This is a genomic window from Clostridioides sp. ZZV14-6154 (genome assembly GCF_020657785.1).
In the GTDB taxonomy this organism is placed as follows: Bacteria; Bacillota; Clostridia; order Peptostreptococcales; family Peptostreptococcaceae; genus Clostridioides.
Genome location: NZ_JAGWCY010000015.1, coordinates 1 through 57,671 on the forward strand (window position 1 = coordinate 1; position 57,671 = coordinate 57,671).

General features: G+C 29.0%; 60 protein-coding genes, 4 tRNA genes and 1 rRNA gene (1 of these 65 running past the window's edge). 49 read left to right on the forward strand and 16 right to left on the reverse strand.

Features of this window, described 5'->3' with window-relative positions:
- The 12 genes from KGF45_RS17970 to dnaA all read right to left on the reverse strand — a co-directional run.
- Positions 1 to 67, reverse strand: a 16S ribosomal RNA gene (locus KGF45_RS17970); the annotation flags it as partial.
- Between the two features lie 182 nt (positions 68 to 249).
- The gene (locus tag KGF45_RS17975) at positions 250 to 1,023 is read right to left on the reverse strand and encodes a SigB/SigF/SigG family RNA polymerase sigma factor (protein ID WP_227436593.1); all 774 of its coding nucleotides are present in this window, start codon (positions 1,021 to 1,023) and stop codon (positions 250 to 252) included.
- A complete protein-coding gene (locus KGF45_RS17980; RefSeq protein ID WP_227828557.1) occupies positions 1,023 to 1,430 on the reverse strand; it encodes an ATP-binding protein in 408 nt (135 codons plus the stop codon). The genes KGF45_RS17975 and KGF45_RS17980 overlap by 1 nt, the downstream gene beginning before the upstream one ends.
- A gap of 3 nt (positions 1,431 to 1,433) precedes the next feature.
- On the reverse strand, positions 1,434 to 1,751 hold the full coding sequence (locus KGF45_RS17985) for an STAS domain-containing protein (RefSeq protein ID WP_227436590.1): 318 nt from the start codon (positions 1,749 to 1,751) through the stop codon (positions 1,434 to 1,436).
- 11 nt (positions 1,752 to 1,762) lie between these two features.
- Positions 1,763 to 2,023: a hypothetical protein gene (locus KGF45_RS17990; RefSeq protein ID WP_054272124.1), complete on the reverse strand. Its 261-nt coding sequence runs from the start codon at positions 2,021 to 2,023 to the stop codon at positions 1,763 to 1,765.
- Positions 2,023 to 2,319 (reverse strand): YtxH domain-containing protein, encoded by a 297-nt coding sequence (locus KGF45_RS17995; protein ID WP_227436588.1) that lies wholly within the window; start codon positions 2,317 to 2,319, stop codon positions 2,023 to 2,025. The genes KGF45_RS17990 and KGF45_RS17995 overlap by 1 nt, the downstream gene beginning before the upstream one ends.
- Before the next feature lie 68 nt (positions 2,320 to 2,387).
- The gene (gene gyrA / locus KGF45_RS18000; RefSeq protein ID WP_227828560.1) at positions 2,388 to 4,814 is read right to left on the reverse strand and encodes a DNA gyrase subunit A; all 2,427 of its coding nucleotides are present in this window, start codon (positions 4,812 to 4,814) and stop codon (positions 2,388 to 2,390) included.
- A 19-nt stretch (positions 4,815 to 4,833) separates the two neighbouring features.
- Complete coding sequence (gyrB, locus tag KGF45_RS18005) at positions 4,834 to 6,735, reverse strand: DNA topoisomerase (ATP-hydrolyzing) subunit B (RefSeq protein WP_227828561.1); 1,902 nt, start codon at positions 6,733 to 6,735, stop codon at positions 4,834 to 4,836.
- Positions 6,736 to 7,851 carry a DNA replication/repair protein RecF gene (gene recF / locus KGF45_RS18010; RefSeq protein WP_227828562.1) on the reverse strand — a complete coding sequence of 372 codons (1,116 nt, stop codon included), beginning with the start codon at positions 7,849 to 7,851 and terminating at the stop codon, positions 6,736 to 6,738.
- A 16-nt stretch (positions 7,852 to 7,867) separates the two neighbouring features.
- Positions 7,868 to 8,074: a S4 domain-containing protein YaaA gene (gene yaaA / locus KGF45_RS18015; protein WP_227436580.1), complete on the reverse strand. Its 207-nt coding sequence runs from the start codon at positions 8,072 to 8,074 to the stop codon at positions 7,868 to 7,870.
- 137 nt (positions 8,075 to 8,211) lie between these two features.
- A complete protein-coding gene (dnaN, locus tag KGF45_RS18020) occupies positions 8,212 to 9,318 on the reverse strand; it encodes a DNA polymerase III subunit beta (RefSeq protein ID WP_227436578.1) in 1,107 nt (368 codons plus the stop codon).
- Positions 9,319 to 9,559: 241 nt separating this feature from the next.
- Positions 9,560 to 10,879 (reverse strand): chromosomal replication initiator protein DnaA, encoded by a 1,320-nt coding sequence (gene dnaA / locus KGF45_RS18025; protein ID WP_255287852.1) that lies wholly within the window; start codon positions 10,877 to 10,879, stop codon positions 9,560 to 9,562.
- A gap of 658 nt (positions 10,880 to 11,537) precedes the next feature.
- Between dnaA and rpmH the strand changes: the two genes are divergently transcribed.
- From rpmH to KGF45_RS18085, 12 genes are all read left to right on the forward strand, one after another.
- Positions 11,538 to 11,675 carry a 50S ribosomal protein L34 gene (rpmH, locus tag KGF45_RS18030; RefSeq protein ID WP_003420485.1) on the forward strand — a complete coding sequence of 46 codons (138 nt, stop codon included), beginning with the start codon at positions 11,538 to 11,540 and terminating at the stop codon, positions 11,673 to 11,675.
- 77 nt (positions 11,676 to 11,752) lie between these two features.
- The gene (rnpA, locus tag KGF45_RS18035) at positions 11,753 to 12,097 is read left to right on the forward strand and encodes a ribonuclease P protein component (RefSeq protein ID WP_227828563.1); all 345 of its coding nucleotides are present in this window, start codon (positions 11,753 to 11,755) and stop codon (positions 12,095 to 12,097) included.
- A gap of 32 nt (positions 12,098 to 12,129) precedes the next feature.
- Entirely contained in the window at positions 12,130 to 12,381 is a 252-nt protein-coding gene (gene yidD / locus KGF45_RS18040; RefSeq protein ID WP_227436574.1) for a membrane protein insertion efficiency factor YidD, read from the forward strand.
- A gap of 31 nt (positions 12,382 to 12,412) precedes the next feature.
- The gene (locus KGF45_RS18045; RefSeq protein ID WP_227828564.1) at positions 12,413 to 13,120 is read left to right on the forward strand and encodes a YidC/Oxa1 family membrane protein insertase; all 708 of its coding nucleotides are present in this window, start codon (positions 12,413 to 12,415) and stop codon (positions 13,118 to 13,120) included.
- Complete coding sequence (gene jag / locus KGF45_RS18050; RefSeq protein WP_227828565.1) at positions 13,089 to 13,718, forward strand: RNA-binding cell elongation regulator Jag/EloR; 630 nt, start codon at positions 13,089 to 13,091, stop codon at positions 13,716 to 13,718. Before KGF45_RS18045 ends, jag begins: the two co-directional genes overlap by 32 nt.
- Before the next feature lie 109 nt (positions 13,719 to 13,827).
- On the forward strand, positions 13,828 to 15,207 hold the full coding sequence (gene mnmE / locus KGF45_RS18055) for a tRNA uridine-5-carboxymethylaminomethyl(34) synthesis GTPase MnmE (RefSeq protein ID WP_227839153.1): 1,380 nt from the start codon (positions 13,828 to 13,830) through the stop codon (positions 15,205 to 15,207).
- Between the two features lie 122 nt (positions 15,208 to 15,329).
- A complete protein-coding gene (gene mnmG, locus KGF45_RS18060) occupies positions 15,330 to 17,225 on the forward strand; it encodes a tRNA uridine-5-carboxymethylaminomethyl(34) synthesis enzyme MnmG (protein ID WP_227839152.1) in 1,896 nt (631 codons plus the stop codon).
- Positions 17,218 to 17,937 (forward strand): 16S rRNA (guanine(527)-N(7))-methyltransferase RsmG, encoded by a 720-nt coding sequence (gene rsmG, locus KGF45_RS18065; protein ID WP_227842987.1) that lies wholly within the window; start codon positions 17,218 to 17,220, stop codon positions 17,935 to 17,937. Before mnmG ends, rsmG begins: the two co-directional genes overlap by 8 nt.
- 164 nt (positions 17,938 to 18,101) lie before the next feature.
- On the forward strand, positions 18,102 to 18,887 hold the full coding sequence (gene noc, locus KGF45_RS18070; protein WP_227839150.1) for a nucleoid occlusion protein: 786 nt from the start codon (positions 18,102 to 18,104) through the stop codon (positions 18,885 to 18,887).
- A gap of 134 nt (positions 18,888 to 19,021) precedes the next feature.
- On the forward strand, positions 19,022 to 19,795 hold the full coding sequence (locus KGF45_RS18075) for a ParA family protein (RefSeq protein WP_227828569.1): 774 nt from the start codon (positions 19,022 to 19,024) through the stop codon (positions 19,793 to 19,795).
- A gap of 1 nt (position 19,796) precedes the next feature.
- Complete coding sequence (locus KGF45_RS18080; RefSeq protein ID WP_227842988.1) at positions 19,797 to 20,663, forward strand: ParB/RepB/Spo0J family partition protein; 867 nt, start codon at positions 19,797 to 19,799, stop codon at positions 20,661 to 20,663.
- A gap of 32 nt (positions 20,664 to 20,695) precedes the next feature.
- Positions 20,696 to 21,838: an aminotransferase class V-fold PLP-dependent enzyme gene (locus KGF45_RS18085; RefSeq protein ID WP_227842989.1), complete on the forward strand. Its 1,143-nt coding sequence runs from the start codon at positions 20,696 to 20,698 to the stop codon at positions 21,836 to 21,838.
- Positions 21,839 to 21,918: 80 nt separating this feature from the next.
- On the opposite strand, the gene KGF45_RS18090 is transcribed toward KGF45_RS18085, so the two are convergent.
- On the reverse strand, positions 21,919 to 22,500 hold the full coding sequence (locus KGF45_RS18090) for a GerMN domain-containing protein (protein WP_227842990.1): 582 nt from the start codon (positions 22,498 to 22,500) through the stop codon (positions 21,919 to 21,921).
- 259 nt (positions 22,501 to 22,759) lie between these two features.
- On the opposite strand from KGF45_RS18090, the gene rstA reads away from it, so the two are divergent.
- The 19 genes from rstA (at position 22,760) to KGF45_RS18185 (ending at position 35,558) form a co-directional block, all read left to right on the forward strand.
- Positions 22,760 to 24,052, forward strand: a complete 1,293-nt coding sequence (rstA, locus tag KGF45_RS18095; protein ID WP_227842991.1) for a toxin production/motility transcriptional repressor RstA — start codon at positions 22,760 to 22,762, stop codon at positions 24,050 to 24,052.
- Between the two features lie 104 nt (positions 24,053 to 24,156).
- Positions 24,157 to 24,744 (forward strand): sulfurtransferase-like selenium metabolism protein YedF, encoded by a 588-nt coding sequence (gene yedF, locus KGF45_RS18100; RefSeq protein WP_227436550.1) that lies wholly within the window; start codon positions 24,157 to 24,159, stop codon positions 24,742 to 24,744.
- A gap of 78 nt (positions 24,745 to 24,822) precedes the next feature.
- Positions 24,823 to 25,086 (forward strand): DUF3343 domain-containing protein, encoded by a 264-nt coding sequence (locus KGF45_RS18105; protein ID WP_227828574.1) that lies wholly within the window; start codon positions 24,823 to 24,825, stop codon positions 25,084 to 25,086.
- A gap of 14 nt (positions 25,087 to 25,100) precedes the next feature.
- Positions 25,101 to 25,286 carry a DUF951 domain-containing protein gene (locus KGF45_RS18110; RefSeq protein WP_054275506.1) on the forward strand — a complete coding sequence of 62 codons (186 nt, stop codon included), beginning with the start codon at positions 25,101 to 25,103 and terminating at the stop codon, positions 25,284 to 25,286.
- 102 nt (positions 25,287 to 25,388) lie between these two features.
- On the forward strand, positions 25,389 to 26,585 hold the full coding sequence (locus KGF45_RS18115) for a PLP-dependent aminotransferase family protein (protein WP_227828575.1): 1,197 nt from the start codon (positions 25,389 to 25,391) through the stop codon (positions 26,583 to 26,585).
- Between the two features lie 220 nt (positions 26,586 to 26,805).
- On the forward strand, positions 26,806 to 27,084 hold the full coding sequence (gene rpsF / locus KGF45_RS18120) for a 30S ribosomal protein S6 (protein ID WP_227842992.1): 279 nt from the start codon (positions 26,806 to 26,808) through the stop codon (positions 27,082 to 27,084).
- 36 nt (positions 27,085 to 27,120) lie between these two features.
- Complete coding sequence (locus tag KGF45_RS18125; RefSeq protein ID WP_227436543.1) at positions 27,121 to 27,555, forward strand: single-stranded DNA-binding protein; 435 nt, start codon at positions 27,121 to 27,123, stop codon at positions 27,553 to 27,555.
- 18 nt (positions 27,556 to 27,573) lie between these two features.
- Entirely contained in the window at positions 27,574 to 27,801 is a 228-nt protein-coding gene (gene rpsR / locus KGF45_RS18130; RefSeq protein ID WP_021386573.1) for a 30S ribosomal protein S18, read from the forward strand.
- 141 nt (positions 27,802 to 27,942) lie between these two features.
- Positions 27,943 to 28,263 (forward strand): MazG-like family protein, encoded by a 321-nt coding sequence (locus tag KGF45_RS18135; protein WP_227436541.1) that lies wholly within the window; start codon positions 27,943 to 27,945, stop codon positions 28,261 to 28,263.
- Positions 28,264 to 28,270: 7 nt separating this feature from the next.
- The gene (locus tag KGF45_RS18140; protein ID WP_227828576.1) at positions 28,271 to 29,227 is read left to right on the forward strand and encodes a YybS family protein; all 957 of its coding nucleotides are present in this window, start codon (positions 28,271 to 28,273) and stop codon (positions 29,225 to 29,227) included.
- Positions 29,228 to 29,237: 10 nt separating this feature from the next.
- Positions 29,238 to 31,232, forward strand: a complete 1,995-nt coding sequence (locus KGF45_RS18145; RefSeq protein WP_227828577.1) for a DHH family phosphoesterase — start codon at positions 29,238 to 29,240, stop codon at positions 31,230 to 31,232.
- Positions 31,233 to 31,682, forward strand: a complete 450-nt coding sequence (gene rplI / locus KGF45_RS18150) for a 50S ribosomal protein L9 (protein ID WP_054275501.1) — start codon at positions 31,233 to 31,235, stop codon at positions 31,680 to 31,682.
- An 18-nt stretch (positions 31,683 to 31,700) separates the two neighbouring features.
- Positions 31,701 to 33,029, forward strand: coding sequence for a replicative DNA helicase (gene dnaB, locus KGF45_RS18155; protein WP_227483326.1), 1,329 nt, complete (start codon positions 31,701 to 31,703; stop codon positions 33,027 to 33,029).
- 204 nt (positions 33,030 to 33,233) lie between these two features.
- Entirely contained in the window at positions 33,234 to 33,542 is a 309-nt protein-coding gene (locus KGF45_RS18160; protein ID WP_227828579.1) for a hypothetical protein, read from the forward strand.
- Positions 33,543 to 33,623: 81 nt separating this feature from the next.
- A complete protein-coding gene (locus tag KGF45_RS18165) occupies positions 33,624 to 34,913 on the forward strand; it encodes an adenylosuccinate synthase (RefSeq protein ID WP_227828580.1) in 1,290 nt (429 codons plus the stop codon).
- Positions 34,914 to 35,220: 307 nt separating this feature from the next.
- Positions 35,221 to 35,296 (forward strand) — tRNA-Lys (locus KGF45_RS18170).
- Positions 35,297 to 35,302: 6 nt separating this feature from the next.
- Positions 35,303 to 35,377: transfer RNA gene (locus KGF45_RS18175), tRNA-Glu, on the forward strand.
- A gap of 4 nt (positions 35,378 to 35,381) precedes the next feature.
- Positions 35,382 to 35,457: transfer RNA gene (locus KGF45_RS18180), tRNA-Val, on the forward strand.
- A gap of 26 nt (positions 35,458 to 35,483) precedes the next feature.
- Positions 35,484 to 35,558 (forward strand) — tRNA-Thr (locus tag KGF45_RS18185).
- A gap of 373 nt (positions 35,559 to 35,931) precedes the next feature.
- Here KGF45_RS18185 and KGF45_RS18190 read toward each other — a convergent pair.
- The gene (locus KGF45_RS18190; protein WP_227828581.1) at positions 35,932 to 36,924 is read right to left on the reverse strand and encodes an ATP-binding protein; all 993 of its coding nucleotides are present in this window, start codon (positions 36,922 to 36,924) and stop codon (positions 35,932 to 35,934) included.
- An 8-nt stretch (positions 36,925 to 36,932) separates the two neighbouring features.
- Positions 36,933 to 37,991: a DnaD domain protein gene (locus KGF45_RS18195; RefSeq protein ID WP_227828582.1), complete on the reverse strand. Its 1,059-nt coding sequence runs from the start codon at positions 37,989 to 37,991 to the stop codon at positions 36,933 to 36,935.
- Positions 37,992 to 38,115: 124 nt separating this feature from the next.
- Here KGF45_RS18195 and KGF45_RS18200 point away from each other — a divergent pair, with 124 nt between their 5' ends.
- The 14 genes from KGF45_RS18200 (at position 38,116) to KGF45_RS18265 (ending at position 52,708) form a co-directional block, all read left to right on the forward strand.
- A complete protein-coding gene (locus KGF45_RS18200) occupies positions 38,116 to 39,579 on the forward strand; it encodes a M1 family metallopeptidase (protein ID WP_227828583.1) in 1,464 nt (487 codons plus the stop codon).
- 84 nt (positions 39,580 to 39,663) lie between these two features.
- On the forward strand, positions 39,664 to 40,461 hold the full coding sequence (locus KGF45_RS18205; protein WP_227828584.1) for an MBL fold metallo-hydrolase: 798 nt from the start codon (positions 39,664 to 39,666) through the stop codon (positions 40,459 to 40,461).
- A 12-nt stretch (positions 40,462 to 40,473) separates the two neighbouring features.
- Positions 40,474 to 42,576: an EAL domain-containing protein gene (locus tag KGF45_RS18210; protein ID WP_227839141.1), complete on the forward strand. Its 2,103-nt coding sequence runs from the start codon at positions 40,474 to 40,476 to the stop codon at positions 42,574 to 42,576.
- Positions 42,577 to 42,644: 68 nt separating this feature from the next.
- On the forward strand, positions 42,645 to 43,124 hold the full coding sequence (rlmH, locus tag KGF45_RS18215; RefSeq protein ID WP_227842993.1) for a 23S rRNA (pseudouridine(1915)-N(3))-methyltransferase RlmH: 480 nt from the start codon (positions 42,645 to 42,647) through the stop codon (positions 43,122 to 43,124).
- Positions 43,125 to 43,364: 240 nt separating this feature from the next.
- Positions 43,365 to 43,994 (forward strand): alpha/beta fold hydrolase, encoded by a 630-nt coding sequence (locus KGF45_RS18220; RefSeq protein WP_227842994.1) that lies wholly within the window; start codon positions 43,365 to 43,367, stop codon positions 43,992 to 43,994.
- A gap of 304 nt (positions 43,995 to 44,298) precedes the next feature.
- Positions 44,299 to 44,610 (forward strand): PTS sugar transporter subunit IIB, encoded by a 312-nt coding sequence (locus tag KGF45_RS18225; RefSeq protein WP_227828590.1) that lies wholly within the window; start codon positions 44,299 to 44,301, stop codon positions 44,608 to 44,610.
- 47 nt (positions 44,611 to 44,657) lie between these two features.
- Positions 44,658 to 44,975 (forward strand): PTS lactose/cellobiose transporter subunit IIA, encoded by a 318-nt coding sequence (locus KGF45_RS18230; protein ID WP_227828591.1) that lies wholly within the window; start codon positions 44,658 to 44,660, stop codon positions 44,973 to 44,975.
- Between the two features lie 212 nt (positions 44,976 to 45,187).
- Entirely contained in the window at positions 45,188 to 45,889 is a 702-nt protein-coding gene (locus KGF45_RS18235) for a GntR family transcriptional regulator (protein ID WP_227828592.1), read from the forward strand.
- 224 nt (positions 45,890 to 46,113) lie between these two features.
- Entirely contained in the window at positions 46,114 to 47,415 is a 1,302-nt protein-coding gene (locus KGF45_RS18240) for a PTS sugar transporter subunit IIC (RefSeq protein ID WP_227828593.1), read from the forward strand.
- Between the two features lie 134 nt (positions 47,416 to 47,549).
- Positions 47,550 to 48,644: a MupG family TIM beta-alpha barrel fold protein gene (locus tag KGF45_RS18245; protein WP_227828594.1), complete on the forward strand. Its 1,095-nt coding sequence runs from the start codon at positions 47,550 to 47,552 to the stop codon at positions 48,642 to 48,644.
- Position 48,645: 1 nt separating this feature from the next.
- Complete coding sequence (locus KGF45_RS18250) at positions 48,646 to 49,779, forward strand: amidohydrolase/deacetylase family metallohydrolase (protein ID WP_227828595.1); 1,134 nt, start codon at positions 48,646 to 48,648, stop codon at positions 49,777 to 49,779.
- Positions 49,780 to 49,796: 17 nt separating this feature from the next.
- Positions 49,797 to 50,906: a DgaE family pyridoxal phosphate-dependent ammonia lyase gene (locus tag KGF45_RS18255; protein ID WP_227842995.1), complete on the forward strand. Its 1,110-nt coding sequence runs from the start codon at positions 49,797 to 49,799 to the stop codon at positions 50,904 to 50,906.
- Positions 50,907 to 50,970: 64 nt separating this feature from the next.
- A complete protein-coding gene (gene dagF, locus KGF45_RS18260) occupies positions 50,971 to 51,711 on the forward strand; it encodes a 2-dehydro-3-deoxy-phosphogluconate aldolase (RefSeq protein ID WP_227842996.1) in 741 nt (246 codons plus the stop codon).
- Between the two features lie 4 nt (positions 51,712 to 51,715).
- Positions 51,716 to 52,708: a sugar kinase gene (locus KGF45_RS18265; protein WP_227828598.1), complete on the forward strand. Its 993-nt coding sequence runs from the start codon at positions 51,716 to 51,718 to the stop codon at positions 52,706 to 52,708.
- A 100-nt stretch (positions 52,709 to 52,808) separates the two neighbouring features.
- Here KGF45_RS18265 and KGF45_RS18270 read toward each other — a convergent pair whose 3' ends face one another.
- Complete coding sequence (locus KGF45_RS18270; protein ID WP_227828599.1) at positions 52,809 to 53,690, reverse strand: LysR family transcriptional regulator; 882 nt, start codon at positions 53,688 to 53,690, stop codon at positions 52,809 to 52,811.
- A gap of 272 nt (positions 53,691 to 53,962) precedes the next feature.
- On the opposite strand from KGF45_RS18270, the gene KGF45_RS18275 reads away from it, so the two are divergent.
- The 4 genes from KGF45_RS18275 to KGF45_RS18290 form a co-directional block, all read left to right on the forward strand.
- Positions 53,963 to 55,351: an LVIVD repeat-containing protein gene (locus tag KGF45_RS18275; protein ID WP_227828600.1), complete on the forward strand. Its 1,389-nt coding sequence runs from the start codon at positions 53,963 to 53,965 to the stop codon at positions 55,349 to 55,351.
- A 26-nt stretch (positions 55,352 to 55,377) separates the two neighbouring features.
- Positions 55,378 to 56,334, forward strand: a complete 957-nt coding sequence (locus KGF45_RS18280) for a flavodoxin family protein (RefSeq protein WP_227828601.1) — start codon at positions 55,378 to 55,380, stop codon at positions 56,332 to 56,334.
- Between the two features lie 94 nt (positions 56,335 to 56,428).
- Positions 56,429 to 56,941: a DUF1097 domain-containing protein gene (locus tag KGF45_RS18285; RefSeq protein ID WP_227828602.1), complete on the forward strand. Its 513-nt coding sequence runs from the start codon at positions 56,429 to 56,431 to the stop codon at positions 56,939 to 56,941.
- 31 nt (positions 56,942 to 56,972) lie between these two features.
- Positions 56,973 to 57,671: the 5' portion of an acetyl-CoA hydrolase gene (locus tag KGF45_RS18290; RefSeq protein ID WP_413926601.1), read on the forward strand. It continues 156 nt past the right edge of the window; only the first 699 of its 855 coding nucleotides appear in the window; it begins with the start codon at positions 56,973 to 56,975; its stop codon lies off the right edge, out of view.

Here is a 57,671-nt window from a genome sequence, read left to right on the forward strand (position 1 = left end):
GCTCAACTTGCATGTGTTAGGCACGCCGCCAGCGTTCATCCTGAGCCAGGATCAAACTCTCAAATAAAAGTTTATCAGGCTCAGATACTATTGTTATCAAAATATCTGGCTTTATGGTTTGTTTCTTAATATAAATTAACCTACTGTTTAATTTTCAATGTTCGTATTTTTTTCTTATTCCTTTTTTTCAAGGACAAGTAATACTATACCATCATTCAAACAGTAGGTCAATACTTTTTTTATATTTTTTTAGAAATTTTTTTCATATTCTTTTTTTAGCTTTTCTACGACCTTTTTTTCTAAGCGAGAAACAGTCATTTGGGATATATCTAATTCTTTAGCTATACTAGACTGGGTTTTATCGAAGAAAAATCTATCTTTAAATATTTTTACTTCTAACTCATTTAAAGTTTCAATAAACTTATTAATAAAATCTTCATATTCTATACTTCCGAAATTACCTTCTTCTTTTCCTATTTTATCAATAAGAGTTATGTCTTTGTCTTCTGAATCATCATTACTTGATGAATCTAAAGACATAGGTTGATAACCATAAGAGGCTTCCATAGCCTCTAATACATCTTCTTCACTAACCCCTATATAGTCAGCGATATCTTTTACCTTTGGATGTTTTTTATTTTCTTGCTCTAGTTTAATTTTAGCATCACTTATTTTTTTGCTTAATTCTTGTATTCTTCTTGGTACTCTAAGTGTCCATACTTTATCTCTAAAATATTTTTTAATTTCTCCTACTATAGTTGGTGTTGCAAAACTGGAGAATTCAAATCCCTTTTCAACATCATATCTGTCAATAGCATAAATTAATGCTAATGAAGCAACTTGATATATGTCTTCAAAGTCAACACCCTTGTTTATATACTTCTTAGCTAACAACCTTGCTAAATATAGATGTCTTTCAATAAGAATATTCCTGATATCTACGTTTTTATTTGTATTATATAAATTAAATAGCTCTTTTGTATCCATATTTAGGTAATGTGTAGCATTAGCTACATTTTTCATTAAATATCAACTCCTAAATACTTAGTCATTTTTATTTTTGTTCCTTGATTACATTCTGATTCAATATCTACATCATCCATTAAAGTTTTAATTATAAATAATCCAAGACCACTTTCTTTTGGATTCTCTAAATCTGGTGTACTTATTGAGCTAACATCATATCCTTTTCCACTATCTTGAATCTCTATATTAATTGCATCATCTAAAATATTAAATACTATATTGAATACATCATCATTACTGTGTTTTATTGCATTTGTACATGCCTCTGATACTGCTACCTTTATATCTTCTATATCATCTATTGGAAACCCCATTTTATTTGCAATCCCAGATGCTGTTAATCTTATTATGCCTACATAATCTGGATTTGTAGTAATTTCCATCTTTATAGTTTCACAAGCCAAAATTTATCCCTCCACTTTAAATATTTTATCTAGACCTGTTATAGTAAAAATTTTCCTAACATTACTCTTAGGATTTACTATGTATATTTCTTTTTCATTTATCTTTAGTTTTTTTAAAACACCTATCATAGCCCCTAAACCTGTAGAATCTATATAATCTAAATCTTTAAGATTAATCTTTACATCCAACATGTTTCTTTCTATTAAACCATGTAAATGTTCTTTTAATTTATCTGCTGTAGAGACATCAAGTTCTCCATCAATACAAACATTCCAAAACTTATTTTGAGAATCTAAATTTGAATCTATATTCATAGACATGTAAAAACCTCCTATTTCCTCTTAATAATTTTAAATATATTACCTATACTCAATATCTTATTAATTACATAAACTATATCATCTATTCCCTTTGATATTGATGATGCATTTTCAACAATATCTTGTATGTGTCTTTCATTGTAATCTACAATCTTATAAGCTTTTTCAACAACTTTATTTAAACTATTTAGAGTTTTAGCTAAATAAATTGCTACTATAAGAGCCGAGCTACCTACTAATACGGCTCCTATCTGCCACCCCCATGCATTCATTAGTTAACATCTCCCTCGTCGTCAAAACTTTTACTTATTACTATATCTTCTTCTGAAATTTTTATATCTTCCTCATTATTATCATCATCTACTAAAGTTATTATTCTCTCTTTAACATCATTAAATGTTTCATGTAGAACTTCTTTTGGGTTTTCTTTCACTTTATCAAACTTATCTTTTGTCTCTTTTCTTAACTCAGAACCTTTTTTTGGTGCAAGAAACATACCAAATATAAAACCTAAAATGGCTCCTATTAATAAAAATCCACCTTTTTTACAACCTCTTTTATTACACATAATAACTACTCCTTTCAATTTTAAATTTTTATCTAAGTACATTATACAAAAAGAATAGGATATTTATCCTATTCTTCTTCAATATTTATTTTAGCAATCGAAACTACATTCACTTCTTCATTAGTCTTCATTAATTTAACACCACTTGTAACCCTTCCAAATAGTGAAATTTCATTAACTCTTATTCTAATAAGAACTCCATCAGAGTTTATAATCATTATCTCATCATCTTCATTGACCATCTCTGCACCAACAATTGTACCAGTTTTTTCAGATATGTTATAAGTTTTGATTCCTTTTCCTGCTCTTATTTGGCTTCTGTATTCTTCTATATTTGTTCTTTTACCAAAACCATTTCTACTGACAACTAATACATCTGTACCTTTGCTACAAAGATTCATAGATACAACAAAGTCTTTTTTACTTAAAGTTATACCTTTTACACCCATTGCTGTTCTACCCATATATCTTATATCATTTTCATCAAATCTTATAGACATACCTTCTTTAGTTACTAAAAGTACTTCCTGTTTTCCATCTGTTAACTCTACTCCAATAAGTTCATCATCATCTCTTAAACCTATAGCAATAAGACCAGATTTATTTATATTTTTAAACTCTTCTCGTTTAGTCTTTTTAACGATACCTTTTTTAGTTGTAAGTAATAAATATTCATTTTCATCATTACCATCTATAGGTATTAAAGTTGCAATCTTTTCATCTGCTGATAATTGAAGTAAGTTTACTATAGCAGTACCTTTTGCTTGTCTCTTACCTTCAGGTATTTCATATGCATTTAATTTAAATACTCTACCCTTATTTGTAAAGAACAGTAATCTACTATGAGTAGTTGTAGTTATCAGATGTCTTACAAAATCTTCTTCTCTAGTTGTAAGTGCTGAGATACCTCTTCCACCTCTTTTTTGGCTCTTATAAGTATCAGATGGAAGTCTTTTTATATATCCAAAGTGAGTAAGAGTTATGGCTATTTCCTCATCACTTATAAGATCTCTCATATCTATCTCGCCTTCAGCATGTCTTATTTCTGTTCTTCTTTCATCAGAATAATTTTCTTTTATTATTGTCATTTCATCTTTTATTACATTTAAAAGTAATCTTTCATCAGCCAAAATTTCTTTTAATCTATTTATTTTCTTTATTAAATCTTCATACTCAGCTTCTATCTTATCTCTTTCTAGACCTGTAAGTCTTTGAAGTCTCATATCTAGTATAGCTTGAGCTTGAATTTCAGTTAGATTGAATTTTTCTACTAAACCTATTTTAGCTTCTTGACCTGTTTTTGAAGCTCTTATCAAACTTATAACAGCATCTATATTATCTAAAGCAATTTTTAATCCTTCTAAAATATGTGCTCTTGCTTCAGCTTTATTTAATTCAAATTTGGTTCTTCTTGTGACAACATCTTCTTGATGTTTAATATAATGATATAGTATTTGCTTAAGATTTAAAACTCTTGGTTGGCCATCTACAAGAGCAAGCATTATTATACTAAATGTATCTTCCATTTGAGAATGTTTATACAGATTATTTAATACTATATTAGCATTAGCATCTCTCTTTAATTCTATAACAATTCTCATACCATTTCTATTACTTTCATCTCTTAAATCTGATATACCTTCTATTCTTTTTTCTTTAACTAATTCAGCTATTCTCTCAACTAATTTAGCTTTATTTACTTGATAAGGTATTTCTGTAACTATTATCTGTTGTTTTCCTTTTGGAAGTTCTTCTATAAAAGCTCTAGATCTAACTTTAACTTTACCTCTTCCAGTTCTATATGCCTCTGCTATATTCTCTTTACCCATTATAATTGCAGCTGTAGGAAAATCTGGACCTTGTATAAATTTTATTAAGTCCTCAACACTACAATCTGGATTGTCAATCAAATGTACAGTTGCATCAATTACTTCAGCTAAATTATGTGGAGGTATTGAAGTTGCCATACCAACAGCTATACCATTAGATCCATTTACTAATAGATTAGGATACCTTGCTGGTAGTACTGAAGGTTCTTTTAATGATTCATCAAAGTTTGGCTTAAAATCTACAGTTTCTTTTTCTATATCTCTTAATAATTCTAATGATAATTTACTCATCTTAGCTTCTGTATAACGCATCGCAGCTGGTGAGTCTCCGTCAACAGAACCAAAGTTACCATGCCCATCTACTAAAAGTGCTCTAGTTGAAAAGTCTTGAGCCATTCTTACCATTGCAAAATAAACAGCAGTATCTCCATGTGGATGGTATTTCCCTAAAACGTCCCCAACAATACGGGCTGACTTTCTATATGGTTTATCTGGTGTTAAGTTTAATTCACTCATTGAGTATAGTATTCTTCTGTGAACTGGCTTTAGACCATCTCTAACATCAGGAAGAGCACGTCCAGCTATAACACTCATCGAATAATCGATATACGATTTTTTCATTTCTTCCGCTATTTCAATAGGGAGTATTTTGTTATTTTCTTCCATGTATACTAATCCCCTCTCTCTATATATCTAAGTTTCTAACGAATCTTGCATTTTCTTCTATAAATTCTTTTCTTGGAGCAACCTTATCACCCATAAGCATTGAAAATACTTCATCTGCAATTGCAGCATCTTCTACAGTTACTTGTAATAAAGTTCTTGTGTCAGGATTCATAGTAGTGTCCCATAATTGCTCTGCATTCATCTCTCCAAGACCTTTATATCTTTGAAGCTCTACACCATTTCTTCCAATTTCATCTAATAAAATATTTAATTCTTTATCTGAATAAACATAATATTCCTTTTTTTGTTTTGTTACTTTGTATAAAGGAGGTTGTGCTGCATAAACATATCCCTCATCTACAAGAGGTCTCATATATCTAAAGAAGAATGTTAGTAGTAAAGTTCTTATATGAGCTCCATCTACATCGGCATCGGTCATAATTATGATTTTATGATATCTAGCCTTATCTATATCAAAATCTTCTCCTATACCACAACCATAAGCTGTTATCATATTTTTTATTTCGTCTGAAGATAATATCCTATCTAGTCTTGATTTTTCGACATTAAGTATCTTACCTCTTAATGGAAGTATCGCTTGGCTATTTCTGTCTCTACCTTGTTTTGCTGAACCTCCTGCTGAATCTCCTTCGACTAAGAATATTTCACTTTTAGCAGGGTCTTTTTCTGCACAATCTGCTAATTTTCCAGGTAAAGATGTGCTTTCTAAAACACTCTTTCTTCTTGTTAATTCTCTTGCTTTCTTTGCAGCTTCTCTCGCTCTTTGTGCTCTCAAAGCTTTATCAACTATTATTCTAGCTGTTGTTGGATTTTCCTCTAAGAAAGAACCAAGTTCATCAACTGTTACACTATCAACTACACCTCTCATAAAACTATTACCTAGTTTTGTTTTAGTTTGCCCTTCAAATTGAGGTTCTGGTAATTTAACTGATACTACAGCTGTAAGGCCTTCTCTTATATCTTCACCCAGTAAGTTAACGTCATTTTCTTTTAAGAATTTATTTCTCTTAGCATAATCATTTACAGTTTTAGTAAGAGCTGCTTTAAATCCACTTAAATGAACTCCTCCTTCATGTGTATTTATATTATTTGCAAAAGAATATATGTTCTCTGTATAACCATCCGTATATTGCATAGCTAATTCGACAATACAATCGTCAACTTTTTTATCTATATAAACTATGTCATCATGTATTCCAGTTCTAGATTTATTTAAATACTTAATATATTCTACTAGACCACCTGTATAGTGAAATTCTTTTCTTTTTTCTTGATTTTCTCTTTTATCTTCAAATACTATTTTTATTCCTTTATTTAAAAAAGAAAGTTCTCTCAGTCTATATTCCAATGTTTCATATTTAAACTCTATTTCATCAAATATTGTAGCATCAGGCATAAATTGAATTATTGTTCCTGTACTTTGAGATTCTCCAACTACTTCAAGCTTAGATGTTGGTAGACCTTTTTCATATGTCTGCTTATATATTTTTCCATTTAAATAAACTTCTGCTGTCATCCATTTTGATAATGCATTAACTACAGAAACACCAACTCCATGAAGACCTCCAGATACTTTATATCCTCCGCCTCCAAATTTTCCTCCTGCATGAAGATTAGTTAATACTGTTTCTAAAGTTGATTTTCCAGTCTTAGGATGTACTTCGACTGGGATACCTCTTCCGTCATCTTTTACTAAAATACTGCCATCTTCATTAATAGATACATATATATGTGAACAATATCCTTGTAAAGCCTCATCTATACTATTATCTACAACTTCATAAACTAAGTGGTGTAAACCTCTTGGGCTTGTACTACCAATATACATACCTGGTCTTTTTCTAACGGCTTCTAATCCCTCTAATACCTGTATCTGACTTGCACCGTATTCTTGTTTCATTTAATTTCCTCCATTCTCTATGCTAATAACATTGCCATTTTCAATATTAAATATTGTAACATCCTTTTCATCAAATATTTTTTTATGTGAAATTTCAGCGCTTGTTATAAACATTTGAACATTGCTTAAATTATTTACTAAAAGTTTTTGTCTTGCTTCATCTAACTCACTAAAAACATCATCTAAAATTAATACTGGATATTCTTCAACCTCATTTTTTATTAATTCTATCTCTGACAGCTTTAATGATATTGAAGCAGTTCTCTGTTGACCTTGTGAACCAAAAAGTCTTGCATCTAAATCATTTATGAATATATTTAAGTCATCTTTGTGTATACCATATCTAGTAGTTCTAGATTCTATATCATTAGGTCTATTTGATGACAACTTGGCTAAAAATTTATTATATACTGTTTCTATAGTATCTTCATCAGTTATATTTATTTGAGTTTTATATTTGATTGATAATTTTTCAATTCCATTAGTCAAATTCATATGCATATGTTCAGATATATTAGCTATCTTTTTTATAAAGTCTCTGCGTAAAATATAAATATAACTTCCATATTTTGCTAGTGTATCATCATATACATCTAATAAAGCTTCATCAACATGGATGCTTTTTAGCACTCTACTTCTTTGAGAAAGTATTTTATTGTAATTAGTAAGATAATTATAATATTTAGGAATAATTTGGCTAATCTCTTTATCTATAAAAGTCCTTCTCTCTTTAGGACCCTCTTTAACTAGTCTTAAATCTTCAGGTGAAAATATGACAACATTTAAGTTGCCAAGTAATTCCTGCATTTTTTGCAAAGGGACTTTATTTATTCGTATCCCCTTTTTATCTTTTCCAATAATTAGCTCTATTAGACTATATTTATTATATTTTGAAAAACTTCCTCCAACATATAAATTTTCACTATTAAATCTAACCATTTCTCTATCTTTGTTGGTTCTAAATGATTTGCCAAAAGAAAGCATATAAATAGATTCTACTATATTTGTCTTTCCTTGACCATTTTTTCCAACAAGAAGATTCACTTTCCCATTAAATTCCAGGTGCAACTTTTCATAATTTCTAAAATTAACAAGCTGCAAACTTTTAAGTTTCACAAAAAGTTCTCCTTTTTTACAATACTTTTATTTTAGTTCCCTCTATCTCAACTATATCTCCTGATTTTATCTTTTTCCCTCTTCTTAATTCTATTTCATCATTTACTGTCACTAGACCTTCTTGAATTAAAAATTTTGCATGACCTCCAGTTGATGCAATCTCTGCTAATTTTAGGAATTGATCTAACTTTATATAGTCTGATTCTATAGTTATTTCAGTCATAAGAGTTCCTCCTTGCCATTATTTTAGGTAAATAGGTATTAATACATTAAAAGTATATTATACCATAAAAATACTTGCAAAAGGAGTTGCCTAAGATTAGAAAAATTTTTCTACAAAAGACAACTCCTTAATGTCTGCTATATATTGGATGATATTCTTACTGGAAGTAATAAGTAAATATAATTAATATCATCTGTTGGTTTAATTATACAAGGATTTACATTTGTAGTAAATTCTATAAATATTTCCTCATTATCTATATTTTTCAACCCTTCAATAAAGTATCGAGAGTTAAAAGCTATATCTAAATAATCTCCATCTAAATCTATTTCAACTTCTTCATATACATTTCCTTTTTCTGTATTAGAAGTAATTGCCATTACTTTATCTCTTATAGATAATTTTATAAGGTTATTTTTTTCTGATTGAGACAATAAAGATGCTCTTTCTATGCTGTTTAAAAGTTCTTTAGTATTTAACTTTACTCTACTGTTATGCTCTCTTGGCAACAATTTTTTATAATCAATAAAATCTCCTTCAAGTAATCTTGTAATAATTTTTGTATCATTAATTATAAAAATAGCATTTTTTTCGTTAAATCCAACTTTAACATTATCCTCTCCAGAAAGCAAGCTATTTACGTCTATAAGTGTCTTTCCTGGAATTATTACTTTTATATTTTCAGTTAAGCTATCAACTGAGCAGCTTTTTACAGCCAATCTATAGCCATCAATTGCTACTAAATTTAAATTTTTATCTACAATTTCTAGAAGTTCTCCCATTAAAACAGGTTTTGTTTGATCTTGTGAAATAGCAAATACAGTTTGTTTAATCATATTTTTTAGGAGTTCTTGAGGTATGCTATATAAATCTTCTTCATTTAATTCTGGTAGCTTAGGAAATTCTTTAGCTGCATATCCTTTAATTTTAAATCTTGAATTTACACAATTTATGTAAATATTATTTTCTGAATCTGTTTCTATCTCAACAAAAGAATCTGGTAGTTTTCTAATTATATCTCCAAATAATCTTGCATCTACAACAACATCACCTTTTTCTATAATCTCTGCTTGTACATAAGTTTCTATTCCTATCTCTGCATCATATCCAGTAAGTTTTAATTGACCTTCTTCTGTAGATATAAGTATACCTTTTAATAGTTCTATTGTTGTTTTTCCATTAATAGCTTTTTGAGCAATCCCAATTCTATTTGCTAGGATTTTTTGATTACAAATTATTTTCAATGTGGATAACCTCCTCTGGCTTTTTATATAAAAAAATAAGTTAAAATCATAGTAGTAATAGTAGTAGGTGTTGTTGATAATGTTAATAAGTATATGTAACATTATAAATACAAAGATATCAACATGTGTATAAGATGTTGATATCTTTGTTATTTTAGACTTAATTATTTGTTAATAAATTTTAAGATAAAAAGATATAAACAAGTTATTCAATAGATATAAACAGACAATTGTGTATAAATTATCCCTTTAAATCTGATATAATTTTGTCTATTTTAGTCTTAATTTCTTCACTTTCTTTTATGTCTTTAGATACTTTGTCATGAGCATGAATTACTGTTGTATGATCTCTTCCTCCAAATTCTTCGCCTATTTTAGGAAGAGATAAGTCAGTAAGTTCGCGCGTTAAATACATAGCTATTTGTCTTGGAAAAGCTATTGAACGAGTTCTTTTTTTAGAATTAAAATCTTCCATTTTTAAATTAAATACAGAAGAAACTTTTTCTTTTATTCTAAGCACATTGATTTCTTCATTTTTAGAAGTTGTTATAATATCTTTTAATGCTTCTGTAGCAAGATCAAAAGATATCACTCTATTACTAAGAGAAGAGTAAGCAACTACTCTAGTTAGGGCACCTTCTAGTTCCCTTATGTTTGACTTAATATTTTTTGCTATATATGACATAACTTCATTTGGCACTTCTATACGTTCTAGTTGAGCCTTTTTTCTAAGTATAGCAATTCTTGTTTCAAAGTCTGGGGCCTGAATATCAGTTATAAGTCCCATTTCAAATCTCGATCTTAATCTATCTTCTAGTGTAGGTATGTCTTTTGGCGGTCTATCACTAGAGATAATTATCTGTTTATTTGCCTCATGAAGAGTATTAAATGTATGGAAAAACTCTTCTTGAGTTCTTTCTTTCCCAGCTATAAATTGAATATCATCAATTAATAAGACATCTACGTTTCTATATTTATTTCTAAATTCTTCATTTTTATCATCTTTTATAGAGTTTATAAGTTCATTAGTAAATTTTTCTGAAGAAACATAAACAACTTTTGAATCCTTTTTTTGGCTGACGATGTGATGTCCAATAGCGTGCATTAAATGGGTTTTACCTAAACCAACTCCTCCATACAAAAAAAGTGGATTGTAAGCTTTAGCAGGAGATTCAGCAACTGCAACACATGCAGCATGAGCAAATCTATTGCTATTACCAATAACGAACGTATCAAATGTGTATTTTGGATTCAGGTTAGGGTAAAGTACTCTGTAATTTAAATCTGTACTATCAGAATTTAGGTCAGCAACTTCTTTTTCGCTCAATACAAATTTAATATTATACTTTTTTAATGACAGTTGATTTATAGCATCTTCAATTAAATGCAAATATCTATTTTCTAGAATATCTTTATTGAAATCGCTAGGAGCTAGTAGTATCAAGTCATTAAGATGTATTTTTAATGGTACGATGTTTTTAAAAAAGGTATTAAAACTTACTGAAGTTAAGTCACCTTTTATTAATTGTAGGGTTTTGTCCCATAAAGAAACTATATCCATAATATAAACCTCCGAACAGAATAATTAATATTTTCCACAAAGTTATTAACAGAAAAGCAAAAATATATATAAATTTTACAGAATAACTAAATTTATGGATAATGGTGTTGATAAATTAATAATAGTATAAATTATTAAAAAAATATGAAAAGATATAAACAATATGTAGATAAAGTTATAAATAACATAAACATACAATAAATGGTGATTATAACTAGAGTATTGTCAGTAATCTTAAAAGTTATACACAAAAGTATCCACAAGCTGTGAATAATTTCTAATAAGTTGATAACATTTATGCACATTATCAACAAGTATATTTATAATATCAAAATATATGTCAAACTTCAATGATTTGTAACTAATTTATCCACAATATTAACTAATTGTTGATAAAAATATAAACATGTTAAATTTACTTTATTTGTGTATATAATTGAAAAAAATAATTTAGAATAAAATTAAATAGATTTTTACTAGTATTTTCAATAAAAAAAATACATAATATATATATGGTAGATTTTGTGATGCAAGCATACCAAAAACTCGTTGACAACGATAGTAAAAGTATTTATAATTATATGTGTTATGTTTACTTTGAGGGTAAAGTTATTATTTTTATAAACGGAAAATGAAATCTGAAAGGCGGTGCAAAATAATGAGTAAAAGAACTTATCAACCAAAAAAGAGACAAAGAAGTAAAGAACATGGTTTCAGAAAAAGAATGAAGACGTCTAACGGAAGAAACGTGTTAAAAAGAAGAAGAGCTAAAGGAAGAAATAGATTAACTCATTAATTACAAAAGGGCCGCTGCAAAGGTGGCCTTTTTGTGTAAATAATTACAATGCATAGCTGTGTTTATGGAGGTTAACTATGGACTTTAATAGGACAAAAGGGTTAAAAAAAGACTCTGATTTTAGAAAAGTATATAAACACGGCAAATCTTTTGCAAACAGATATTTAGTAATATATATACTTAAAAATAAATCAGATTATAGTAGAATAGGTATTTCTGTTTCAAAGAAAGTAGGAAAAGCTATCACTAGAAATAGAGTAAGAAGATTAATAAAAGAAGCTTACAGATTAAATATTGATGAAAAAATTAAGCCTGGATATGATATAGTATTTATAGCAAGAGTATCTAGTAAAGATGCTAGTTTTAAAGATATAGACAAGTCTATAAAAAATTTAGTTAAAAGAACGGATATTTCTCTTTAAATTGTATGCTATAAATCTGGAGGTTAATAACTTTGAATAAAATAATTTATATATTAAAGGAAATAAGTAGGTATTTATCGAATTTATGTATTTATTTAGTAAAATTTTATCAAAAGTATATATCTCCCTTAAAGGGACCTACTTGTAGATTCTATCCAACTTGCTCACAATATTCAATAGAGGCATTTAAAAAATATGGATTTGTAAAAGGTATGTACTTAACGATAAGAAGACTTCTAAAATGTCATCCTTTTCATCCAGGAGGTTACGACCCTCTAAAATAAAAGAGAGTAACTATTAGGAGGTATAAAAAAATTGAATATAATAGGAAATTTCTTAGGATTAATTCTTAAGGTAATATTTGAATTTGTTAACCATTATGGTATTTCTATAATAATTTTTACTATACTTGTAAAGATTGTTTTACTACCATTAACAGTTAAACAGACTAAGTCAACAAAGGCAATGCAAGATATACAACCTCGTATAAAAGAGATACAAGAAAAATATAAAAATAAGCCAGAAAAACAAAATGAAGAAATTGTTAAGTTATATGGAGAAGCTAAAATTAATCCACTATCTGGTTGTTTACCTTTATTAATACAGTTTCCTATATTAATAGGATTATTTAGCGTTTTAAGAGAGCCAGTTGCTCATGGCGTTTTTGCAAATCAAGCTGCATTTATGGCGGCTGACAATGGGTTTTTATGGATAAAAAGTTTAACAGCACCAGATTATGTATTAGCAGTATTTTCAGGAGCAAGTGCATATGTAATGCAAAAAGTAATGACTCCAAAGGACCAACTACAAGGCTCTATGAAAGTAATGACATATGTAATGGCAGGGATGTCTTTCTATTGGGGATTTATATTCCCAGCAGGACTTACATTGTACTGGACAGTAAGTAACTTATTCTCAATAGCTCAGTATTACTTAATAATGAATCCTTTAAAAGCTAAGCTGGCTGCTAACTCTAAGGAGGAAAAAGTTAATGAGAAAAAGCCTAAAATTAATAAAAAGTAAAAGTAAAGAAGAAGCTATAAATAAGGCTATAGCAGAGTTAAATTTAAAAGTAGAGGATATAGAGGTAGAAATACTAGAAAATCCAAGCAAGGGGTTTTTAGGTTTTATAGGTGCTAAAGATGGTACCTATGAAATTTTTGTTATTGAAAGGGAACTAGATGTAGCTAAAAATTTTATAGAGGTAATGTTGAAAAATGCAAATGTTGATGCCAAAGTCAATGTATCTCAAAAAGATAATTTAATCATGGTTGATATTGAAGGCAAAGAAGCTGCAAGTTTAATTGGTAGAAGAGGGGAAACTTTAGATTCTATTCAATTTTTAACTGGATTAGCTCTTAATAAAATAAATAAAGACTCTCATACAAGAGTACTTGTAGATATAGAAAACTATAGGTCAAAAAGAGAAGAGTCTTTAATAAGATATGCTAATAAGGTTGCTAGAGAAGTAGCGAAAACAAGAAAAACTAAAAAATTAGATTATATGAATCCATATGAGAGAAGAATAATACATTCAGCTCTTCAAAATGACAAATATGTAATTACATATAGTGAAGGAACCGATCCATATAGAAGATTAGTAATTGAGTGTAAAAGATAAAATCAACCTCCTAAACATTAGGGGGTTTTATTTTTTAATCTTATTAAATCATTGCAATTGGTTAAAAATAAATCTATATGTAAAAATTATAAATTAAGAGGTGATAAATTTGTTTATAGATGATACAATAGCGGCTATAGCTACAGCACCTGGAGAAGGTGGCATAGGTATACTGAGAATAAGTGGAGAAAAAGCTTTAAAAGTTGCAGAAGAAATCTTTAAGTCCATGTCAGGAAAGAGTATTAAAGATTATAATAAAAGAACATTAATATATGGAAATATTGTAGATAATGAAAATGTAATAGATGAAGTATTATTGGCATATATGAAAGGTCCAAATTCATATACAGGAGAAGATGTTATAGAAATAAATTGCCATGGCGGATTTATTTCAGTAAAGAAAATTTTAGAATTAATATTATCTAAAGATGTTAGATTGGCAGAAGCTGGGGAATTTACTAAAAGAGCATTTTTAAATGGAAGAATAGATTTATCTCAAGCAGAAGCAGTAATAGATGTTATAAAGGCAAAAACCGATATAGCTCATGAAGTTGCCCAAAACCAACTAGAGGGTTCTCTATCAAAGAAGATAAGAGACTTAAGAGATAAAGTTACTGAGATACTGGCACATGTAGAAGTTGCTATAGATTATCCTGAAGAAGATATTGAACATATAACATATCAAACACTTAAGGATAAAACTGGCGAGCTTAAAAAAGAAATTAAAAAATTATATGATACAGCTGAAAGTGGGAAAATACTTAGAGAAGGCTTGAAAACAGTAATTGTTGGTAAACCAAATGTAGGAAAATCTTCACTGCTTAACTCTATTTTGGGAGAAAACAGAGCTATAGTTACAGACATACCAGGAACTACTAGAGATGTCATAGAGGAATTTGTGAATATAAAAGGTATACCTCTTAAGATAGTTGATACAGCAGGTATAAGAGATACTGATGATATAGTTGAAAAAATAGGAGTTGAGAAATCTAAAGAATCATTTACAAGTGCTGATTTAATTATAATGGTTTTAGATGCATCAAGAAAGTTGTCAGAAGAAGATATAGAAATATTAAAGAAGCTTAAAGATAAACAAACAATAGTGCTATTAAATAAAAATGACTTAAAACAAGAGATTGAAGAAGAAAAAATACTTAAATATGTAGAAAATAATAGTATAATAAGAATATCAGCTTTACAACAAGAAGGAATAGAAGCGTTACAAGATAAGATAGAGTCTATGGTATATAAAGGAAGTATCAAAAACAATTCTAGCTTAGTAGTAACTAATTCTAGACATAAAGATGCACTTGGTAAGGCATATAAGTCTGCAACAGATGCTTTAATTGCTCTAGAACAAAGTATGCCATTTGATTTTGTAGAAGTAGATTTAAAAAATATATGGGATTACCTTGGATATATTAATGGGGATACAGTAACAGAGGATTTACTAGATAATATATTCCATAACTTCTGTATAGGAAAATAGGATATAAAATGCAAAAGGAAAGAAGATATAAAAGTAATAAATTTCATTTTTTATTATAGAAATTATAGATATTTTATAGTGTTTCTCATGAAACATTAATATTAAAAAGAAAGGAATTATAAATGATAAAGTTTGAAGCAGGAAAATATGATGTTATAGTAGTTGGAGCAGGTCACGCGGGATGTGAAGCTGCTTTAGCTACTGCAAGAATGGGATATAAAACTTTGATAATAACAATGTCTTTAGATTCTATTGCATTAATGCCTTGCAATCCATCAATTGGTGGAACGGGTAAAGGTCAATTAGTAAAAGAGATAGATGCTTTAGGTGGTCAAATGGGACTAAATATAGACAAGACATATATACAAAGTAGAATGTTAAATACTGCTAAAGGACCAGCAGTTCATTCTTTAAGAGCCCAAGCAGATAAATTTAAATACCATGAAGAAATGAAAAAAACATTAGAAAATGAGCCAAATCTTGATATAGCTATGGATGAAGTTGTAGAAATATTACATGAAGGAAATGTTGTAATAGGTGTTGGAACTAAACTAGGATGTTCATTTAAATCTAAAGCTGTAATATTAGCTACTGGAGTTTATTTAAATTCAAAAATATATATGGGTGAGGTAGCATTTTACGAAGGGCCTAATGCATTAGGATATGCAAAATATCTTACAGATAGTTTAGTTGAATTAGGTCTTAGAATGAGAAGATTTAAAACAGGAACACCAGCAAGAGTCCATAGAGATAGTATAGATTTCTCTGTAATGTCTCTACAAGAAGGCGATGAAAAAGTAACTCCTTTCTCATTTATGAATGAAAACATAGAGAAAGAGCAAGAACCTTGTTATTTAACAAGAACTACTGAAGATACTCAAAAAGTTATACTAGATAATTTAAAAAGGTCTGCTATGTATAGTGGCGTGATAGAAAGTACTGGGCCAAGATATTGTCCTTCGATAGAAGATAAAGTAGTAAGATTTAGTGATAAAACTTCACATCAATTGTTTATAGAGCCAGAGGGACTGAATACTAAAGAAATGTATATTCAAGGTATATCAACTAGTTTACCTTTTGAAGTTCAATTAGATATGTATAAAACTATAAAGGGGCTTGAAAACTGTAAGATAATGAGACCTGCATATGCTATAGAATATGATTGTGTTGACCCAACACAATTAAAAATAAGTTTAGAAATAAAAGGTGTTGAAAACTTATTTAGTGCAGGGCAATTTAATGGAACTTCTGGATATGAAGAAGCAGCAGCTCAAGGACTTATGGCTGGTATAAATGCTGTCAGAAAGATAGAAGGAAAAGAACCTTTTGTATTAGATAGATCAGAAGCATATATAGGTGTATTATTAGATGACCTTGTCACAAAAGGAACTAATGAACCTTATAGAATGATGACATCAAGAGCAGAATATAGATTGTATTTAAGACAAGATAATGCTGATATGAGATTAACTCAAAAAGGTTATGAATTAGGACTAGTTAAAGAAGATAGATATGAAAGATTCATAAATAAAAAGAATGCTGTAGAAAAAGAATTTGAGCGATTAAAGCGTGAAAGGGTTACACCAAAAGAAGTAAATAGTTTATTAGAAGAAAAAGGTGCAACGCCAATAAAAGTTGGAATATCATTGTATGAGTTTTTAAAAAGACCAGAAGTATCCTATGAGTTACTTGAAGAATTAGGAAAAGATGCTGGTGAAGATGTTTCAAGAGAAGTTAAAGAACAATGTGTGATAATGACTAAGTATGAAGGCTATATAGACAAGCAATTAAAACAAATAGACCAATTTAAAAAGCTTGAGAATAAGAAATTAGATGAAAAAATAAATTATTCATCAATAGAAGGACTTAGACTAGAAGCAAGACAAAAACTAGACGATATAAAACCTATTTCAATAGGTCAAGCATCTCGTATATCAGGTGTTTCTCCAGCTGATATATCAGTCTTACTTATACACCTTGAACAAGTTAGAAGGACTAGAGGTGGCAAAGGTGAATAATATAGAACTTCTAAAAAATGGAATTGAAAATTTTAATATAGATACAAATGATAATATGTTACAAAAATTTAAAACATATAGAGATATATTAGTTGATTGGAATCAAAAAATGAACCTTACAGGAATAGAGGATGAAAAAGAAGTATATATAAAACACTTTTTAGACTCTATTTCAGCTGTAAAAAATGGATATATAAAAGATGGTATGTCTATAATAGATGTTGGTACAGGTGCTGGTTTTCCAGGTATACCACTAAGAATATGTTTAGATGGATTAAAATTAACTTTATTAGACTCTTTAAATAAAAGAATAAACTTTTTAGAAGAAGTTGGCAGAGCATTAGAACTAGAGGGTATTACATTTATACATGGAAGAGCTGAAGATTTTGGAAAAGATGAAAAGTACAGGGAAAAGTATGATATTGCTACAGCAAGAGCTGTAGCTGGATTACCAATTCTTATGGAATTTTGTGTACCATTTGTAAAAGTAGGAGGATATTTTATTTGTTTAAAAGGTCCAAATGCTAATCTAGAATTAGAGGAATCAAAAAAGGCTATAGATACTTTAGGATTAGAGTTTGTCGAAAAAATAGATGTAGAATTACCAGAAATAGATTTAAATCATAATATATTAGTTTTTAAAAAGATACATGAAACACCAGTTAAATACCCTAGAAAAGCTGGTAAACCAGCTAAAAATCCTATTAAATAATCAAGCTATTAATTAGTAGGCAACCTTAATTATTTCCTGAGAAATAATTAAGGTTGCCTTAAAACAAACAAAAATAAAGGAATTATTAAAGTAGATGCAGAAATAAAATTGTATGTACATATAGAGAACAAAAATATTTATATCTAAAATAAGAGAGGTATGTTATGGAAGATAAAAGAGTTATGGAGATACCTATAGAAGATATAGTTCCAAATCCATACCAACCAAGAAAAATATTTTCACAAGTTTCATTGGAGGAATTGAGCAATTCTATAAAGGTATATGGTATAATTCAACCTATAACAGTTAGAGCAAAAGATGGTAAATATGAACTAATTGCTGGAGAGAGAAGATTAAGAGCAGCTAAGTTAGCAGAGCTTAAAACTATCCCAGCAATTATAAATAATATGGACGATGAATCTTCTGCTGTTCTAGCGTTATTAGAAAATTTGCAACGAGAAGACTTAAATTTTATTGAAGAAGCAATTGGCTATGAAAACTTAATAAAAGAGCATGCTTTTACTCAACAGCAATTAGCAGAAAAATTAGGCAAAAATCAATCTACTGTAGCAAACAAGCTTAGAATATTAAAGCTTCCAAACGATATAAAAATGAAGCTAATAGAGAATAATTTAACAGAAAGACATGCTAGAGCATTCCTTAAATTACCAAGTGAAGATTTAATGAAAAGTGTACTAGAAAAGGTCATAAAGAATGAATTGACTGTTAAAAAAACAGAAAAACTGATACAAGATATACTAGAAGAAATTGAAATTCAAGAAGAGCCTGATAAAAAACAGAATATAAAGGGTGCTATGAGTATAAGAATTTACATAAATACTATAAAGCAAGCCTTTGATGCTATATCAAATACAGGAATTGATGCTAAGTATAATGAAATAGATAAGGGAGATTATATGGAAGTTGTTGTAAAAATCCCTAAAAAATAGAGATTACTGCTTACCAGTAATCTTTTTTTTTAAACAAGCCTTGTAATATAAATTGATTTATAGACATTATTTATAATTATAAAAGCAACTAGTCAATATTTAAAATTAATTTAATTCTTAAAGGGGGGAACATCATGGGCAAAGTTATAGCTATATTTAATCAAAAGGGCGGAGTCGGAAAAACTACAACAAATGTAAATTTAAGTGCCAGTTTAGGAACCTTAGGAAAAAAGATATTAGTATTAGATTTGGACCCTCAAGGAAATACAACTAGTGGATATGGTATTGATAAAAATGAAGTGGAAAATACAATCTATGAGATTATGTTAGATGGTTTGCATATTAAAGAAGCAATAATAAAAACAGAGTTTGAAAATGTAGATATAGTTCCATCAGCTACGGAACTAGCAGGTGCAGAGATAGAGCTTGCATCAATAAGTAATAGAGAGTATATTTTAAAAAATTCCATAAAAGTAGTAAAGGATGAATATGACTATATATTTTTGGATTGCCCACCTTCACTTGGGATGCTTACAATAAATTGTCTAACGGCTGTAGATAGTGTTTTAATTCCTATACAATGTGAATATTATGCCTTAGAAGGTGTAAGTCAATTAATGGAAACTATAAAATTAGTAAAATCAAGATTAAATACAGATATAGAAATTCAAGGTGTTGTTTTAAGTATGTTTGATGGAAGAGCTAATCTATCGATACAAGTTGTTGAAGAAGTTAAAAAGTACTTTAAAGGAAGTGTATATACAACTCTAATTCCAAGAAATGTAAGGCTTGCAGAAGCTCCTAGTCATGGTAAACCAGCAATTTACTATGATAAAAGATGTAGAGGGTCTGTAGCTTATTTGGAACTAGCAGAAGAATTTATAGATTTAGAAGAGGAGGAGTGGTAGTATGGAGAATAAGTCTAAAAGAAGTAATAGATTGGGTCGAGGTCTTAGTGCATTGATACCAGAAATCAAAGGAGAAACTTCAGATAAAGAAATAGTTAATATAGATATAGACAAAATATATCCAAACGAAGTTCAGCCGAGAAAGCAATTTGATGAAGAAAAAATAAAAGTATTATCTGAGTCTATAAAAAATTATGGTGTACTACAACCAATAGTAGTTAAAAGGGATGAAAATAATAAGTACATGATAATAGCTGGTGAAAGAAGATTTAGAGCATCAAAACTTGCAAATAAAAGTCAAATGCCTGCTATAATTAAAGATATAGAGATGAAAGATATAATGGAGATAGCTTTAATTGAAAACTTACAGAGGGAAGATTTAAATTCGATAGAAGAAGCACTAGCATATAAAAGTTTAATAGAGCACTATAATGTAACTCAAGAAGAAATATCAGAAGCTGTTGGTAAAAGTAGACCTCATATAACTAACACTTTGAGACTTTTAAATCTAGGACAAGATGTTATAGACATGATAGATAGTGGTAAAATCACAGCAGGTCATGGAAAGGCTCTGTTAAGGATTTTAGATAAAAAATTACAACTACAAATCGCAAAAAAGATAGAAGAGGAAGAACTCTCTGTAAGAGAGGTTGAAAATATTGCAAAAAAAATATCTGAAAATAAAGAAGAAGATATGTCAAAAAAGTCTAAGCCTAAGGATGTATTTATTTTAGATGTAGAAGATAAACTTAGAAATATTTTTGGAACTAAAGTAAATATTTCTAAAGGTAAGAAAAAAGGTAAAATAGAGATAGAATACTATAATGACGATGATTTAAACAGTATTGTATCAATGCTTCTTGAATAACACACAAATATAAAATAGAGAGGACGATTAATATGATTTATCTAGACAATGCTGCAACTACATATCCAAAACCAGAAAGAGTTTATGATGCTGTTTTAGATTGTATGAAAAACTATTGTGCAAATCCAGGAAGAGCAGGACATAAGCTTGCTATGAGAGCTGCTAGAGAAATTTATGACACAAGAGAAAATGTAGCTAAGTTATTTAATGTAAGTAATCCTATGAATATAGTATTTACGTCTAATGCAACAGACTCTTTGAATTTAGCAATAAAAGGTGTACTACAAAAAGGAAATCATGTAATAACAACATCGATGGAACATAATTCAGTAATAAGACCCATAAAAGCACTTGAGCAAAAAGGGGTAGAAAATACTGTAGTAAAATGTGATGATGAAGGTTTTTTAGATTATGAAGAGTTAGAAAAATCAATAAAGGATAACACTAAGCTGATTGTAACTACACATGCATCTAATGTATGTGGAACATTAATAGATATAAAAAAAGTTGGAGAAATAGCTAAGAAACATAATATATTATTCTTGGTAGATGCATCACAAACAGCAGGTGTTTATGATATAGATGTGAAGAAATGCAATATAGACATGTTGGCAATGCCAGGTCATAAATGCTTATTTGGGCCTCAAGGAACAGGTATCTTATATGTAAGAGAAGGTCTAAATTTAAATATATTAAAAGAGGGTGGAACAGGTAGTAAATCAGAAGAAATGGTTCAACCAGAACTGTTCCCAGATAAATACGAGTCAGGAACTCATAATACTCCAGGTATAGCAGGACTTAACCAAGGTGTATTATTTATATTTGAAAGAGGAATCAACAATATAAGACAACATGAAGAAGAATTATGTCAATATATGCTAAATAAGTTAGAAGAAGTATCAGATATAAAGATATATGGACCAAAAGACAGTAAAAAAAGAGCCTCAGTAATAGCTATAAATATAGGGAATATGGATTCTGGAGAGGTTACTTTCTTATTAGATAGTGAATATAATATAGCAACTAGATCAGGAATACATTGTTCTCCGTTAGCTCATACTACTTTAGGTACGTTAAAACAAGGTGCGGTAAGGTTCAGTATAGGATATTTTAATACAAAAGATGAAATAGATAAAGCAATAGACGCTTTGAAGAAAATTTCAAAAAATAGATAGTTATACATTACAACATAAAAATAGTGTCAACTTTATAGAAAGCTGACACTATTTTTTGTAACTTAATATAATTTAAAAACTTACTTTAAATAATCTCCATCTTCAAGAATTATATGACCACTTTCATAGTTAGCGCCATCAACAGTAAGCTTTATTTGTTCAACATTCATGTTCTTTATGTAAGTACGTGCAACTGAATCAAGCATTAAAGTTTCTGCATCACTACCTAAGTTTGATTTTGTAAAATCAGAGTTAACATCTAATATACCAGTTTTTACGCCATCAATATCTTTTGTAGTAAATGAATTTAGTTTTGCAGATTCTGGAATTACTTTAAGCTTTTGAAGCTCAGCAAATAAAGTGTTTTCATCAATTTTTTCTGAATTAACCTTATTTTCAATTAAATCTGTTTTGTCTACATCAAAAGAGTAAATAACAGCAGACTCTGTCTTCTTTTCTTCCTTTGGAGTTGATGCAGATTTTTTATTAGGAACTTCTTTTTCATCATTATTTTCGTTATTGTTTTCTTCTTTTGGTTGCTCAACATTTGTATTATTTTTAGTTTCTTTTTTAGTTGCTTCATTTTGAGCATTGCTACATCCAACCGCCAATATAGATATAGATAATATACTTAACACTAACATTATTTTCTTATTTTTCATAAAAATTACTCCTCTCTAAGATACTATTCTTATATATAATTATAATCGTTATGACTGAATATATGAATACAAAATAGTAACAAATTTAAAAAATGATTTATTTAAATTAATTAAATACAAAATAAACTAAATTTTAGTCATTTTTATGGGAAATCATTTAATGTATAGAGAAAATATTGTAAAATAAAAGTAGTGTTTTTAAAATAAATATAAGTTATAATTATATTATAAAAAAATGTCTTCAAAAGGTGGGAATAGTATGGAAATTTTGAGCTTAGGAGAAAAGATTAAAAAATTAAGAAAAGAAAAAAATATGACATTAAAAGAGTTAGCCGGAGATAGGATAACAGCAGCACAAATAAGCCATATAGAGAGAGATAAATCTCATACTAGTTATGAACTGTTGGAATATCTAGGTGATAAGCTAGATGTAAGCGTGGAATATTTATTAGAAACAAAAGAAATGCAGTCAAAAAAGATAACAGATAATTTAATACTGCAAAGTGAAATTTATATAAAAGAGAATGAGCTAAACAAGGCTGAGGACCAAATAAAAGAAGTTTTAGATATATGTAAGAGATACGATTTAATGGAGAACTATGGCAAATGTAATTTTCTTATGGCTAATATTAACTTAAAAAAATCTAATTACAATAATGCTATAGAAAACTTTGAAAAGGCTTTATATTTCTTTATAAAAAACGATGATAGTGAAAACATACTAAAGTGCTATTTAAACATAGGAAAGATATATATGCAGGAAGACTTTTATAAAGGTGCGATAAGTCACTTTAATTTTGCAGAGGAAATTTTATCAGAGAGTAAGTTTGAGGATATTAACATATATAAGGAATTATATAGTAAGATGGCATATTGTTATATAAAATTAGATAATCCAAATATGTCATTAAAGTACATAGATAAAATAAATGAAATAGATAATAAAAATGATAGAAAAGAAGATGTCGATATTTTGGTGTTAAAAGCAAATAACATGCTTGAGATTGGAAAATATGAAGAATCAAAAGAGTATTTTAAAAAAGCACTAAAAATACTTGAAAATGAAGATAATAAAACTGGAATAGCAAATGTATACTTAACAATTTGTGATGTTTATAGAAAAATAGGTGAGACAGATAGAGTTCTTGAGTATTCTCAAAAAGTGTACAACATAAAGAAGAATGATGAAGACGAATACATGATGTCAGGTTTATTCAAGATAATAGAAGCGTACATAGATAAGGAAGATTATGATTTAGCTAGAAAATATTGTAAAATAGCTTTAGCATCATCAATAAAAAATAAAAACAAATTTAATGAGTATAAAGCATTAAAATTCTATTCTAATATGTATAAGAATCAAAGTGAAATTACTCTTGCTATTGAGTATTTAATTAAATGTATAAAAATAGTATCAGACTTAGGTAATAATAAGATATTAGCAAACTTGTACATAGACTTAGGACAATTATATTCAAGCATATCAAAAGAGAAAGAATTAGAATACTACCAAAAGGGAGTATTTATGTATAAAAATTTAGAGATAATGTAAGTATAATAAACCTATAATAGTATAGAAACAATCTATAACAAGCAAGATAATATCTATGATAAAATATAAATTGTATGAATAATTTTAAGGAGATGAATCAAACAATGAGTATAAAAATAGATGCTAGAGGGCTTGCTTGTCCTAAACCAGTTATAAATACAAAAAAAGAATTAGATAATATAGAAGAAGGTATTGTAGTTACAACAGTTGACAATGAAACAGCAAAAGAAAATATATTAAAACTTGCTAAATCTTTAAATTGTGAAGCAAGGATTGTTGATGAAAAAGAAAATTTAATTTCTATAGAAATTAAAAAAGGCAATAATGTTGTAGTTCAAAAAGAAGAAAGCGAACTAGAAGATACATGTGTATTTATATCTTCAGATAAGATGGGATTGGGGAATGATGAATTAGGACAAGTATTAATAAAAGGATTTATATATACTTTAACAGAATCAAAGCCATATCCTAAACATATACTTTTAGTTAATGGAGGAGTAAAATTAAGTGCTGAAAATGAAGCAACTATAGAAAATCTTAAAATACTTGAAGATGCAGGCGTAGAAATTTTATCTTGTGGAACTTGTTTAGATTACTATAATTTAAAAGAAAAATTACAAGTTGGCTCAGTTACAAATATGTACACTATAGTTGAAACATTAAAAAATGCATCAAATACTATTTCTATATAATGTATGCTTGTTTAACAATATAAAGTCATTAAGAAATATTAAACTAAAGAAAAGTAGATAGTCAGAAAGGATTAAGCAATGAATCAAATGTATATAGTATCGTTTAATTCGACACATCATGCAATAAGGTCAGAAAAGCTATTTGGTGAAAAGGGTTTAAAAGTAATGGCTCTTCCAACACCAAGAGAAATAACAGCAAGCTGTGGAATATCAATTAAATTTTCTTTTGAAGATATTGAAAAAATAAAGGCAATTTTAGTTGAAAATAATGTAGATATAAAGGGAATTTATTGTATAAGTAAATTAGAAGATGGCTCAAAGGAAGCAAAGAAGTTAGATTAGGAGGCTAATTATTTATGCCAATGGATTTAAAAATAGGGGATATTGTTGAATTGAAAAAACAACATGCATGTGGATGTAAAGAGTTTGAAATCGTAAGAACTGGAATGGATATAAAGATAAAATGTACGAAATGTTCAAGGCTAATAATGCTTGATAGAGAGACATTAGAAAAGAGAGTAAAGAAGCTAATAAAAAAATGATATAAATTTAACATTTAAAAAATGTCAAATACCGTATATTAATATCCAAATTTTTGGTATAATAGAAATTGAAGAAAACATTTTCATGGGGGTGCTTTAATTATGGCAGTTAAATATGCAAAAAGAATGGAAGGTTTACAAGGATCTGAAATACGTGAGCTTTTAAAACTTACTCAACAACCACAAATAATATCTTTTGCGGGTGGAATGCCTGCTCCAGAGTTATTTCCAGTTGAAGAAATGAAAAAAGTATCAGTTGCAGTGCTTGAAGAAAATGGAAGATCAGCTATGCAATATACTACAACAGAAGGATATGAACCATTAAGAGAAAAAATAGCAGCTAGAATGAATGACAAAAACCAAACTAATGTAAATAAAGATGATATATTAGTTACAAGTGGTTCTCAACAAGGTCTAGATTTTGCAGGAAAAGTATTTATTGATGAAGGTGATGTAATTTTATGTGAAAGCCCATCTTACATAGGAGCTATAAACGCATTTAAATCTTACCAACCTAAATTCATAGATGTTCCAACAGATTCTAATGGAATGATAATGGAAGAACTAGAAAAAATACTAGAAACAACTGATAGAATAAAAATGATTTATGTAATACCTGATTTCCAAAATCCAACAGGAAGAACTTGGCCACTTGAAAGACGTAAAAAATTCATGGAAATAGTAAATAAATATGAAATACCAGTAATAGAAGATAATCCATATGGAGATTTAAGATTTGAAGGAGAAACTTTACCATCTTTAAAATCAATGGATACAAAAGGATTAGTAATATTCTTAGGAACTTTCTCTAAAATATTCTGCCCAGGATACAGATTAGGATGGACTTGTGCTTCTGCAGAAATACTATCTAAATTTAACTTTGCAAAACAAGGTGCAGACTTACAAGCATCAACTATATCTCAAATGGAAGTAAGCAAATTTATGGATATGTATGACTTAGATGAACACGTTGATAAAATAAAAGCTGTTTATATCAAACGTAGAGATGTAATGCTTAAGACTATGGAAGAAGAATTCCCAGAAGGATTAGTATTTACTCATCCAGAAGGTGGATTATTTACATGGGTAGAGCTTCCAAGTAATTTAAATGCTAAAGAATTAATGCCAAAATGCTTAGAAAAGAATGTTGCTTATGTTGCTGGAGGAGGATTCTTCCCTAATGGTGGTAGAGAAAATACTTTCAGACTTAACTATTCAAATATGCCAGAAGAAAAAATAATAGAAGGTATCAAAAATATAGCATCAGTTTTAAAAGAAGCTATGGGTGTTGAAGCTTAATTAAAAATAATAACTTATAGATATATTATGAGGGATGGCGATTGCCATCCCTTATTAATTTAAAAAATATATTTCACCTTATATTAAATATTAAAATTTGTCCAAAATTTAAATTGACATAAACAAGAAAAAATGATAAAATGTGTAGGTATGAGATTTTAGTCTCATTTCTCTGCTCTAAGAGTGTAGAGCCGTTAAGTCCAAAGGGAGGTGAATTATAGTGAAAAATTATGAATTAGTTTATGTAGTAAAGCCAAACTCTGATGAAGAAACAAGAGAAGCTGTACTAAACAAAGTTAAGGAAGTTGTTGCAACTGAAGGAGAAATAGTTAAAGTTGATACTTGGGGAACTAAAAAATTAGCTTATCCAATAGCTAAGTTTACAGAAGGTTTCTATGTGTTAGTTAACTTCAAATCAGCAGTAGACGTTCCTAAAGAAATAGACAGAAACTTAAAGATAAATGAAAACGTAATAAGACATATGATAGTTGTTGCTTAATAACTAGTTTTATTATAAAAAATAGGTGGTGTTTTTATGAATCAAGTTGTATTAGTGGGAAGGTTAACTAAAGACCCTGAATTAAGATACATCCCAGGTACAGGAACACCAGTGGCATCATTTACAATAGCCATTGATAGAGACTATGTAAAAAAAGATGGATCTAAAGAAACTGATTTTATACCTGTTGAAGTAATGGGTAAATCCGCTGAATTTTGTGCCAACTACATAACTAAAGGTAGATTAGTTGCACTTCAAGGATCGATAAGAGTAGACAATTATCAGACACAATCAGGTGAAAAAAGAACTTTTACAAAAGTAAGTACTAGATCAGTACAAGCTTTAGATAGCAAGAATAAATCGGAAAATTCATATAAAGAGAGTGCTCCAGCTTTTGAGCCAAGCTTTGAACCTCAAGGGTTAGACCCACAAGGTTTCCAAGCTATAGATGATGACGATATACCATTTTAAAAAGGAGGGAAAAAAGTCATGATGAATAAAAAAAGACGTAAGAAAAAAAGAGTTTGTCAATTTTGTGCTGACAAAAACGCTAAAATAGATTACAAAAGTACTCAAAGATTACAAAAGTATATAACTGAAAGAGGAAAGATATTACCAAGAAGAATATCTGGAACTTGTGCTAAGCATCAAAGAGAATTAACAGTTGCTATAAAAAGATCAAGAAATATAGCACTTTTACCATATACATTAGATTAAAAAATGAGCCTTGTGCTCATTTTTTATTATAGATATTTATATAAGTAAATGAGACGAGCTATAACGCTCGTTTTTTTGTTTATATACTTAAATATATTATTATTTATGATATAATATTATATATTAAGGAGGGTTGCAAACGTGAAAATAGATAAAGGTTCTGAGATAACAAGAAACATAAAGATAATAGAGTGGATGAAAACAGAAATATTAATGAGTGTAAGTGATTTGTTTAACTTATTATTTAAAGGGGTAAAACCTTTAGATGAGGCAATTCAAGATACTCTAGCAAATATAATAATGATAACATATCTCTTAGCAAAGAGATTAGGAATTAGTTTTAGAGATGTGGATTATAAAGTCAAGGAAAAAATAAAAATTGGTATAGAGGAAGACCATAGTGTTGAAAGATGGTATGGAGATTTATCTAACTTAAAAAAACATATGGATAATAGGGAGTGATATTAAATTGAATAATAAAATTAGACTATCTAAAGCCATGCCTATAATAGTTTTAGCTATAATAATTGCTTTAGTAATAGCCTATATTCCAATGCTAGGAATGTTTAGTATATTAGCTGCTGTCCCATATGTAATTATAGGTGCCATTACTGATAAAAAGTATTCTTTTTTATCTATTTTGATTACATTTTGTGTGCTAATTTTATTTGCAGACATTTCGTATGCATTAAATATATGTATAATGTATTCTTTGCCAGGTATAGCAATAGGAAAGATGCTAAAGAGAAGTTTTGAGCAAGAAGATAGCAATAAATTTGAACCAATATATGGAGGAACAATAATATTTGTGCTTGCAATGGTTGTGTATTTCTTTGTATTGAAGACATTTTTAAATGTAAATTTATTAGATGAAGTTGCTAAAATGATAACGGAAATCGTAAATATTCAAAAAAATAGTTTTTCTGCAACTGAGCTTAAAGTATTTGATAAAATGAAGCCAGATGAAATTGTAAGTTATTTTACAAATATGCTACCGATGATGTTATTCCTACAAGGTTTATTATCAGCATTTGTAACATATTATTTAAGTGTATTCTTTATTAAAAGAATTACAAATTTGAATATAAGATTTCCTAAATTTGCTGACTTTTATTTACCAGGAAATGCTATAGTCACAACTTTTTTACTTTATTTATTAGTCTTATTGATTGAAATTATTGGTTCAAAATTATATACAGAATTAATAATGACTAATTTACAGCTAGTTTTTAACTTAATGTTTGTAATTCAAGGAATAGCAGTTTGTATTTATTATTTAAAGAAATGGATAAGACAAGGACCAAATAAAATTATGTTTCTTTCAGGGATAATTTTATGTTTATTTGGATTTATGGGAATATCTTTTGTTGGTATGGTAGATAGTATAATTGACTTTAGAAAGGTGAGAAGTTATAAATCCACTTAGGAGGATAGAAATGAGTAATAAACAAACCTTTAAATTAAATATGCCAGAAATAAATTTATATATAATTATTATTGGTATTTCTAGTATAATTTTGCTTTATTACAACTTGTATGTAGGGTGTTTATTTTTCTGTATTTTTGCATATATGGTTTTTCACAATTGGAGAACAACTAATATTAGACGTCATGAATGGACAGAGTATATTCAAAATTTATCTTTAGATATAGATGAAACAACTAAGAAAGCTATAATAAATCTTCCAATACCACTATGTATTCTAGAATTTGATGGAAATATATCATGGTATAATGGAAAGTTTTATGATATGATTGGTCAAAAAGATTTACTTGATAAAAATATAGAAGATATAGTTAAAAATCTTAATTTAAGAAAAGTATTAAATGAAAATAAAGAGATGTACACTGAAATAAACTATAAGGAAAGAGAATATACAATAGTTTATAATGTTATAAAAAATGATCAAGAAAAGAATCCTAAATATTTAATGATATTATACTGGATAGATAAGACAGAATATTTACAAGTAAAACAAGATTATGATGATGAAAAAGATGCAATGATGTTAATACAAGTAGATGGATATGATGAAGTATTAAAAAGTGCAGCAGAAGATAAGAGAGCTTTAATTAATGTTGAAGTAGAAAAAATACTTTCTGCTTTAGAATTAAATTCAAATGGTGCTTTGAGAAGGACTTCAAAAGATAAATTCTTCTTGGTAATGCATAAAAAAGAGTTAAAAAAATTAGAAGCTGAGAAGTTTTCTATTTTAGATACAATAAGACATATTGATTATGGAAATAATCTTCCTGTTACAATAAGTATAGGAATTGGTATAGATGGAGATACATTAAATGAGAACCTAAAACTTGCTACAGGTGCTCTTGATTTAGCACTTGGTAGAGGAGGAGACCAAGCTGTTGTAAAGACAAAAGATAAGTTTGTATTTTATGGTGGAAAATCTAAAGCTGTAGAAAAGAAAACAAAAGTAAAATCTAGACTTATAGGTCATGCTCTGAGAGAGGTTATACAAGAAAGCGATCATGTTTATATAATGGGTCATAAATATCCTGACATGGACGCTATGGGAGCTGCAGTTGGGGTTTATGATATATGTAAATCTTGCAATAAGACAGCAAATATAGTTTTACAATCTGTAAATGAATCTATAGAGATATTTATAAACAAAATAAATGAAAGTAATTATTATAAGAAGTTGTTTATTGGAAAAGAGGAGGCTATTGATAACTGTACTAAAAATACACTAGTTGTTGTAGTTGACACTCATAGACCTAATTATACTGAATGTGAAGAACTCTTAAAGTTATCAGAGAAGGTAGTAGTAATAGACCATCATAGAAGAGGTGTAGAGTTTATAAATGATGCAGTGCTTTTATTCCATGAAATATATGTATCTTCAACCTGTGAAATGGTTACAGAATTAGTTCAATATATGGATGAAGAGGTAACAATCAATAAACTTACAGCTGAAGGTCTTTTAGCAGGAATAAGCTTAGATACTAAAAACTTTGCATTTAAAACAGGTGTTAGGACATTTGAAGCTGCTTCTTACCTTAGAAAAGTTGGAGCAGATACAATAGAAGTCAAGAAGTTTTTTAATTCTGACGTAAAAGATTTTATAATAAAGGCTGAAATAATTCAAAGTACGAAGATAATTAATAATAGAATATGCCTAGCATATTCAAGTACAGAAATAGATAGTATAAACGTTATAATAGCTCAAACTGCTGATGAGCTGTTAAATATAAAAGAAGTAGAAGCCTCCTTTGTATTAGGAGAAAAAGATGATACTATATTTATAAGTGCAAGGTCTTTGGGGCAAATAAATGTACATGTACTTATGGAGAAATTAGGAGGCGGGGGACATATAGATATAGCTGGTGCACAGTTAAAAAATGTTTCTCTAAAAGAAGCTTACAAGATAGTAAATAAAATAATAGAGGAGTATTTAGAGGAGGAAGAATAGATGAAAGTTATATTATTAAAAGACGTAAAAGGAACTGGTAAAAAAGGGGAAATGAAAGAAGTAAGTGATGGATATGCAAGAAATTTCTTATTTCCTAAAAAAATGGCTGTGCAAGCAGATAGTGTAGCAATCAAAGAATTAAATGAAAAGAATAAATCTAAAGAAATAAAAGCTCAAAAAGAATATGAAGAAGCTGTTTTATTAGGAAAACAAATGGAAGAAATTAATATAGAAATATATTCAAAATCAGGTGAAGGTGGAAGATTATTTGGTTCAATAACAGCCAAAGAGATAGCTGAGCAATTAAAGAAACAAAAAGATATAGATGTAGACAAAAGAAAAATTTTATTAGACGAACCAATAAGAACTTTAGGTTCAACATTTGTAGAAATAAAAATACATCAAAAAGTAACTACTAAAATAAGAGTAGATGTAAAAGAAAAACAGTAATAACTAGAGGTGATAAAGATGGAAGACATGACGAGAATTCCTCCTCATAGTGTAGAATCAGAGCAATCAATATTAGGTTCTATACTGCTAGATAAAGATGCTATAATAACAGTTACAGAAACCATAAGGCCTGATGACTTCTATAAAGAAGCTCACAAAATAATATATGAATGTATGATAACTTTAAGCAATAAAGGTGAGCCTATAGACTTAATCACATTGACAGAAGAACTAAGAAAACAAGGGCATCTTAATGATATTGGAGGAATCAGTTATATTACAAGTCTTTCTACAATAGTGCCAACAACTTCAAATGTAAAATACTATGCTGACATAGTAAAAGAAAAGTCTGTACTTAGAAAGCTTATAAAAGCATCTAATGAAATAATAAATCTAGGATATAGTGGAGCAACAAAAATTGAAGATGTTTTAGAACAAGCTGAAAAGAGAATATTTGATATATCACAGGAAAAAACTAGTGACGATTTTAAATCTATAAACTTAGTTTTGATGGATGCCTATGATATGATAGAAAAATTATATACCAATAAAAGCGATGTAACTGGTATAACTACTGGTTTTAAAGATTTAAATAAAAAAATAAATGGTCTTCAAAGAACAGATTTAATATTAGTTGCCGCAAGACCTGCAATGGGTAAAACTGCTTTTTCTTTAAATTTAGTACAAAATGCTGCTTTAAAAGGAGATGCTTCTGTAGCTGTATTTAGTTTAGAGATGTCCAAAGAACAGTTAGTACAACGTATGTTATCTTCGCAATCTAGTGTAGAATTAAAAAAGATAAAGACTGGAACACTTAATGATAATGATTGGCCTAGGATTATAGATGCAATGGCAGTACTGTCAGATGCAAAAATACACATCGATGATACTCCTGGTATAAAAATATCAGAATTAAGGTCAAAGTGCAGAAAGTTAAAGATAGAAAAAGGTCTAGATTTAGTGCTTATAGATTATCTTCAACTTATGGAAGGTGAAGGTAATAATGAAAGTAGACAACAAGAAATATCTAAAATATCAAGGTCATTAAAAGTATTAGCAAAAGAATTAAATTGTCCTGTAGTAGCATTATCTCAGTTATCACGTGCACCAGAGCAAAGAGCAGACCATAGACCTATGTTATCTGATTTAAGAGAATCTGGAGCAATTGAGCAGGATGCAGATATAGTTATGTTCTTGTATAGAGATGAATACTATCATGCTGATTCTGAGAGTAAAAATATAGGAGAAATAATAATAGCAAAAAATAGACATGGCGAAACTGGTTCTGTGGAACTAGTTTGGCTTGGTGAAGTTCAAAGATTTGGGGATAAGTTGAGAGACCTATAATTTAACTAATATCCACAGAACATCCTTTCTTTCTACAGGAAAAATGTGGATACATGTCACTAAATATGTCTAAACCTTGAAATTTAGCTAAAAACTTATCCACACTATCCACAGATAGCCTGTTGATAAGTGTGAATAAGTAGATAAAGCAAGCTTTTGGCTTGCTTTATCTGTGTATAAATGTTAATTATTAGGAGGAACAATATGGAAAAAATAAGCTTAAAATATATATATCCCAATATAATTAAAGTACTTGATGAAATAAACTTGTTTAGGATAGTTGATAGTAATTTAAAAGAATCAATTGTTGTTTATGCTAGTATTGTGGACAATCAATATTATATAAACATGACTAATACAAACTTTGGAAATATAATTAACATATGTAAATTAGAAAAACTTTTAGACGTGGATAAGTTTATAGAAAAAGTTATAAAAAATAGCACAGAAATTAAAGAAATAAATGACTTTTCAAAAATAGAAGAGTATCTGTTAAATATTGGAGAACGCTAAAAAAGTTGAAAAAAATACGAATATTTGATAGAATAAATAAGTAAAGCGTTCGAGAGTATATAAAATATAGAGGTGAATTACATGAAAACAGTTGCAATTGTTGGTTCTCAATGGGGAGATGAAGGTAAAGGTAAAGTTATCGATTATCTTGCTACTCAAGCAGATGTAGTAGTGAGAGGACAAGGTGGAAATAATGCAGGGCATACATTAGTTGTTGAAGGTAAAAAATATGCATTACACTTAATACCATCTGGAGTTTTAAATCCAAAGACAGTGAACATAATCGGAAATGGAATAGTATTTGACCCTAAAGGATTCTTAGAAGAATTAGAAATGTTTAAAGCGGATAATATAAATACAGAAAACATAAAAATTAGCGATAGAGCTCATGTTATATTCCCATACCATAAAGAGCTAGATGCATTATCAGAAGAAGCTAGAGGCGATTTAAAGATAGGTACGACAAAAAAAGGTATTGGGCCTTGCTACATGGATAAAACAGAGAGATCTGGAATCAGAATATGTGATTTAATGGATAAAGATAAATTTGCTATAAAATTAAAGGCTCAGATAGAAGCTAAAAACAAATTAGTTAGAAACATATACGGAAAAGAAGAATTATTTGATTTTGAAGCTATATATAATGAATATATTGGGTACGCAGAACAAATAAAGAAATATGTAGCAGATACATCAGTTATTGTATATGATGCGGTAAAAGCAGGTAAAAAAGTTTTATTTGAAGGAGCACAAGGTACTTTATTAGACTTAGACTTAGGAACTTATCCATTTGTTACATCTTCTCATCCAATATCTGGAGGATTTGCTATTGGTGCAGGTATAGGACCAAATATGATAAAGGATGTTGTTGGTATAGTAAAAGCTTACACTACAAGAGTTGGAGAAGGTCCATTTGTTACAGAACAAATAAATGAGACTGGTGATAAGATAAGAGAACAAGGGCATGAATTTGGAGTAACTACTGGTAGACCAAGAAGATGTGGGTGGTTTGATGCTGTTATAGTAAAATATGCAGCTAGAGTTAATGGATTAACTAGTATTTCATTTATGCTATTAGATGTGTTAACTGGATTTGACAAAATTAAAGTTTGTACATCTTATAAAATGGGCGATAAAATAATAACAGATTTCCCAGCTTCATTAGATGATTTAGCAAAATGTGAACCTATATATGAAGAGTTAGATGGATGGAACGAAGATATAACTCAAGTAGACAATTTTGATGACCTTCCAGAAAATGCAAAGAAATATATTGCTAAAATAGAAGAGTTGATTGGAGTAAGTGTAGATATGGTTTCTGTTGGGCCTAATAGAGCTCAAACTATAATAAGAAAAAATATATTTGCTTAGTATTTTAAGTAAGTGATTTAAATTATAAATGATTAAAAAAAGAGTATCTCAAGATGATGTTTATAATTATTAGAGATGCTCTTTTATATTGAGTTAAAATTATTTATGTATATTTTAAATAAAATTAAGGCCTAATTTATACCCTAAATTAGATGTTTTATTTAGAAGATTTTGTTGAAAATCAATGATTCAGTATTATTTCAATTATATGTTAAAAAAAATAAAAAAACTGTTGACTAAAAGTTATACAGCAGTTATAATATAACTTGTGAGTGAAAGAAACGACGAAAAAAGTCGAAAAAAATGTGGTCTATTAGCTCAGTCGGTAGAGCACCTGACTTTTAATCAGGGTGTCCCGCGTTCGAGTCGCGGATAGATCACCAAATCATGGCTCGTTGGTCAAGAGGTTAAGACACCGCCCTTTCACGGCGGTAACAGGGGTTCAATTCCCCTACGAGTCACCAATATGGGACTATAGCTCAGCTGGGAGAGCACCTGCCTTACAAGCAGGGGGTCACAGGTTCGAGCCCTGTTAGTCCCACCAGTTTTTAGATGAAAAATACTATAGATGCTGGTGTGGCTCAACGGTAGAGCAGCTGACTTGTAATCAGCAGGTTGTAGGTTCGATTCCTATCACCAGCTCCACAAAATACATAAATGTAAATTAATATAATTTTCTATGCTACAGGATACTTTTAGGTATCTTTTTTTTAATTGTGTCAAAAATTAATTGTAATTATAATTAACTTTTTAAAATATTATACAATATCATAGCTTTAGAAACATAGTCTATAAACGTACTATAATAAATTTAAATAATACAATATATTAAGATATGATATTAATATATAAAAAATTACAAACTAGATAAAGGTTTAGTATATTAAAAGGTATATTAGAAAAATAATTAGAAAAACTGAATGGACAGTATGATTATGTAGTATAAGTTTTAAACAGAGAAGCAAGTATGTTCTTACCTCTCTATTTAAAAATAAAAAAATGTTTTTTAAGGGCTACTTTATTTGAATCTCTCCCATCTCAAATCATCTCCAGTAAATTCTAAAATTCTAAACTTGTCTAAAATCCTAGATAGAATTCTTTGAGTATAAGTATTTCCTATTTGAGATGGTGTTAAGTTGGTTGATATAATAATTTTTTTACCAGTAACAAGTCTTGTGTTTACAATATTGAAAATCTCTCCACTAGTAAAAGAATTATTAAGTTCAGTACCAAGGTCATCTATTATTAATAAATCACAATCAAACAAGTTTTTATAATTTTCTTCACTTATTTGATTGTTTGGGTCTCTTCTAAATTTATAGTCTTCAAGAATATCTAAAATTCTAAAAGAAGTTTGATAGATTACAACATTACTTTTGTCTAACAATTCTTTTGCAATACAGTTACACATGTATGTTTTACCTAGTCCAGTAGAACCATAAAACAATAGGTTTTCATTATTATCCACCTTAAAGTCATGAACAAAATTTTCGCAGATACTTAGATTATTTAACATGTTTTCTCTTGGAGAGATTTCTCCATCGGGACTCTTCTTAGGAGAAAATATATTCAAGTTAAAATTCGAAAAATTTTCCTGACTTAAAATTCTATCTAAGTTAGACATTTTATAAGCCTCATTTACAATTTCTTGTTTTAGACAAGAGCATTTTTCACCATTAGGTAAAAATCCTTTGTCTTTACAAGAGTCACATTGAAACTTTATTTCTAAGTAATCAAGAGATATATTATTTTTAAGTAAAAGTTCTTCTTTTCTCAATTTTAAAGATTCTATAGTTTCCTTAGACTCATTTACAATTTCATCTTTAGATTTAGGATTCAAAAGAACTGTTTTAGCTAAGTTAAGACCTATTTTAGAAATCTCATCATCTATAGATTTTATCTCAGGAATCCTATTATAGACTTCATTTTTTCTATGTTCTAAGAGTAGTTCATTTTTATCTCTTTTATTGGCATATTTAGCCAGTATTTTTCTTATTTTATCTTCATTCATTTAATCACCTACTTAAACTTTTCTTTTTGACTTTTTTTAATAATTTCATCGAGTTCATCAGATGTATATTGAGTAAATGTTTCGTTGAAATTATGAAACTTAGTTTTCTTGTAAGTATTGTTGTTTTGAGTAGTATTAATCTGCTTTTTATTAATATTCTCCTTAACTATACGTTCTTCCTCTTTTTGCTTTAAATCATTTAAATTTTTTATATTTTTTTCGTGCCAATTTTTAATTATTCCATTTATATAAGATATACTTGGGTTTGGTATATTCTTAGATTTAGAACATGCATTTACTATTAAGTCCATATCCATGTCAAATTTATCAAACCAAGCATCCATAAGTTCTTTTTCTGATTTCGTTGCTTGTCTTGAAAATCCCAATTCATTGAAAATAGTTTTATATAAAATATATCGTTCGCTTCTAATTAAGAAGCTATCTTCAACATCTTTTGGGGTATATAAATTTGAATCATACCAGTTTCTAATAATGCCTTCGATGTATTTAACTGGTTTAGATGTACCAGTTTTATCTTTAACATATTCATAAGCACAAAGTATCATATCAGGGCCCATGTTGTATTTATTCATTACATCCATAATACTTATTTTTTCGCTTGGGTCAAGATATCGACCAACTATTTTATTTATAGAATTGAACATCTTTCTAATACTTGGATTTTCAGAAGTAGATACAACTTTATCTGTATTAGATTTTACAGATGAATTATTACCTAATATATTTTCGATATAGAAATTCTTTAAATCTAAAAATTCTATTGAATAATTAAAATTATCAGATTCTCCATTGTCATGTATTTTTATAATCTTTTTTTCTTCCCAGAATTTCCAAGCAGATAGTACATCAGACAAAGGTATATTTAGGTTCTTGGCTATTGAGCTATTGTCAAACTTAGGATTAGAAGTAATATCACATGCCTGTCTATAGCCTAAAAGATAAACTTTTACGTATAACCCGTCCGCCATTGGCATAAATATATCTATAAAGATATTGGGAATAGTGATTTCACCTAAATCTATTTCATTGCTTTCTTTGAAAAACATTTTATCACCTCAGATTAAATTATATCATTTTTTGTATTACATTTGGTTGTAAACAAATAAAAGGTCATAAGATTAGCATGTAAATATTTTCTAAAAGTATTCATTTTAAAAAGGAGGAGATATTTTGGTTATAAAATTCAACCAAAAAGTAAGAAGAACATTATCAGTAGCAATTTTATTTATGGTACTAATAATAGGTTGCTTCATAGAAAAGGATGACAGTTTAGAAGCATACAAAGAAAAATCTAATTCAAAGATAAATCAATATAATATGGATGTTATATTTGATGATGAAACTAAGAGGTTAATGTGTAATCAGAGTGTTGAGTACATAAATAATACAAAATCAAATATGGATAAAATATATTTCCATATATATCCGAATGCTTTTTCTAAAAAAGAATTTGCTCCTTTTGAAAAAGATGAGATGACAAGAGCCTATCCTAATGGATTCAATGAAGGATATATAGATATAAAAAACATACTAAATAATAGTAGTAAAATGGAATATAAAATCAAAGGAGATAAAAATGATATATTAGAAATAGAATTAGGAAAAGAGTTAAAGCCAAATGAAAGGATATCACTGGATATAAAATATAATGTAAAAATACCAAACTCAGTGGGAAGATTTGGATATGGAGAAAACACTATAAATATTACTAATTGGTTTCCTATAGCTTGTGTTAATGATGAAAGAGGATGGAATATAAAGAGTTATGAAACTATTGGAGACCCATTTTATAGTGAAACTAGTGATTTTCATGTGAAACTATTGATTCCAAATAAGTATAAGATTGCTCATACAGGTAAACTTGTTAATGATAAACATGATAACAAGAAAATGTTGTATGAAATAGAGGCTGAAAACGTTAGGGACTTTGCGTTTATATTAAGTAGTAAATTTGATGTAAATAAAGTAGATTCAAAGGGAGTAGCTATTAGTACATACAATTTAAATAAGAAGCTTTCTAGCAGAGCAACAGAGATTGCAAAAGATTCAATAAATATATTTAGTGAGTTGTTTGGCAAATACCCATATAAAGAATATTCTGTTGTAGCAAGTGATTTCTTTATAGGTGGCATGGAATATCCTATGCTTGTTATGATAGACCAAGGCTTATATAATGAAAAAAATGAGTTTTTGCTTGAGTATGTTATAGCACATGAAACAGCGCACCAATGGTGGTATTCTGCTGTTGGAAACGATGAAATAAGTGAACCTTGGTTAGATGAAGCTCTTACTGAATACTCTACAATAGTTTATTTTGAACAAAAATATGGGAAGGAAATGGCAAATAAACTTATAAAAACTATGCAAATACAAACAAAGAGTTATTTGAGTGAAAACATATTTAAACCATCAAATGAGTATAAGAATTCTACTGAATACAGTTTAAATGTTTATACAAAAGGAGCAACAGCTTTTAATGAAGTAAGAAAAGAGGTTGGGGATAAGGTATTCTTTGAAACACTAAATGAGTATTATAATAAATACAAACATAAAAATGCTAATGGAAGAGCCTTTGTAGAGTTATGGAACAGTAAAGGGGTAGATATAAATAAGATTATAAGTGAATACAAGTAAATTTCGTACAGAGTATTAAATTTTATTTAATACTCTGTTTTTTTGGTATAATATAATTTATAAGGCAGAAAAAGAGGTGAAATAATGCTAAAGTATTGTTCAGTAGGAAGTGGTAGTAGTGGAAATTGCCACTATATAGGATATAAAAATACTAATATACTAGTAGATGCAGGATTAAGTGGAAAGAGAATAACTACAGGTCTTAAAGACATTGGAGTAGATTCAGATAAATTAAAAGGGATATTTATAACTCATGAGCATATTGACCATATAAAAGGGGCAGGGATATTATCAAGAAAGTTTGATATACCAGTGTTTGCTAATATAAAGACATGGTGTTCTATGAAAGACAAGCTTGGTGATATTAAGGATAAAAATATGAAGGTCTTTGAAAATGATAAAACTTATTCATTAGGAGATGTTATAGTAAGGCCTTTTTCGATAGAACATGATGCAGCTGACCCAGTTGGATATAATTTCTATACAGAAAACGATGAAAAAATGTCTATAGCTACTGATATAGGGTGTATAACTGAAAATATAAAAAAACATCTATATAAATCTAAATTAGTGGTATTAGAATCAAATTATGACCCTAATATGCTTATGATGGGTTCATATACATATGCTTTAAAGAAAAGGGTAATGTCAAATACTGGACATTTATCTAATGAAGATGCAGCAAATTTCTGTGTTGAACTTATTGATAAAGGTACAGAATCTATATTATTAGCACATTTAAGTAAAGAAAATAATTTTCCAGAATTGGCATATGAAACTTCAAAAGGAGTATTAGCATCAAATGATATAGTAGTTGGGCAGGATGTAAAACTAGATGTATTATCACGTAATGATGTTTCTAATGTTTATAAGATGAAGTAGAGGTGAATAACTTTGCTAAAAAGAAATTTCGAAAATGTTGAGGATAATAAAATCTTATATTCTATAAAGCAAGGGATGATTTTAGCAATACCTGCTATTATGACTGGTTCAATTGCTCTTGTTATTTTGAATCTTCCAATAAAAATTTATCAAGAATATATAGCAAGTTTATTTAATGGTGAAATTTCAAATATTCTTACATTTATAAATGATTCTACTTTAGGAATTATCTCATTGATAATATTGTTGACAATAAGTTATAGCTATGGAAAAATCTATGGGAGCAAGTATACAGTACTTGTTCCTATCGTTGCAATGTGTTCTTTTTTAGTGTTTTCACATGGTAATGAACTGGATTCTTATGTGGAAATATTTAAAACAAAGTGGTTGTTTACAGCTATTATTGTTTCCATAACGTCTTCTATATTATTTGTAAAGCTCACAGAATCGTTTATTACAAGTGTAAAATTTCATACAGAAGGGGCAGATGCTGATTTTAATATGGTTGTTTCAGCAATAATTCCCTTCATAATTGTAGTATTTTTATTTTCTATTTTGCGTGTAATAGTAATAAATCTAATTGGAAGTTCGAATTTTCAAGATATATTTTATAATTTATTCTCAAATATATTTAAGAGTATGGGAAGAAACCTTATGAGTGCTTTGCTGTTTATATTTCTAATGCATTTTATGTGGTTCTTTGGTATTCATGGGAGCAACGTACTTGATACAGTTGCAAAAAATTTATTTGAAAATGGAATGGCAATTAACATAAATTTAGTTAACAATAATCAATTACCAACAGAAATTTTTACTAAGACTTTTTTTGATACAATGGTTTTATTGGGTGGATGTGGAGCTTTGTTATGTTTAGTAATTGCCATTTTTCTTAGTGAGAAGCGTATAAATGTAAGGAAGCTGGCTAAAATTGCTTCAATACCAGCTCTTTTTAATATAAATGAAATGTTAGTTTTTGGGATTCCGATTGTTTTTAACTATATTATGTTCATACCTTTTATAATTACACCTATAATTCTAACAATTACAAGTTATGTAGCTATGGCTACAGGGCTTGTACCTTGTACAGTTTCTGCTGTAGAGTGGACATCACCGATATTTTTAAGTGGATATATGGCTACGGACTCAATAAGAGGAAGTTTGTTGCAATTGTTTAATTTGTGTGTAGGAGTTATGATTTATATTCCATTTATAAAGATGTCACAAAATAGATATATTTACATGTTCAAAAATAATATAGAAAACTTAACAAATTTAGTAAAGAAGTGTGAATTAACAGGAGAACAACCAAATATTTTAAATCACAGTGGAAAAATAGGTTCAATCTCAAAAATGCTAGCATCGGATTTAAAGTTTGCTATGAAAAAGGAAGAAATAGAGCTTTTTTACCAACCGCAAGTTAATTATGATGGAAATGTTGTAGGGGCAGAGGGATTACTTAGATGGAGACATTCAATAGGGGGATTTATTTATCCACCACTTGTTATACTTTTAGCTAAAGAAGAAGGTTTTTTAGATGAACTTGGAGAGTATATTATTAATAAAGCTTGTATTGATTTAAAGAAAAGTGAAAGCTTACTAATAAATCCTATTAAATTTTCTGTAAATATATCTCCAGACCAACTTAATGACCCTAATTTGCCAGAGCAAATAAAAAATATAATTGAAAATAAGAATATCAATCCTAATATGCTTGGCATAGAAATCACGGAGCAAGTTGCACTGTCAGGCTCCCAGATAATCATTGAACGTATAAATGCGATACATGACTTAGGAATAAAGCTTATTATGGATGATTTTGGAATGGGACATAGTTCTCTTATATACCTTCAAAATAATAATTTTGATATAGTTAAGTTAGATGGCTCTCTTGTTAAAGAGATACTTATAAACAAAAGAAGTAGTGAAATCATAATGTCTATTGTAAATCTTTCAAAAAACCTAGATTTTGATATAATCGTGGAGTATGTTGAAAATTTAAATCAGAGAGATAAGTTGTATGGCCTAGGATGTGAAATATATCAAGGATATTATTATAGTAAAGCTATACCTTTTGAGGAGTTTATAGATTATGCAAATCGAGCACTTGCTAAATAACTTTTCTAATGATTTGTAAGTTATATTAGTATATAAATTTGTAATAAGATTAGGTTTAGGAGAAGTATATGAATATAAGTATAGTTGTAGTAGGTAAAATTAAAGAAAAATATTTAAAGTTAGGTATTGATGAATTTAGAAAGAGACTTTCTAAGTATTGTAAGTTGGAAATTATAGAGCTAGATGATGAAAAAGCTCCAGAAAATTTAAGTGCCAAGGAAATGGAAATTATAAAAGATAAAGAAGGAAAGAGAATTTTAGGGAAGATAAAGCATAATAGTTATGTTATAGCTTTGGCTATTGATGGAAAGAATTTGTCTTCTGAAGAACTTGCTAAGACCATGAGTGATTTAGCAGTTAGAGGAAATAGTAGTATCTGTTTTATAATAGGAGGTTCTTTAGGACTTTCTGATGAGGTCTTAGCTAGGGCTGATTATAGATTGTCTTTTTCTAGGATGACTTTTCCTCATCAGATGATGAGATTGATATTGTTAGAGCAGATTTATAGGGCTTATAGAATAAATAATGGAGAACCGTATCATAAGTAAGTAATACGGTTTTATTTTTTATATGTGAAATGATATACAGTTACTTATAATAAAATTTGTATTTAATTTGATAAAAATAGGTAGCTCTAAAGCATTTACATAGAAAGTTGTATAGTTACAACCTATAATTTATTTTTTTATAAAAGGGGGGAGTTTGAATAACTAATATCCAATAGCAAAATATTAAATTATTAATAAAATATAACAACGAATTATAAATTGGTAGAAAGGAAGTATATAATGCAGTATGTATTAATTCATGGTCTTGGACAAAATTCATCAAGTTGGGATAAAGTAATTTCTTATATGAGAGGACAAGAGAGGCTTATATGTCCAGAATTATCTTTATTTCTAAGAGAGGGAGATGTAACGTATTCGAATCTATATCAATCCTTTTCACAGTATTGTGATGATTTTTCGGAACCTTTAAACCTATGTGGACTTTCATTGGGGGGAGTTCTTGCATTAAATTATGCGATAGATAATCCTTCAAAAGTTAAATCCTTGATATTGATAGCGACACAATATGAAATGCCAAAAGTATTACTCAAACTTCAAAATATTATTTTTAGATTTATACCTCAGAAATCTTTTAAGGGTATGGGACTTAGAAAGAAAGATTTTATTGAATTAATAAATTCAATGATGAATTTAAATTTTAGTGAAAATCTAAAAAATATTTCATGCCCTGTGTTGGTTATATGTGGAGAAAAAGATAAAGCAAATAAAAAAGCTACAAGTAATATAGCTAAAGGTATAATAAAATCAGAAATTCAATTTGTGAAAAATGCTGGACATGAGGTAAATACCGATTCACCAAAAGAATTAGCAAAAATAATCAGATTCTTTTATTGTAAACAAAAACTATAATAATACAAATTACTAAATAGATTTGATACAACTGAACCAAATAAATATAAGATACATAAAATTCAATTTAAAGAGGTGTTTTTTTAGATGGTATGATTTATACTTCTATATAAATTTTGTGAGTTGATTGTTGATGGTGAGCCGTATCACAAATAAGTGATACGGTTTTTTCAGTTTAGCAATTAATAATATTAAAATAATAAAAAAGTATTGAAAGTATATTACATTTGAGGTAGAATTAAATAAAATATTATAACATTATAATGTTTAAGTTGATTGTTAATAAAAATTTGGAGGTAAATATATGATAAAAATAATGTTGGCTTGTTCAGCGGGAATGTCTACAAGTTTATTAGTTACTAAGATGGAAGATGCAGCTAAAGAAAGCGGTATAGAGTCACAAATTTGGGCAATACCAGAATCAAATATACAAAATGAAATAGAAAAATGTGATGTTTTATTATTAGGGCCACAAGTTAGATATGTATTGTCTAAGGCTCAGGAAATAGCTAAGCCACATAATATACCAGTAGAGGTTATAAATATGATGCACTATGGTACAGTTAATGGAAAAGCTGTTTTAGATAGAGCAATAGAACTTAACAACGCTAAGTAATAGAAAATATAACGTATTTTTAATATATAAATTGGGAGAATCAAGGGATGGACGAAAAGATTATAGAGATTTCTTTTGGTATAATAGGCTATGCAGGTGAAGGTAAAGGATTAGCTTTTGAGGCAATACAAGAAGCTAAAAATGGAAACATAGAAAAAGCAAAAGAATTATTAAAAGAGTCTAAGGAAGTTATAAATAAGGCGCATAGATACCAAACAGAATTAATACAAAATGAAGCTAGTGGGAATAAGACTGAAATGAGTGTTATACTTGTACATGCACAAGATCACTTAATGAATGGTATGAATTTTCAACAGTTAGCTGAGGAAATAGTTGACTTACATTTGAGGTTACAAGATAAATAAAAATTAAAGAGAATAAAATGAAAGAGTTCTAAAAATATAAATTATGTACTGCACACCAATCGTTAGAATGTTGGTTCAATAATTGAAGTGTAGTACACTAAGTTTATTTTGAGGACTCTTTTTATATTGAGTTTAAAGTTAATGTATATTTACTATTAATAGTATAAGATTATATGTTATAATATTATAACATATAATTTAAGAGGTGAATCATGTTAAAAAATCAACCATTATATATACAAGTCGTAGAGATATTAAAGCAAAAAATATTAAATAATGAATATAAAATCGATGAAAATATTCCAACAGAAAGAGAGTTAGAGCAAGAGTTTGGGGTTAGTAAAATTACTGTTAGAAAAGCTATTGAGATATTAGAATCAGAAGGATATGTAGAGAAAAAGAGTGGAAAAGGGACAAAAGTAATAAGCAATAGTCTTTTTAATAAGCTATCTAAGGCAGATTCTTTTTCAAGCATACTTTTATCTAAAGGTCATAAGTTATCTAAAGAGACTATTTCAATTGAAAAAATTATAAATGATACAAACTCACAAGTATTTAGTATATTTGGAGAAAAATGTAGCAAGATTACTAGAATGTATTACTTGGATAGTAAACCATATATATATTTTACTCATTATATACCTTTTGACGAAAATCTAACTGTTGAAAGTTTTAATAATGAAAGTTCTTTATATATGTATTTATATAGGAGAGATATAAATATAACTAGGTTTGAAGATGAATTTTTTATAGAAGAATCAGAACTGGAAGTATCAAAGGCTCTAAATCTAGAAAAAGACACATTACTTGGAAGAAAGAGAAAGACCTATGATGAGAATGATAGTATCGTTGAGTTATCATTTGCAAGATACAATACAGAAGTACAAAATTATGTAATTAAATATGAAATATAATATAATAAAAATCCTGAGTTTATTAAAATGATAATATGCTCAGGATTTTATTTTATAAAAATAAATAAGATTATAACATTATGATGTTTACAATTAAAGATTATAATGTTATAATCTTATTAATCAAATAAGTGATATTATCAATTACATAAAAATTAGTTTTCATCATGAAATCGTTATTGTGTTGTAAATAAAGGGGAATATCACTAATATAGGGGGGAACTATGGAAAAATTCGCAAGTTTTTTAGAGCGTAAGATTATGCCTGTAGCAGCGAAGATAAGCAATCAAAGACATATGAGAGCTGTAAGAGCAGGTATAATAGCAACATTACCACTAACGATAGTGGGATCATTTTTTACAATATTATTAAACATACCTATTGATGCTTATATGGATTTTATAGCTCCATTCAGAGAAACGTTAGATATACCGTTTAGATATACTGTAGGATTTTTATCTCTATACGCTACTTTTGGAATAGCGTCGTCACTTGCTAAAAGTTATAATCTAGACACAACAGGTGTTGGGATGCTTGCAGTTATGGCATTTTTAGTTTCTACAATAGTTCCAACTCAAGTAGTTGAACCAGTAGGGGGAGTTATAGAAGCTGGTAGATGGATGGATATGGCGAAACTTAATTCACCATCATTATTTGGAGCAATCGTAACATCATTAATTACAGTTGAGATATATCGTTTCATGAAGGAAAAGAATATTACAATTAAGATGCCAGCAGGGGTGCCACTAGAGGTTTCAAACTCATTTACTGCATTATTACCAACAGCAGTAGTACTAATGTTATTCTGGGTAATAAGACATATATTAGGATTTGATATAAGTTCAGCACTAAGTGCTATGTTATCACCTTTAAAAGGATTCTTATCAGGAAATAGTTTAGGTGGTGGAATACTAACAGTATTCTTAATAACAGTATTCTGGGTACTTGGAATACATGGTCCAGCTATAATGGGTCCAGTAATAAGACCTATATGGGATATGTCTATAGCAGAAAATATAACTGCATTCACAGAAGGAGTATCAGCTCATGCAATGCCAAATATATTTACAGAACAATTTTTACAATGGTATGTATGGATAGGAGGAGCAGGAGCTACTCTTGCATTAGTTGTAATGTTTATGTTTTCTAAGTCAAAATACCTAAAAAGTTTAGGCAGATTAGGATTTTTACCAGGATTATTTAACATAAATGAACCTATAATATTTGGAGCACCAATAGTTATGAATCCAATACTAGGAATACCATTTATAATTGGGCCTATAATAATGACAGTTCTATCGTATGTTCTTACTATTACAGGTATTATACCTATGATGGTAGCAAGATTACCATTTGCAATGCCAGCACCAATAGCAGCAGTAATGAGTACTAACTGGAGTATAATGGCAGGTATCTTAGTATTAATCAACTTTGCGATATCATTTGTTGTTTATTATCCATTCTTCAAGGTTTTTGAAAAGCAACAATTACAAAGAGAGCAAAAAGAAATGAGTGAAAGTTTATAAAAATACATATAATAGAAGTTTTGTACTGTATATAATATAGAAAAAACTTACAAATTATTAAAGGTGAAGGTAGGAGGAATTATCTTCACTTTTATTTTATATATCAAAAAAAGTGTAATTTTAGGAGGAGAAAGATGGAAAGAAGATTAGGAATATCAGTATATCCAGAGCATAGTAATATGGAAGATGATAAGACATATATAAAAATGGCTTCAAAGTATGGATTTAAAAGAATATTTATGTGTATGCTTTCAATTACAAGACCAAAGGAAGAGGTTAAAAAACATTTTAAAGAGATTATAACTTATTCAAGAGACTTAGGATTTGAAGTAATCCTTGATATAGCTCCAAATATATTTGATATATTAGAAATATCTTATGATGATTTAACATTTTTTAATGAGTTAAGTGCTAGTGGAATAAGACTTGACTATGGATATGATGGAAGTAAAGAAGCTATGATTTCTTTCAATCCATATGATTTAAAAGTAGAGCTAAATATGAGTAATGATGTAGCGTACTTAGATAATATAATTACTTACAAGCCAAATGTAAATAATATATATGGTTGTCACAATTTTTATCCTCAAAGGGGTACAGGCTTGCCATATGATTTCTTTGTAAGATGTTCAAATAGATTTAAAAAGTATGGAATAAGAACTGCCGCTTTTGTTAATTCAAAATACGCAACAATAGGACCTTGGAATATAAATGATGGACTGTGCACACTTGAAATGCATAGAAATTTAGATATAGCTACAGCAACTAAGCACTTATTCGCAACTGGTTTGATTGATGATGTTATTGTAGGAAATGCATATGCAAGTGAAGATGAATTAAAAAGAATGTCTGAAGTAAATAAATATCAAGTTGTATTTAGTGTAGTAGCTGAGGAAAAAACTTCTGAAGTAGAAAAAACAATAATAGTAAATGAGCAACACTTTAGAAGAGGGGACATAACTAATCAGGTAGCAAGATCTACAGAGGTAAGAAAAAAATATGCTAAAGAAAATTTCCCTAAACATGATAATACGGGCATCTTTAAAAGAGGAGATGTAGTGATTGGTAATGATGACTTTGGAAAGTATAAAGGGGAATTACAGTTGATACTTCAAGATTGTGAAGATGAAAGAAAAAATAAGGTTGCCAGAATAACAGAAGATGAAATAATACTTTTGGACTTTATTGAACCTTGGAGTAAATTTAAGCTTGTTTTAGAGGGAGAGTAAAGTGAAGATAGACATATTAATCAAAGGTGGAAAAACAGTAGATAAAAGTATAATTGATATAGCTATATTAGATGATAAAATAATAGAAGTAAAAAATCAGATAGATGATTCTAAGTATCAGGCAAACCAAATTATAAACCTAGACGGAAAGACATTTATTAGCGCAGGGTGGATAGATATACATACACACTGCTACGAAAGGTTAGAGATTTATAAAGATTATCCTGATGAGGTTGGAATAAAAAGTGGAGTTACTACTGTAGTAGATACAGGGACAACAGGTGCTTTAGATATAGAGAAATTTTATGAGGATACTAAAAAGTACAAAACAAACGTGTATGCTTTAATAAATATTGCTAAGCAGGGAATAACATCTCAAGATGAACTTTCAAATATGATGAACATTGATGAGGATGAACTTAAAAATGCAGTTAAAAAATATAAAGATTTTGTTGTTGGAATCAAAGCTAGAATGAGTAAAAGTGTTGTAATTTCAAATGGAATTGAACCTTTGAAGTTAGCTAAAAGAATTAAAAAAGAACTTAATCTACCTATGATGGTTCACTTTGGAAGCTCTCCTCCAACTATAGAGGATATATTAGGTTATATGGAAAAAGGAGATATATTAACTCATATATATAATGGAAAACCAAATGGAATATTAAAAGGTAATAAGATTAAAGAGGAAATTATAGAAGCTAGAGAAAGAGGTATAATCCTTGATGTAGGTCATGGAACAGAAAGTTTTAGTATGGATGTTGCAATGAAAGCTAAGGATGTGGGACTTTTTCCAGATACCATAAGTACAGATATATATATTAAAAATAGAATAAATGGTCCAGTATATAGCTTATCTACAACAATGGAAAAGTTTATATATATGGGTTACTCACTTGAAGATATAATAAATAAGGTTACTAAAAATGCAGCAAATGCAATAAACTTGAAAAATAAAGGTTTAATAAAAGAAGGATATGATGCTGATTTAACTATATTTGACGTGGTGAATGAAGAAAAAGAACTTCAAGATTCTTTGAATAAGTCAGTAATCACAAATACGTCCATAAAGCCAAGAGCGGTAGTAATTAATGGAGAGTATTTGAATATAGGTGAGTCTACAAAGGAGAATGAATAGGAAGGAGAGAATATTGTATGAGTAGTGTATTTGAAAAGTACTCTGTAAGACGTGTTATAAATGCCTCAGGTAAGATGACTATACTAGGGGTGTCAACATTAGATAAGGAAGTTATTGAAGCAATAGGTGAAGGGTGTAAAAATTTCTTTATAATAGAAGAGCTTGTAAATAAAACAGGTGAATATATAGCAAATTTATTAGAGTGTGAAAGTTCAGTAATAGTTTCTAGTGCATCTGCTGGAATTGCACAGAGTGTAGGTGCAATGATAGCAAGGGATGATATGAGTCTAGTTTACAATATAAATAATCCTAAAAAGCAAGTTAAAAGGGAAATAATAATTCCAAAAGGGCATAATGTTGACTATGGAGTCCCAGTAGAAACAATGATAAGACTTGGAGGAGGAGAAGTTGTTGAGGCTGGCTATGCTAATATGTGCAACAAGGAACATATAAGAAGAGAGATAAATGACAATACAGCGGCAATTATGTATATTAAATCTCATCATTGTGTTCAAAAGAGTATGCTAAGCGTATTAGATGCAGTACAAGTTGCCAAAGAATACAATTTACCTTTAATAGTAGATGCAGCGGCAGAGGAAGATTTAAAAGTATACTATGAACTAGGAGCAGATTTAGTGATATACAGTGGCGCAAAGGCTATAGAGGGACCTAGTTCAGGGTTAGTAATAGGTAAGAAAAAATATATAGATAATGTAAAGCTTCAATCAAAGGGTATTGGAAGAGCTATGAAAATAGGAAAAGAAAATATAGTAGGTTTAACATGTGCAATTGAGAGATATATAAATAATGATAAAGTAACTTTAAAAGAAATGGAGGATAAGCTAAATCCATTTATAGACAAGATAAATACTCTAAATGGGATAAGTGCTAATATAACTAGAGATTCAGCGGGCAGAGAAATACTGCGTGGAGAAATTAATTTTAATGAAGATATAATAAATAAATCAATACAACAAATTATAAATGAGCTTAGAGGTGGAGAGATATCCATATACACTAGAGATTATAAGGCTAATGAAGGCAAGATAGAGGTTGATATAAGAAGTGTAAGTAAAGATGATTTAGATATTATTTATAATATAATAAAAGAGATAATAGAAAAATAGAAAATAAGGTAAATAAAACGATAATGACTTATTAAATTAAATTTTACTAGAAGAGGGGATTAATATGAATTGTACACCAAAATATTATAAAGATAGAGTTTGTTTAAATGTTCTTGCAGGAAACATAAAAAATTCTAAAGAAGTATATGATGCTTGCGATGGGCATGTATTAGTAGGAGTACTATCGAAGAATTATAGTACTGTAGAAGCAGCTATTAAAGATATGAAAAAGTATTCAAAGGAAATAGATAATGCAGTATCTGTAGGACTTGGAGCTGGAGACCCAAATCAATCAAATATGGTATCTCAAATTTCTAAAGAACTTCAACCACAACATATAAACCAAGTATTTACAGGTATAGCTACATCTAGAGCATTACTTGGTCAAGACAATAGCATAATAAATGGATTAGTTTCTCCAACTGGTAAGCCAGGATTTGTAAAGATATCTACAGGTCCATTAAGCTCAAAGGAGGAAGATGGTATAGTTCCTATAGTGACAGCTATAGCTATGATGAAGGATATGGGAGGAAGTTCAGTTAAGTTTTTCCCAATGGGAGGGCTTAAAACAAAAGATGAATATATAGAAGTTGCAAAAGCTTGTGCAAAGCATGACTTTTATCTAGAGCCAACAGGAGGTATAGACTTAGATAACTTCAAAGAGATAGTTCAAATTGCACTTGATAATGGTGTAGAAAAAGTTATACCTCATGTTTATACATCAATAATTGATAAAGAAACAGGTTGTACAAAAGTAGAAGATATAAAAACACTTTACAAAATAATAAAAGAATTATTGGGGTAGATTTATGAATATATTAGCTTTTGGTGAAATAATGATGAGACTTTCAGTACCTGATTATAAGTTTTTAACACAAACAGACCAATTAAATTATGTAATTACAGGTACAGGGTTAAATATATTATCTGGACTTCAAAATTTTGGATACAATACCTATATGTTAACAAAGTTGCCTAATAACAATGTAGGTAAAGCATCAAGTGCAAACATAAGAAAGCTTGGAGTAAAAGATGATTTTATTACATATGGAGGAAATCATATAGGAGTATATTTTCTTGAGACTGGATATGGAGAAAGGCCTTCAGAAGTGACTTATTTAAATAGGCTAAATAGTTCATTTTGCGAGAGTAGGCTACAAGAATATGATATTGATAATTGTCTAGAAGGAATAGATGTAGTCCACATATGTGGGATTGCTATGCAACTTACAGATTCAGTTAAAGAGATTGCTTTAGAACTAGCTAAAAAGTCTTATGAAAAGGGAATAAAAGTATTCTTTGATTTTAATTTTAGACAATCGCTAAATCCAGACAAGACTTATGATAATTTAGTAGATGATTATAAAAAAATACTACCATATTGCCATGGATTATTTGCTAGCTATAGAGATATAAATAAAATACTTAATATAGACGCTCTAGATATAAAATCGAGTTCAGAATTGATTAAAAAAGAGTATGATATAGAAATTGTGGCTGGAACTATGAGAAGATTTGATGATATGAACAATAGATTTATAAAGGGATATATATCAAATAATGATGGCTATTTTGAAAGTAAGGAATATAAGTTAGAAATATATGACAGAGTTGGTGCTGGAGATGGATATGTAGCAGGAATTATATATTCATATTTGGAAAAGATGAGCAATGAAGATATAGTTGAGTTCGGGGTTGCTAGTTCAGTGCTAGCCCATACAACTTATGGGGATAATTCTTTAGTAAGTACGAATCACGTATTTAGACTTATGAACAATGAAAAATTAGATATATTGAGATAGTATTAATAATGAATGAAAAATTAAATAATAAGTAGATAGAAAATAGCATTAACCATAGAAAGATGGTTAATGCTATTTTTATAGTTAATATTAATTAATTTTATATTATAGAAATAAATTTTTCTAATGCTGGATTTGTATTGTTTTTATTCCATACAACTACAACTTCTATTCTATTTTGTACTTCATTTATGGGTACAATTGCAATATCCTGCTTTATCATAGTATCTACAACACAAAATGAAGGTAAAATGGATATACCCATATTAGAGGCAACTAATGATTCAATAGTATTAAGATCATTTGAACGTTGCACAACATTAGGTACAAATCCCGCTTCACGATATCTATTTTGTATCATGGACTTCTGCCCATATTCATCGCCTGTTTCCTTTACAAAAATAAACTTCTCATGTTGTAGCTCAATTAAATCAATATAATCCTCATTGCAAAGTGGATGACCAGGGGGTAAAAGAGCTACCAAAGAATATCTTTCTACAGTTTTATATTCAAAATCTTTTAATGGTTGATTTTCTGGATTAATAACAAAGGCAAGATCCATAAAATTATTTTTCACTAAGTTTAAAAGTTCAGTTATCTCGTTAGTACAAATTTCCATAGATATATTAGGGTATGTATTAGAAAATTCTTTTAAATATTGTTGAAATTTGTTTTTTTCATATCCTATTAAGATTCCAATACTCAAAGTTCCAAAAGAACCATGTGCAAATTGTTGTGTTTTTTCAATAGCATCATTGATATTTTTTATTATAGTACGTGCCTCAGATAAAAAAACTTTTCCAGCTGGGGTTAGTTCAACATGTCGTTTACTTCTTGTAAATAGAGTTACATTTATTTTTTCTTCTAAAGCTTTTATTTGTTGTGTAATAGCAGTTTGGGAAATATAAAACTTTTCTGCTGTTTTGGTAAAACTTAGATTTTCTGCTACAGATATAAAATATTCTAATTGTTTAGTATTCAAATAATCACCCCTATTTAAACTTGATTGTTTGTAAACATTGTTTATATATAATTAAAACTTATTATAGTATAAGAAAATTTACTTTTAAAGAATATTGGAAAATATTTGTATAAAAATATATGTTTTAAACATATCTTTATACTAGATTTTATAAACTTATTAATAAGAATAACTTATATATTCCCATGAAAACGATATTGGATTTAAGTAAGTTTGTCCCATAAAATGAAAGTATACCAATTAATAATATTTTAAATGAGAAAGGAGAAAAAATGGAGGATAAATTTTACGCAAAAGGAAAAGGAAATAACGGATATGTTAAAAACCTTGAAGTTTGTTCCTTTAATGACTTAGATGGAACTTGTGGAATGTTTCAAATGGCTCTGTACAAAAGAGATGAAAAATACTATTTATATGGATGTTGTTTTGGAGGAAGCAAAAAAAATGGAGTAATGATTAGTGATGTTACAGATCCTTATAATCCACACTTTATAAAACATTTTCAAATGTTAGATCCAAAAGAGTACCCTACAACAACAACTCCAAAAATTCAAATAGCAGATGATTTAATGATAGTAGCTATGAGCTGTGGAAGTGGACCAGGAGCACTTGTTGACCAAGCTAAATTAGCAAGTATTAAGTGCGAAGCAGGAATTAGAATATATAGTTTAAAAGAAGACCCTTTAAATCCTAAGTTTTTAGGATACTGGGATTGTGGATTAAAGCATGTAATGGGTGTCCATAGATTTATGTATAATGGTGGAAGATATGTCCATTTATCAAGTGATTGTGTTGGTTTTGAAGGTTTGATTTATAGAGTCATAGATATAATAGATCCAACTAATCCAGTGGAAATAGGTAAGTGGTGGAGACCAGACCAATATGCAGATGGATATCCAAATAGAACTTTTGATCCAGGGGCAGCTCATTGTCCAGAATTTATGGATAAAGGATGGCTTCATGGACCTCCATTTGTAAGAGATGGAAAAGCATATTGTGGTTATGGTGGAGCAGGTTTAGTTGTACTAGATGTTGAGGATTTAACAAGACCAAGATGTTTAGGTGAATTACCATTTATGCCTGCATTTTCTAGTAGACTTGCAGGAGCAAGAACTCATACAGCACTACCATTACCAGAAAGAGATTTAGTTGTTGTGCAAAATGAGGGAGAACGTTTCCAATTTTTTAAGCCAGAGAATATTACAGATGTTCAAGCCATGAATAATATACATATGGTTGATGTTAGTAATCCAACAAGACCAACATTAATTGCTCAATTCCCATATCCTGAAGTACCGAAGGATTTCCCATATCCTAACTTTAATGTTGCAGGGCTAGGAAAACCAGGGCCATTTGGACCACATAACCTTCATGAGCCAATGGATAATAAACCATGGCTAGAGCAAAGAGGAGATAGAGTATATTGTTGTTATTTCCATGCAGGATTAAGGGTTTATGATGTATCAGATCCATATTACATCAAAGAGTTAGCATATTTTATACCACCAAATCCAAATAAAACACCAGAAGAATCTTATTTCCCAGGATTCCCTGGACCACGCTTGGCAGTAACAGAAGATCTTATTGTTGATGATAGAGGTTACATCATCATAGATGCCTTAGATGATGGATTCTATATATTAAAAATGAAAGAATATTAATAAATGCTAAAGAGGGAGAGTTGAAAATGAAAATACTAGGTATTTCTTTTGGAACAAAAAATGGAAATAATGACACAATGTGTAAAGTGGCACTTAAAGGTGCTCAAGAAGCAGGAGCTGGAGTAGAATTTATTCAAATGTCATCTCTTAACATTAAACATTGTACTGGATGTTGTGCATGTGTTAAGAATTTATTATCTGGAAAAGGTAGTATGTGTGTATTAAAGGATGATTTTGAATGGTTACTTGACAAAATGAAAGGTGCAGATGGGATAGTAGTTTCAGACCCTATCTTTGAAGAAGGAGCATCAGGATTATTCCATACTATAATGGATCGTTTTGGACCAAGAGCAGATAGAGGAAATAATATTATAGGAACAAAAGTTGCAGAAGCTACAGGAGGAAAAATTCCAGACCCAAGAATGCTTAATGATAAAGTAATATCATTCATGGGAATAGGAGGATCAGACTGGGGTACAAGAGTTCAATGTGAGCATGCTATGCTAGCCTTAATACCAATGTGGAAAGTTATAGATAATGCTTGGTTCCCATGGGCAAAGGAATTAGTAATGGATGACTCAAAACTTGCTCAAGTTCATCAAATAGGTTTAAACATAGTTGAAGCAGCAAAAGATTTTGACAAAGCTTTATACCAAGGAGAAGAAGGAGTCTGTCCACATTGTAATAATAGATTATTCTATCTTGAGCCAGGTACTAAAAAATCAATATGTGCTCTATGTGGTATAGTTGGAGAATTAGATACTGCAAGTGGAAAAACTGTATTTAGTTTCCAAGAAGAACAATTAGGTCATGCTCATGATACTTTAGCAGGCAAGTTTATACATGGTGATGATATTAAGAAAATGGAAGGCCATTATGCAGAAGTTCGTAAAACACCAGAATTTAAAGAAAGAAAAACAGCTTACAATTTTATAGAACCATCAACAAAAGAAAAGCATGTTGAACTTTCATTAGGAGAATAATTAAAATTTATAGTATCTATGATTGCAAATCCAATAGCAATGAGGTTGGTGGGAATGAGGCAAGCTATAGAAGCTATTAATTATAATATAGGAAATGGATAGAAAGAAAAAAGAAATATTAACACTAGCTATAGGGATTGCTTTACTACCTCCTTTATGGGCAGTGTTAGCACCTTATATAGGAATAAAAACTGGAGCTGTAGCACTTATTTGTGCAGGACTATATGTAACAAATGGTAATAAACGAAAAGATGGATTAAAAATAATGTTCGGTTTTTGGTGTGGAGATTTATGGGCAGTTTTGGCCATTTTAATTATGGAGTGTATGAATTTCAATCCAAACCTAGAATTATTTTTAACTCTTAGTATATTAGGATTTTTTGCAGTTATAATTGCATCTTTATTTGAAAAAATAATATTCCTACCAGCATGGCTTTGTGGTTGGGCCATAGGTCTAACTATTATGACAGGTGAAAGTATTATTAACTTACAAGGTCTTTATATTCAAATTGCTGTGGCTATGGTAGTAGGAGTGTGGTATGTAGGAGCAGGTGTAGATTTATTTACTATGTGTATTTTGAAGAAAGATAAAAAAACGGGAAATTGAAAGCATGTGAATATAATTTGATTATAGGAGAATGTTTATGGGATTTGAATTTAAAATAATGAGAAGTTTAATATATGTAGGACTTGCTAAGGAAGAGTATAGACCTAAATTAATGGACTGGTTATATCGCTACCATATTCCAGATAGTATTAGTAATTTTGGACCATATTGTACTAAATATGCTTTTTATCAAGCGTATCCTACACCAGATGAAGGCGAACGTTTTGGTGTACGTAAGATGCAATTAACAGAGCACTATTGGATTGTAGATGAACATATGCCTGAAATGGCAAATAGAATTATGACAGAATACATGCCTATGGATGTTCTCCGTTGGCAAGGGTGTATACCAGATGTGGAGAATAAAAAAGTTCATGAGAATGCAGAAAGTGGAGATGCAGGACGTGCAGTAGGTGGGGATAACGGATGTCCACCATTTATATTTGCTTTTGTTCCAATAAACTGGGAAGAAGATTTTAGAGGAAAAGGGCGTACTGTACAAGATGGACCAAACTATCGCTGGCAATTTATGATTAAGTATCCAGATGGCATTTCTAAAGAAGAAGGAGAAAAATGGTTCTATGATGAAGTAGTTCCATACTTTATAAACTGCTGTTATGTTAATCGTTTTGTAAGTAGTAAAATTATGATTAACTATGGAGCAACTGCCTTTGATCGTGTAGTAGAACTATGGTTTGAAGGAGAAGAAGAATGGTATAAAGCTGTGGTT

What these genes read in the sequence shown, in the direction of transcription:
- KGF45_RS17975 (WP_227436593.1), bottom strand. Translation starts at nt 1,023, where the DNA reads ATGAAAAATGTAGCTAATGCTACACATTACCTAAATATGGATACAAAA.
- KGF45_RS17985 (WP_227436590.1), bottom strand. Translation starts at nt 1,751, where the DNA reads ATGTCTATGAATATAGATTCAAATTTAGATTCTCAAAATAAGTTTTGG.
- KGF45_RS17990 (WP_054272124.1), bottom strand. Translation starts at nt 2,023, where the DNA reads ATGAATGCATGGGGGTGGCAGATAGGAGCCGTATTAGTAGGTAGCTCG.
- KGF45_RS17995 (WP_227436588.1), bottom strand. Translation starts at nt 2,319, where the DNA reads ATGTGTAATAAAAGAGGTTGTAAAAAAGGTGGATTTTTATTAATAGGA.
- gyrA (WP_227828560.1), bottom strand. Translation starts at nt 4,814, where the DNA reads ATGGAAGAAAATAACAAAATACTCCCTATTGAAATAGCGGAAGAAATG.
- gyrB (WP_227828561.1), bottom strand. Translation starts at nt 6,735, where the DNA reads ATGAAACAAGAATACGGTGCAAGTCAGATACAGGTATTAGAGGGATTA.
- yaaA (WP_227436580.1), bottom strand. Translation starts at nt 8,074, where the DNA reads ATGACTGAAATAACTATAGAATCAGACTATATAAAGTTAGATCAATTC.
- dnaA (WP_255287852.1), bottom strand. Translation starts at nt 10,879, where the DNA reads ATGGATATAGTTTCTTTATGGGACAAAACCCTACAATTAATAAAAGGT.
- rpmH (WP_003420485.1), top strand. Translation starts at nt 11,538, where the DNA reads ATGAGTAAAAGAACTTATCAACCAAAAAAGAGACAAAGAAGTAAAGAA.
- rnpA (WP_227828563.1), top strand. Translation starts at nt 11,753, where the DNA reads ATGGACTTTAATAGGACAAAAGGGTTAAAAAAAGACTCTGATTTTAGA.
- jag (WP_227828565.1), top strand. Translation starts at nt 13,089, where the DNA reads ATGAGAAAAAGCCTAAAATTAATAAAAAGTAAAAGTAAAGAAGAAGCT.
- mnmG (WP_227839152.1), top strand. Translation starts at nt 15,330, where the DNA reads ATGATAAAGTTTGAAGCAGGAAAATATGATGTTATAGTAGTTGGAGCA.
- noc (WP_227839150.1), top strand. Translation starts at nt 18,102, where the DNA reads ATGGAAGATAAAAGAGTTATGGAGATACCTATAGAAGATATAGTTCCA.
- KGF45_RS18075 (WP_227828569.1), top strand. Translation starts at nt 19,022, where the DNA reads ATGGGCAAAGTTATAGCTATATTTAATCAAAAGGGCGGAGTCGGAAAA.
- KGF45_RS18080 (WP_227842988.1), top strand. Translation starts at nt 19,797, where the DNA reads ATGGAGAATAAGTCTAAAAGAAGTAATAGATTGGGTCGAGGTCTTAGT.
- KGF45_RS18085 (WP_227842989.1), top strand. Translation starts at nt 20,696, where the DNA reads ATGATTTATCTAGACAATGCTGCAACTACATATCCAAAACCAGAAAGA.
- KGF45_RS18090 (WP_227842990.1), bottom strand. Translation starts at nt 22,500, where the DNA reads ATGAAAAATAAGAAAATAATGTTAGTGTTAAGTATATTATCTATATCT.
- rstA (WP_227842991.1), top strand. Translation starts at nt 22,760, where the DNA reads ATGGAAATTTTGAGCTTAGGAGAAAAGATTAAAAAATTAAGAAAAGAA.
- yedF (WP_227436550.1), top strand. Translation starts at nt 24,157, where the DNA reads ATGAGTATAAAAATAGATGCTAGAGGGCTTGCTTGTCCTAAACCAGTT.
- KGF45_RS18105 (WP_227828574.1), top strand. Translation starts at nt 24,823, where the DNA reads ATGAATCAAATGTATATAGTATCGTTTAATTCGACACATCATGCAATA.
- KGF45_RS18110 (WP_054275506.1), top strand. Translation starts at nt 25,101, where the DNA reads ATGCCAATGGATTTAAAAATAGGGGATATTGTTGAATTGAAAAAACAA.
- KGF45_RS18115 (WP_227828575.1), top strand. Translation starts at nt 25,389, where the DNA reads ATGGCAGTTAAATATGCAAAAAGAATGGAAGGTTTACAAGGATCTGAA.
- KGF45_RS18125 (WP_227436543.1), top strand. Translation starts at nt 27,121, where the DNA reads ATGAATCAAGTTGTATTAGTGGGAAGGTTAACTAAAGACCCTGAATTA.
- rpsR (WP_021386573.1), top strand. Translation starts at nt 27,574, where the DNA reads ATGATGAATAAAAAAAGACGTAAGAAAAAAAGAGTTTGTCAATTTTGT.
- KGF45_RS18145 (WP_227828577.1), top strand. Translation starts at nt 29,238, where the DNA reads ATGAGTAATAAACAAACCTTTAAATTAAATATGCCAGAAATAAATTTA.
- rplI (WP_054275501.1), top strand. Translation starts at nt 31,233, where the DNA reads ATGAAAGTTATATTATTAAAAGACGTAAAAGGAACTGGTAAAAAAGGG.
- dnaB (WP_227483326.1), top strand. Translation starts at nt 31,701, where the DNA reads ATGGAAGACATGACGAGAATTCCTCCTCATAGTGTAGAATCAGAGCAA.
- KGF45_RS18160 (WP_227828579.1), top strand. Translation starts at nt 33,234, where the DNA reads ATGGAAAAAATAAGCTTAAAATATATATATCCCAATATAATTAAAGTA.
- KGF45_RS18165 (WP_227828580.1), top strand. Translation starts at nt 33,624, where the DNA reads ATGAAAACAGTTGCAATTGTTGGTTCTCAATGGGGAGATGAAGGTAAA.
- KGF45_RS18190 (WP_227828581.1), bottom strand. Translation starts at nt 36,924, where the DNA reads ATGAATGAAGATAAAATAAGAAAAATACTGGCTAAATATGCCAATAAA.
- KGF45_RS18195 (WP_227828582.1), bottom strand. Translation starts at nt 37,991, where the DNA reads ATGTTTTTCAAAGAAAGCAATGAAATAGATTTAGGTGAAATCACTATT.
- KGF45_RS18205 (WP_227828584.1), top strand. Translation starts at nt 39,664, where the DNA reads ATGCTAAAGTATTGTTCAGTAGGAAGTGGTAGTAGTGGAAATTGCCAC.
- rlmH (WP_227842993.1), top strand. Translation starts at nt 42,645, where the DNA reads ATGAATATAAGTATAGTTGTAGTAGGTAAAATTAAAGAAAAATATTTA.
- KGF45_RS18220 (WP_227842994.1), top strand. Translation starts at nt 43,365, where the DNA reads ATGCAGTATGTATTAATTCATGGTCTTGGACAAAATTCATCAAGTTGG.
- KGF45_RS18225 (WP_227828590.1), top strand. Translation starts at nt 44,299, where the DNA reads ATGATAAAAATAATGTTGGCTTGTTCAGCGGGAATGTCTACAAGTTTA.
- KGF45_RS18230 (WP_227828591.1), top strand. Translation starts at nt 44,658, where the DNA reads ATGGACGAAAAGATTATAGAGATTTCTTTTGGTATAATAGGCTATGCA.
- KGF45_RS18235 (WP_227828592.1), top strand. Translation starts at nt 45,188, where the DNA reads ATGTTAAAAAATCAACCATTATATATACAAGTCGTAGAGATATTAAAG.
- KGF45_RS18240 (WP_227828593.1), top strand. Translation starts at nt 46,114, where the DNA reads ATGGAAAAATTCGCAAGTTTTTTAGAGCGTAAGATTATGCCTGTAGCA.
- KGF45_RS18245 (WP_227828594.1), top strand. Translation starts at nt 47,550, where the DNA reads ATGGAAAGAAGATTAGGAATATCAGTATATCCAGAGCATAGTAATATG.
- KGF45_RS18255 (WP_227842995.1), top strand. Translation starts at nt 49,797, where the DNA reads ATGAGTAGTGTATTTGAAAAGTACTCTGTAAGACGTGTTATAAATGCC.
- dagF (WP_227842996.1), top strand. Translation starts at nt 50,971, where the DNA reads ATGAATTGTACACCAAAATATTATAAAGATAGAGTTTGTTTAAATGTT.
- KGF45_RS18265 (WP_227828598.1), top strand. Translation starts at nt 51,716, where the DNA reads ATGAATATATTAGCTTTTGGTGAAATAATGATGAGACTTTCAGTACCT.
- KGF45_RS18275 (WP_227828600.1), top strand. Translation starts at nt 53,963, where the DNA reads ATGGAGGATAAATTTTACGCAAAAGGAAAAGGAAATAACGGATATGTT.
- KGF45_RS18280 (WP_227828601.1), top strand. Translation starts at nt 55,378, where the DNA reads ATGAAAATACTAGGTATTTCTTTTGGAACAAAAAATGGAAATAATGAC.
- KGF45_RS18285 (WP_227828602.1), top strand. Translation starts at nt 56,429, where the DNA reads ATGGATAGAAAGAAAAAAGAAATATTAACACTAGCTATAGGGATTGCT.